Source organism: Tardiphaga alba, from assembly GCF_018279705.1.
Classification (GTDB): domain Bacteria; phylum Pseudomonadota; class Alphaproteobacteria; order Rhizobiales; family Xanthobacteraceae; genus Tardiphaga; species Tardiphaga alba.
The window spans coordinates 941,125-998,517 of the sequence record NZ_CP036498.1 but is presented as its reverse complement, the minus strand read 5'-3'; the positions used below and the strand labels follow the sequence as shown (position 1 = coordinate 998,517).

The window sequence follows — 57,393 nt, the reverse complement described above, 5'->3', positions numbered from 1 at the left end:
GGCGCGCTCCAGCGCGCCCTGCACGGTCAGCGTCGCATCAGTCTGCACCTGCCAGCCCGAGAACGGCGTGCCGTCATATTCGATGATCATTTTGTAGCGCGGCATCAGCCCACCCGCATTGGGGGCTTCAACGCCGTGCCGCGCAAAAATTCGTCGGGCTTCATCGCCTGCTTGCCGGCGCGCTGCAGTTCGAGGATGCGGATGGCGCCGTCGCCGCAGGCGATGGTGAGACGATCATCGAGCAGATCGCCCGGCGCGCCCGATCCGCTCGCCAGCGTGCAGCGGAGAATCTTCAGCCGAACGACCTCGCCCTCGACATCCGCCTCGCACCACGCGCCCGGAAAAGGCGACAGGCCATGGATGTGCCGCAACACCGCGCGGGCAGGCTTCGACCAGTCGATCCTGGCCTCGGCCTTGTCGATCTTGGCGGCGTATTCGACGCCCTGCTCGCTCTGCTTCACAAGCTGCAGCCCGCCGCGATCGAGCGCACCCATGGCACGCACCATCAGATCGGCGCCGAGCGGCGCCAGCGCATCATGCAGGTCCATCGCCGTCATGCTATCGGTGATCGGCAGGCGCTCGGCCATGGCGACATCGCCGGTGTCGAGGCCGACATCCATCTTCATCACCATGACGCCGCTCTCGGCATCATCCGCCATGATGGCCCGCTGCAGCGGCGCGGCGCCACGCCAGCGCGGCAGCAACGAACCATGGAGATTGAAGCAGCCCAGCGGCACGGCATCGAGAATGTTCTGCGGCAGGATCATGCCATAAGCGACGACCACGGCGGCATCGGCATCGAAGGCACGGAATTGCGTCTCGGCCTCTTCGGTGCGCAGCGTCTTCGGCGTCAGCACGGGAATGCCGAGCCGCTCCGCCTCGCGCGCCACCGGCGTCGGCTGCAGTTTCATCCCGCGTCCGGCGGGCTTCGCCTCGCGCGTATAGACGGCCACGATCTCATGGCCGTGGGCCACGAGTTCGAGCAGCGTCGGCACGGCGAAATCCGGCGTGCCCATGAAGATCAGACGAAGCGACATTGGTGGCTTCCTAAAGCGCCGTCATGGCCGGGCTCGTCCCGGCCATCCACGTCTTTGCTTGAGTCAAGACGTGGATACCCGGCATGCGCCGGGCATGACGGAGAAAAGCGATCAGCCCACGCGCTTGGCGATCTTCGTGAACTTCTTCATCACGCGATCACGCTTGAGCTTGGAGAGATAATCGACGAACAGCACGCCATTGAGATGGTCGATCTCATGCTGGATGCAGGTCGCGAACAAGCCGCTCGCGTCCTCTTCCACGGTCTTGCCGTCGAGATCGAGATAGCGGATGCGCACGGTCGCCGGGCGTTCCACTTCCTCGTAATATTCCGGGATCGACAGGCAGCCTTCCTCATAGACCGAGAGCTCTTCCGATGCGGAAATGATCTCCGGATTGATGAAGACGCGCGGCTGCTTGCCGCCTTCCTCGTCATCCTTCTTGGCGAGATCCATGGTGATCAGACGCAGCGGAACCGCGATCTGGATCGCCGCCAGCCCGATGCCGGGGGCGTCATACATGGTCTCGAACATGTCGTCGGCGAGCTTGCGCACCTCCGAGGTGACGGTCTCGACAGGTTTGGAGATCAGCCGCAACTGTTTGTCCGGCAGGATGATGATTTCACGAATGGCCATGGCGGGCGATTTAATCTGCGCGTGTTGCGCGGTCAATGCGCGGATCGAGCTGTTGCAGAACACCGGTTTAACAGAATGGTAACCGTGTTTGTTAGGTGTCTGTTAACCAAGATTGTTAGGCTTTGGTTAGCCATATGTCTCTGTCATTCGGCCGGCGCCACGTTCTTTTTTTGTTCCTGAATCAGCGGTGGAGGCGCTATGACCCCTCACGCGCCGTCATCATTTCCGACATCTCCCGCGCCGCTTGCGTCAGATAGCGCTCCTTGTGCCGCAATTGCACGAAGCGCCGTGTCGGCAACGCGGCATCGACCGCCACCAAGTCCCCACTGGCGATGCGCGCCGCCGCCACCAGCCGCGACATGATGGTCGCCCCGGCGCCGGCCGCCACCGCCGCGCACACGGCTTCATTCGATGGCAGCTCCATCGCGATGCGCAGCCGGTCCGCCGGCATGTTCGCGGTCAGGATCGCCTGCGCGATCGCCCGCGTGCCCGAGCCCGCCTCGCGCAGCACCCAGGCACTGTCGGCGAAATCCGCGCCCGTCACGCGCGCCGCCTCCGCCCAGCGATGCGCGCGACCGACCACCAGCACCAGCTCGTCATCGCCAACGGTCTCAACGGCGAGCGCGCCGTCATCGACATCGCCCTCGACCACACCGAGATCGACCTCGCCGTCGCGGACCCAGCTCGCCACCTGCTCGGTATTGCCGATGCGCAGATCCAGCGCGATGCCGGGGAAGCGCTGGCGATAGTGCGCCAGCAGCGGCGGCAGAAAATAATTGCCCACGGTCTGGCTCGCGGCGATCGCCAGCGAGCCGCGCGACATGCCGGCGAGATCGGTCAGCACCGTGGTCGCCGCCGCGGCGCGGGCCAGCACCGCACGCGCCTCGACAAGAAAGGCGCGGCCGATCTCGGTGAGCTCGATGCGACGACCGACGCGGTGGAACAGCTTTGTCGCATAGCGCGTTTCCAGCGCCGCGATGGCGGCGCTGGTGGCGGATTGCGTGAGATGCAGACTCTCGGCCGCGCGCGTCATGTGCTCGTGTTCGGCAACGGCGACAAAGATCCGAAGCTGTTCGAGCGTCATGACATCTCCATCAACCGATCAGTTTCACCAGCGCGAGGCTGAAGCACGCAATGAACAGGAAGCTCGCTGCACCGAGCAACAGCGGGCGCAGGCCTTTGGCGCGCAGCTTGCGGATATCGGTCTCCAGCCCCATCGCTGCGAGCGCCATGGTGAGCAGGAAGGTCGTCAGCGGCACGATCACCTGCATCGCCTCGTGCGGAATGCTGACGAGGCTGTTGACGATCACCATCGCCACGAAGCCGAAGGCGAACCATGGCAGCGGCGGCTTCGCCGCGCCCGCTTCCGCGCCCTGCGCGCGGGCGCGGCGCGTGGCGAGCACGCCGAGCGCGATCACCATCGGCGCCAGCATCATCACGCGCGACAGCTTTGCGATGGTGCCGAATTCACCGGCGTCGCGGCTCTGCTGGAAGGTGGCGGCCACCACCTGCGCGATTTCATGAATCGAGGCGCCGGCCCACAGGCCGAAGTGATGGGAATCGAGCAGCAGCGGCGCGGCCAACAGCGGATAGGCGAACATCGCCACCGAGCCGAACAGTGTCACGCAGGCCACGGCATAGGCGACATCCTCGTCGCCGGCGCGCGTGACAGTGTTGGTAGCGATCACAGCGGAGGCGCCGCAGATCGAGGTGCCCGCGGCGATGAGCTGGGTCAGTCCGCGCTCGACGCCCATCACGCGGCCAAGCCAGGTGGTGAAGGCGAAGGTGGCGACCAGCGTTGCAGCGATGATTGCGAGGCCCGAGCCACCAACGGCCAGCAATTGCGCCGCCGTGAGCTGCAGCCCGAGGAGAATAATAGCGAAACGCAGCACGCGCCGCATGGTGAAGGTCACGCCGGGCTTTGCGATCGCCGGGGTGCCAAGCGTGTTCTGCAGCGTGATGCCCATGCCGATGGCCAGGATCATCGGACTGACGATGCCGGCATAGGGGATTTCGCGTAAGCCAAAGGCCACGCCGGCAATGGCCGCAGTGAGGGCGAGCCCAGGAAGAACAGCGAGGCTGCGCGCAGCCTGCGGGCGCGTGGGGTGCGCATGGTCAGCAATCACGGTCATGGGCCAAACTCCTGTTTGGCCACACCATCATGCCGCGATGACGATAAATCTAATTGATTATTTCGGTCGATTCAATCGAGATAGACGATTGATTGGGCCATCGCCTCCTCAAGAGTCGCACAGTCCCTTCTCCTCTCCGGGAAGAGACCGCGCGCCCTTTAGCGCGGGTGAGGGGCAATCGCGGGCGACGGAGCTTATGGAAGCCCCCTCACCCGGATCGCAAGTGCGATCCGACCTCTCCCCGGTGGGGAGAGATAACCGAGCTAATTGGCCGGCATTGGCGGCACTGGCAGGGCCGTCACCGACTTAATCTTCTCCATCGCAAAGCGCGACGTCACATTCTTCAGCGCCACGGCGCTGATGAGCTTCTTGTAGAACACGTCATAGCTCTGCATGTCCGCGACCACGACGCGGAGCATGTAATCGACGTCGCCGGCCATGCGGTAGAATTCCATCACCTCCGGCATGGCGCTGACCGCATCGGCGAATTTCTTCAGCCAGGCATCGGAATGGTCAGAACTCTCCACCGAGACGAACACCGAGATGCCCAGCCCGATCTTGTTCTGATCGACCAGCGCGACCCGGCGCAGGATCACCCCATCGGCCTCGAGGCGCTGGATGCGCTTCCAGCACGGCGTCGAGGACAGGCCGACCCGATCGCCGATTTCGGCGACGGACAGCGAAGCGTCTTCCTGCAGGACCGTGAGGATCTTGCGGTCGATCGCATCGAGGCGGCGGGTGGATTCAGTGGCGGTGTCAGCGACATCGGTCATGAGAAGAACTTTGTTCTAATTGAAGGTCAGAATAACCTCATATATGGAACAATCTTCTAAATCAAGGCGAGACGATTTCGTTTGAAGGATGGGTTGTACGTAGCGAAAACCCATCGCCCAATGTGTCGGAACAGCAGGTTTTCACTCCGGCACCGCGTGCCTTCATTCAACCCACCCGATGTTTCAGCTCAACGCGCCGACTTTCGAGTCCCGCAAAAGCTGTTCAACTTCAGCACGTTGCGGGCAGGCAAAGGCGCCGCCATAGCGCGTGCACTTCAGTGCAGCTGCCGCCGACGCGAAGCGCAGCGCCTCCGGCACCGTCTTTCCGGCCGCAAATTCCAGCGCGAAGGCGCCGTGGAAAATATCACCTGCCCCGAGCGTATCGACCACATGGACCGGGAAAGCCGGGGTTTCCTTCGGGGCGCCGTTTTCGTCGAGCCACAGCGTGCCCCGCGGCCCGCGGGTCACCGCGAGGAAGGACGGTGTCAGCTTCGACAGCTTCTGCAGGGCTTTCAAACTGTCGTGGATGCCGGCGGTGGATTGCAGGGCGTCATCCGAGAAAATCAGATGCGAGGACGCATTCAGCAGGCCTTCATGCTGCGAGATCGTGCTGTCGATATCGACGACAACGGGAATGCCGCGATGGCGCGCCTCGATGCACAGATCGGTGGCGAAGCCGGCACAGCGGCTTTCGATCAGGATCGCGTCGCAATCCTTCAACAACACGTCATGGGCGGGCAGCTTCACCTTCCACAATTCGGGATCGCGGAAGGTGACGATGGTGCGCTCGCCGGTGGGATCGATCATCACCGCCGAGATCGGCGTCACCAGCCCCGGCATATGCACGAGATGCGAGGAGTCGATATGCTCCTTGTGAAGATCGTCGAGCAGGAACTGATCCGACGTTTCGCTCTTGTCGCCCATCGGACCGGTCATCACAGCCTTGCCGCCAAGGCGGCTGACGCCGATGGCCGCGTTCAGCGCGTTGCCACCGATGATCTGCGCGAAGCGCTGGGAAGGAAATTTCTGGCCGCGACCGGGCACGGATTCGACGGCGAAGGTCAGGTCGCGCACAGGCAGGCCGATGCACACTACGCGCTTGGGCTGGTCAGTCATGGAAATCCCCGTTGGTCCGGAGCATGATCCCGAAAAGTAGATACCGGTTTTCGGATCAGATCATGCTCCAAAAAAGCCTATTCAAGCTTGGTCGGGATGCAGCCACCGTCCAAGCAGATGATGCGCGATGGCGAATGGATGCGGTCCTGCGAGCCCGTCCGGGTGCTCGCGCTTCCACATCAGCATCGCCTCGTCACGGTCAAACCACCGGGCGTCTTCGAGTTCCATTTTGTCGATAACGATTTCGTCGGTCAGCGCCCGCGCCGAGCAGCCGATCATCAGGGATGACGGATAGGGCCAAGGCTGCGTCATGTAATAGGTGACATCGGTGCAGCGAATGCCGGATTCCTCGAATATCTCGCGCTTGACGGCATCCTCGATGGTCTCGGCGGCTTCGACGAAGCCGGCGAGGCATGAATACATGCCGGGTGCGAACTGCTTCTGGCGGCCGAGCAGGCACTTGTCGCCCTTTTCCACCAGCATGATGACGACGGGATCCGTGCGCGGGAAATGCTCGGTCTTGCAGGTCGGGCAGACGCGCTTCCAGCCGCCTTCGGCCATGGACGATTTCGCCCCGCAATTGGCGCAGAAGCCATGGCGCTGATGCCACGACACCATGGACTTCGCTTGTGCGATCGCCGAGAGCTGATCGGGAGGCACCACGCCTTGCATGGCCATGCCACGCAGTTCGGACACAGCAACATCCTCACGACCGACCAGCTTTTCAGCGGCCTGCGCCGAGATGCCCATGCCGAACACCGCCGCGCCATCGCGCAGGCCGAGGAAGATGGTGCCGGGATTGGCGCCGAATTTCACGGCCTCATCGATGGAGAGCAGCGCGCGAACATTGTCGCCGTCCTTCTTCATCACCAGCGAGTCACGATAGATCACGTAAGCGCGGCTGTCGCTCTTGTTTTCCAGAGCAAACAGTTTCTCGTCATTGAAACGCAGATGCGCCGCACGATCGAGCGTGTTGGAGATGAAGGCCGGCTGGCCAAGGGGAAACAACTTGCTTGTCATGTGATTCAACCGAGCCAGATCTTGCGACGGAGTTCCGAGATGAAACGCTGCACTTCTTCGGCATCATGGGCGAGCGGTGGCATCACGCCCCAGATCGGGCGCGGCCAGGCTGCATCGGTCTTGCGACGCGCGATGATGTGGACGTGAAGCTGCGGCACGACATTTCCAAGCGCTGCGATATTCAGCTTGTCGCAGCGGGTGACCTCTTTCAGCGCACGCCCGACGCGATTGATCTCGGTCATGAGCTGCGCCTGCGCGACCTCGTCGAGGTCGATGATGTCGATGATGTCGGGGCGGCGCGGCACCAGCATGAGCCAAGGATAATGCGCATCCTTGACCACCAGCACGCGGCTGAGGGGCAGATCGCCGATGTCGATAGTGTCTTGCTGAAGCTGCGTGTGCAGCTCGAAGGAGGGAGTGGTGGCCATTCGGTCTCTCGATTTTAACGCGCAGCGTCGCAGGAAGTGGCCGCGCGGACAACTCCGTGGTGCATGCTTTTGCTGATATCCGCCACGATTTCTTGCGGCAGGACGAGGCAAATCTGGAGGCAAACTTGCGGCACGCGCTGCGCTTGCTTTCCGGCCGGTTTGGCCCCAAATAGGCACCGGGAGATTGGCGGTGGACGAGCCACTCGCCAATCGGGTCAGGACCGGAAGGTAGCAGCCCTAACGAGATCCGGATCGGGTCGCTCGTCAGTCTCCTACTTGTTTTATCGAGCAAATTTGGCACTCAGTGCTTGATTTTGCCCGGTGGACAGGCGGTATCCCGGCAGGAACCCGGCTCGGTGTCCAGTCGGTCGATCCGCCCGATGTTCCGCAACCCGGCTTTACGAGAAGATAGATTGCGGATTCCTCGATGACCGATGCTGGCATGTCCCCTCCCGATGACGACACCCAAGCCGGTTTCGAAATGGCTGCGCCCGCAGCAGCAACGCCTTATCGCGTGCTTGCGCGAAAATACCGCCCCGGAAATTTCGACGATCTGATCGGCCAGGAAGCATTGGTCCGCACCGTCTCGAATGCGTTTGAGACTGGTCGCATTCCGCAGGCCTGGATTCTCACCGGCGTGCGCGGGGTCGGCAAGACGACCACGGCGCGCATTCTGGCGCGGGCGCTGAATTACGAGATGGCCGATGGCTCGGTGAAGGGGCCGACCATCCAGATGCCGACCCATGGCGTCCACTGCAAGGCGATCATGGAAAGCCGGCACATCGACGTGCTGGAAATGGATGCCGCGTCGCATACCGGCGTCGATGACGTCCGCCAGATCAATGACAGCGTGCGCTATGCGCCGACCTCCGCGCGCTACAAGGTCTACATCATCGACGAAGTCCACATGCTGTCGACGGCGGCCTTCAACGCGTTTCTGAAAACGCTGGAGGAGCCGCCGGAGCACGCCAAATTCGTGTTCGCCACCACGGAAATTCGCAAAGTCCCGATCACGGTGCTGTCGCGCTGCCAGCGTTTCGACCTGCGCCGTGTCGATGCCGACGTGCTGATGCAGCACCTGTCCAACATCGCGGGTAAGGAAGGCGTCGAGGTCGAGTCCGAAGCGCTCGGCATCATCGCGCGCGCTGCGGAAGGCTCGGTGCGCGATTCGCTGTCGCTGTTCGATCAGGCGATTGCCCATGCCGCCGGTCTCGTGAAGGCCGATGCGGTCCGGCAGATGCTCGGCCTCGCCGATCGCACCCGCGTCATCGACCTGTTCGATTCGCTGGCGCGCGGCGATATCGCGGCGGCCTTCAAGGAATTCCGCGAGCAGTATGATGTCGGCGCCGATCCCGTTGTGGTGCTGAGCGATCTCGCCGAATTCGTCAATTTCGTCACCCGCGTCAAAATCGTGCCGGCCACCGCCGACAATGTCGCCTTCGGTGAAACCGAGCGTCTGCGCGCTCGCGACTTCGCGTCGAAACTGTCGATGCGCGTGCTATCGCGGATGTGGCAGATGCTGCTCAAGGGCATCACCGAAGTGCAGGGTGCGACACGCCCCGCCGCCGCGGCCGAAATGGTGCTGGTGCGCATCGCCTATGTCGCCGACCTGCCGACACCGGATGAAGCCATCCGCATGATCGAACAGGGCGGCGGTTCGTCGCCCGTGATCGGCCAAGGGAATGGCAATGGCGGCGGCCGGGCCGCTCCGATGCTGAACGCGCCATCTGCGCAGTCCTCCGTGCAAATGCCATCCGCAATGCCGCCTTCGGCACCGACCATGAGCGCGCCGCGTGGCCCGACCATGCAGCGTGGCAATGCCGAGCCGATGCCGCGACCGCAGGTCCGCATGGCCGAAGCTGCGCCGGTGACGGTGCGGAAAATTTCGACCTATCCTGAATTGATCGCATTGGCCGGCGAGAAGCGCGACCTGATGGTGCGCGGCGCGCTGGAAGCCGATGTGCGGCTGATCCGGATCGAGGATGGCCGGCTCGAACTCGCGATGGAGCGCACCGCTGCGCGCACCCTGATCAATGATCTGGCGCGAAAACTGGAAATGTGGACCGGCCGCCGCTGGGCCGTGATCGTGTCCAACGAACAGGGCCAGGCGACGGTCCGCGAGCAGATTGCCGAGCAGAAGAACGAACGCCAGCGCATCGCCGAGGCCGATCCACGCGTGCAGGCGGTGTTTGCGAAATTCCCTGGCGCCAAGATGGAAGTGCGCTTGCTCGCACCTGAAATTCCGGAAGGCGACGACGACGCCCTGATTACCGATGACGGCGCCGATCCCGGCGACGATGATTAAACAAGCATGATCCGAAAAGTGGATACCGCTTTCGGGATCAGATCATGCGCAAATTAAAGGAAAATCCATGGCTGACTTTCTCGGCATGATGAAGCAGGCGGCGCAGCTGCAGTCGAAGATGAAGGCGATGCAGGAAGAGCTCGACCATGTGGAGGTCGAGGGCATTTCCGGCGGCGGTCTTGTTTCGGTGCGCATGACGGCGAAGACCGAAGTGAAGGCCGTGAAGATCGATCCGTCGCTGGTGAAGCCGGAAGACGTCGAGATCCTCGAGGACCTGCTCGTCACCGCGCTCGGCGATGCCCGCCGCAAGGCGGAAGCCGCCATGCAGGAGAAGATGCAGTCGCTGACAGGCGGCCTCGGCCTGCCACCGGGGATGGGCCTCGGCTAACCAGAGGCTTGGCTAAATGGCCTCCGTTGCCGGACCTGAAATCGAGCGCCTGATCCAGTTGCTGGCGCGCTTGCCCGGACTCGGGCCGCGCTCGGCGCGGCGGGCAGCGCTGCATCTGATCAAGAAGCGCGACGCACTGATGACGCCGCTGGCCGGTGCACTACAACTGGCCATCGATCGCGTGCAGGTCTGCAAGGTGTGCAGCAATATCGACACGCAATCGCCATGCACGATCTGTACGGATGCGCGGCGCGATCCGACGACCATTGTAGTGGTCGCCGATGTCGCCGATCTCTGGGCGCTGGAGCGCGCCAATGCCGCGCCGGGGAAGTATCATGTGCTCGGCGGCACGCTGTCGCCGCTCGATGGCGTTGGTCCGGGTGACCTGACCATCGATGCGCTGGTGGCGCGGGCGCATGAGCCAGAGGTCACTGAAATCATCCTGGCGCTGAACGCGACCGTGGATGGACAAACGACAGCACATTACATCACCGACCTTCTTCAGGAGGCCAATGTGAAAGTCACCCGCCTGGCGCATGGCGTGCCGGTGGGCGGCGAGTTGGACTACCTCGATGAAGGCACGCTGTCGGCGGCGATGCGACAGCGCACACTGTTCTAAAGACGGGACTCTTTTGATGACACGACATGGATGGAAGGCGCAGTTCAGCAGCGCCGCGCTGCTGATTATTGCCGGTGCGATGACAACGGCAGCCTATGCGGCCTCTGATGCGGTTGAAGCGCCAGCCAAGCCGGTGGCGCCGAAGGACATGAAGCTCGGCGACGTGCTTCACGGCCAGCTCAACGCCATGCGTAGCCGCGACGCCAAGGGCAAGCGCGTGGATGTCTATCAGGTCGTCACCGAACCCCGCCGCCTGCCGGCGCCAGCGGGGCTTTGCAATCTGGAGACCGGACCGGAGACGTTCGAGATCGTTGTCGATGGCGAAGCTCAGGCCGCACAGTTAAAGCGCCTCATCGGCAAGGATGTCGCGTTCAAGGTTGCCGCGGTGACTTGCGCCGAGCAAGCCGGCCAGATGAGCGAAGCGCTGGTGACGAAGTGGAGCCTGGTGGGGAAGAACTAAGCTCCGCTGCCGTAGCCCGGATGGAGCGCAGCGCAATCCGGGAACCAGCGTTTCAGTTAGATCTGCTGTCCCCGCATGACGCTTCGCTCTATGCGGGCTACGGCTTTGGCGTTTAAACCCTCACCGGCCCCAGCGCCGAAAAATGCCCACGTCGCTGCAGCCAGAGCAGCAATACAAGGCTCGGCACGGCCACCATCATGCTGATCACGAAGAACATCGGCCACCCCGTCGCCTGAGCGACATAGCCAGCACCGGCTGACATATAGGTCCGCCCCACTGCCGCAAGTGCCGTGAGCAGCGCATATTGCGTGGCGGTGTGCAGCGGGTTTTTGCAAAGCGCGGAGAGATAAGCGACGAAGATCACCGTGCCGATCGCACCGGTAAAATTCTCCACCGAGATCGCGAGCGCGAGCGCCCATTGATTAACGCCGACCAGTGCCAGCCACGCGAAAGCAAGATTCGACACCGCCTGCAGCACGGCGCCGATCCACAGGCTCGCCGCCAGCGAATAGCGCCGGGCGACGAAGCCGCCGGCAAAGCCGCCGATCAGCGTGGCGGCAAGGCCGACGCCTTTGACGATCGCTGCGTAATCATTGCGCGTGAAGCCGAGATCGATGACGAAAGGTGCGGTCATCGTGCCGGAAAAGGCGTCGGTGAATTTGAACAGCACCACGAAGGCCAGCGCCGCCCAGGCGTCCTTGCGCGACAGGAATTCCGAGAAGGCGCCGATGGCAGCGCGCAGCACGCGCTGGAAGGCGCTCTCGCCTGCGGTGGCAGCTTCCGCCTGCACGGACTGCTCGGGCTCGGTGGCAACAAGCGCCGTCACCGTGCCGACCAGCACCATCGCTGCCATCGCCACATAGCCCCACATCCATGCAGATGACCGCGCAATGCCGGTGGATTCAAAAGCGCTGACCAGAAACAGGATGCCGGCGGTGGAGATCAGCATGCCGATCCGATAGGCCGCGACATAGGAGGCCATGCCGGCCGCCTGCTCGCTTTCCGGCAGGCTCTCGACGCGAAAGGCATCGACCACGATGTCCTGGGTCGAGGACATGGCCGCCACCAGCAGCGCGCCGAGCGCCACGAATAGCGGCGAACGCGCGGGATCGGTGAGTGCCAGCAGCAGGATCGCGGCAATCAGCAGCAATTGCGAAAACACCAGCCAGCCGCGGCGCCGGCCGAAGGCGCGGGTGAAGAACGGCACATGCAGCGCATCGACCAGCGGCGCCCAGAGGAATTTCAGCGTGTAGGGCGTGCCGACCAGCGCGAACAGGCCGATAGTGCCGAGATCGACGCCGCTCTCGCGCATCCAGACCAGCAGCGTGGAGCCGGACAAAGCCAGCGGCAGCCCGGACGACAGCCCGAGCATCAGCACGATCAGCACGCGCGGTTGCAGATAGACCGCCATGCTCTCGCGCAGGGAGGCACGAGGCTTGAGAGACACATCGGAGGTATCGGGCGCGCTGGTCATCTGCGAGTGCTAGCAGATTCGCATCTCATACGCCGCTGACGAGCGCGACACCTCTCCCCTCCAGGGAGAGGTCGATCCGGCGGAGCCGGAGCGGGTGAGGGGCTTCCACAAGCGATGGCGCCCGCCACGCCCCCCTCACCCGGCTTGCCCATCGATGCTGCGCATCAAAGGGCAATCCGACCTCTCCCCGGTGGGGAGAGGTGTTCGAGCGCGACCGATGGATTCAACCTTGGCGGATCGGCCTCAGATAGTCTGATTATACGCCCCGACTTCCGGATGGGTCTTCAGGACCGCATTGATGGCATCGAACATGTCGTGCATGCGCTGCTTCGACACCGGGCTCTCGACCACGACAACCAGCTCAGGCTTGTTCGACGACGCGCGCACCAGACCCCAGCTGCCGTCCTCGCAGGTAACGCGCACGCCGTTGACCGTAACGAGATCGCGGACCGGCTGGCCCGCGACCTTGTCGCCATTCTTTTGCGCCGCCTCGAAATGCTTCACCACGGCATCGACGACGCCATACTTCTTTTCGTCGTCGCAATGCGGCGACATGGTCGGCGATGACCAGGTCTTGGGTAGTGCGTCCTTGAGGTCGGCCATGGTCTTGCCGGGCGCACGATCGAGCATTTCGCAGATCGCGATGGCAGAGACGAGACCGTCGTCATAGCCACGGCCGACCGGGGCATTGAAGAAGAAATGGCCGGACTTCTCGAAGCCCGCCAGCGCCTTCAGCTCATGGGTGCGGCGCTTCATGTAGGAATGGCCGGTCTTCCAATAGGTGGTCTTGGCGTTCTGCTGCTGCAAAACGGGATCGGTCACGAACAGACCGGTCGATTTCACATCGACGACAAATTCCGCATTCTTGTGAACGGCCGACATGTCGCGCGCCAGCATGACGCCGACCTTGTCGGCGAAGATTTCCTCGCCGGTATTGTCAACGACGCCACAGCGATCACCGTCGCCGTCGAAGCCGAGGCCGACATCGGCCTTGTGTGCCAGCACTGCATCGCGGATCGCGTGCAGCATCTCCATGTCTTCGGGGTTCGGATTGTATTTCGGGAAAGTGTGATCGAGCTCGACATCGAGCGGGATGACCTCGCAGCCGATCGCTTCCATCACCTGCGGTGCAAAGGCGCCTGCCGTGCCATTGCCGCAGGCGACGACGACCTTGAGCTTGCGCTTCAACTTCGGACGATTGGTGAGGTCGGCGATGTAACGCGCTGGATAGTTCTCGTGGAAATGATAGGAGCCGCCGGGTTTGTTCTTGAACTCGGCATTCAGCACGATCTCCTTCAATCGTGTCATCTCGTCCGGCCCGAATGTCAGCGGCTTGTTGGCGCCCATCTTCACGCCGGTCCAGCCATTGTCGTTATGCGACGCCGTCACCATGGCGACACACGGCACATCGAGATCGAACTGCGCGAAATAGGCCATCGGCGTGACCGCAAGACCGATGTCATGAACCTTACATCCGGCCGCCATCAAGCCCGTCATCAACGCGTATTTGATCGAGGCGGAATAACCACGGAAATCGTGGCCGGTGACGATCTCCTGCTTCTGGCCCAGCTCAGCGATCAGCGCACCGAGCCCCATGCCCAGCGCCTGAATGCCCATCAGGTTGATTTCCTTGCCGAACAGCCAACGCGCATCATATTCGCGAAAACCCGTGGCCTTCACCATCGGCTCGGATTCGTAAGCGTAGGTGTTGGGCACGAGCAAGGGTTTCGGCTTCGGAAACATCGACGACCTCTCGCGAATGATTGGATTTTTTTGATAGCACAGCCGTGGCGGCCGCGCGCGTGCCATCTGGTAGGCACGTAGGCATTGAAGAGGTCGAGTTTGTTAGAAATTAGGCCGCAGCGTTAAGCAGCAAGGTTACTACTGCTCGAGAATCATCTGGCCGTTGGAATATTCGAACCGCTTCAGCTTGGAGAGAAACGACAATCCGAGCAAATTCTCCGACAGCGCTTCATCCGGCAGCACCATGGCATCGACATCGCGCACGGTGATCTCGCCGACCTGCACCATCGGTAGTTTGGCGCGCGCGGCCATCAGCTTCCCATTCGCGGTTGTCACCGTAGCGTTATATTCAGCGCGCGACGGACGCAGGCCGAACCGGGCAGCGGATTTTTCGTTGAGCGCGATCACCGATGCGCCGGTATCCACCATGAAGCCGATGCGCTGGCCTTCAATGCGCGCTTCGGTCTGGAAATGACCGCGGGCATCGCGCGGGATGGCGAGGCTGCGGATGCCGGCCTGCGGATTGCTGAGCGCCGCGATGCGGACAGGCGTGGTTTCCGTGCGCGCCATGGCTGGCGTCGCCGTCATCTTGTCGGCAACCTGCGCCATCACGGTGCCGAGACCGATCAGGACCGCCGCAAGAAACATGATGCTACGCATACGCAACCCTCACTGACACACCCGGGGGAACCGCAATCGAGCACGGATCCCCGCCACCGTCCGTTCGGGACGACGGGACAAGGTGCTATTTTCGCGAAAAGGATGAGCGAAGGGTTAAAGCGGAGCCGTACACGCCGATGTCGTCCTCCACGAAAGCGGGGGACCCAGTAGACGCTGGCGCCGCGGCTCCATCACAAGGGTCGGAGTTTACTGGGTCGCCCGGTCCTAGCGCGCAATTGCGCGCACGGCCGGGCGATGACAAGCGGTGTTTCACGTCCCGCGCGGCTTGGCCCGCCGTGTCGGCATGGCTGTCGCGGGATCGTCCGGCCAGGGATGGCGCGGATAGCGGCCGCGCAGGTCGGAGCGGACATCCTGGTAGCTGCCACGCCAGAAGCCGGGCAGATCCCGCGTCACCTGCACCGGGCGCTGGGCGGGCGACAGCAATTCCAGCACCAGCGGGACCTTGCCCTTGGCCACGGAAGGATGGGTGCCGAGGCCGAACAGCTCCTGCAGGCGGACCGCGATGGTCGGCCCCTGCTCGGCTTCGTAGTCGATCGCCAACATGCTGCCGGTCGGCGCTTCGAAATGGGTGGGCGCCTCCCGGTCGAGACGGGCGCGCTGGTCCCATGGCAGCAGGTTCATGATGGCATCGGACAGATCGCCGGCGGACACATCCCGCAGCGAGGTTTTGCCGAACAGCGCCGGCATCAGCCAGGTCTCGCGGGTCTCGACCAGCGCTTGATCGGACAGATCGGGCCAGGCGTCGCCCTCTGACGCGCGCAAAAACATCACGCGGCCACGCCACTGCTGCAGGGCTTTCGACCATGGCAACCGATCTAGGCCAAGCGTGGCGAGACCATCGGCGAAGACGCGCGCGGCGGCCTCGGACGCGGTGACCGTCAGCGGCGCTTCGGAGAAGGTGATGGCATGCAGCGCGCGCTTGCGGCGACCGCGCAGCGAGGTCGAGGCGCGGTCGAAACTGATCTCGTCGGCGTCGGTGATCTGGTCAGCAAAACGGGTTTCGATCTCGGCATGCGTAATGGGCGCAGCAAGCAGGATGCGGCCATTGGCGGCGGTTCCAGTGAGTTCTCCCACGGCGATGTAAGGCGCCTTGGCGAGACCGGCGCTTTGTTCGACGGAGGCGCCGCGGCCATTGGCGAGCACGAAACTGCCATTGCCGCGGTTTTTGGCGACGCGATCCGGGAAGGCGAATGCGAGCATGGTGCCGGTGGAGAGGGGCTCTGTAGATGACCCCCTCCCCCTTGTGGGGAGGGGCCGGGGTGGGGGTGCCACGCACTCCGACGTCACGTGGGGCACCCCTACCCGTCCGGCCTTCGGCCGGCCACCCTCCCCGCAAGGGGGAGGGAGAAGACACCTGCCCTGCCCAGCGCTCGGCGAGCTGCCGCGCGCTCGATGCGCGTTGCGAGCGATCGCGGCGGAACTGATCGAGACGATGGTCGAGATCGACGCTGTCGCCGCCGAGACCGCGTTCGGTGAGGATGGCAGCGATCTCGGCGGCTTCCTCGCCATAACCGAAGCGCGCGGAATCCACGATCATGCGCGCGAGACGCGGCGGCAGCGCGAGGGCACGCAGCGACTGGCCTTCCTCGGTGATCCGGCCATCGGCATCGAGCGCACCGAGCTCGACCAACAGGCTGCGCGCTTCCTTCAGCGCAGGCTGCGGCGGCGGATCGAGGAAGGTGAGCTGCGCGGGATCGCTGACGCCCCATTGCGCGCAATCGAGCAGCAGCGTGGACAGGTCGGCGCTGAGGATTTCGGGCTGCGTATAGGCGGGCAGCGAGGCCGTCTGCGGCTCGTCCCACAGCCGATAGCTGATGCCAGGCTCCGTACGACCGGCACGACCACGGCGCTGGTCGACGGCAGCGCGCGAGGCGCGCACGGTTTCCAGCCGCGTCAGGCCGATATCCGGCTCATAGCGCGGCACGCGCGCGAGACCGCAATCGACGACAATGCGCACGCCCTCGATGGTCAGCGAGGTCTCGGCAATGGACGTTGCCAGCACCACCTTGCGCTGGCCCTTCGGCGCCGGCTGGATGGCGCGATCCTGCACGGCGGCATCGAGTGCGCCGAACAGGGGCACGATCTCGATGGACGCATCCTGCACGCGCTCAGTGAGAAAATTCTGCGTGCGGCGGATTTCGGCCGCGCCGGGCAGGAAGGCCAGCACCGAGCCCGTATCCGCCCGCAATGCCGATGCGATGGCATCGGCCATCTGGCGTTCGATCTGCTGATCCGGCTTGCGGCCGAGATAGCGCGTTTCCACCGGGAAAGCGCGGCCTTCGCTGGCGATGACAGGCGCGTCGCCCAGCAGCTTTGCGATCCGCGCGCCGTCGATGGTCGCGGACATCACGAGGATGCGCAGATCCTCGCGCAATCCGGTCTGCGCGTCACGCGCGAGCGCGAGGCCCAGATCGGCATCGAGCGAGCGCTCGTGGAATTCGTCGAACAGCACCGCACCGACATCCGACAGTTCGGGATCGTCGAGAATCTGCCGCGCGAAAATGCCTTCGGTGACCACTTCGATGCGGGTCTTCCGCGAGATTTTGGAACCGAAGCGGACGCGGTAGCCCACCGTGTCGCCCGCGCGTTCGCCCAGCGTTTTCGCCATCCGCTCAGCACTGGCGCGCGCGGCGATGCGGCGCGGTTCCAGCATGATGATCTTCTTGCCCGCCAGCCACGGCGCATCGAGCAACGCCAGCGGCACGCGCGTCGTCTTGCCGGCGCCGGGCGGCGCCACCAGCACGGCAGCATTGCTCGCGTGCAATGCACCTGCCAGCTCGCCCAGCACGGCGTCGATCGGTAGGGATGTATCGAAAGTCCGGGTCATGTCGCTCGCATGTGTTAACGCCCATTAACCAGCCGGCGGAACTCGCGCAAGCGTGACCATGCGATCGACATTTTCCGCGGCGACTGCAAGGCAATTGCAACCGATTATGCCGATGATGCTGCCCGAAAGAGGCGCCGGAGAGCGATCGATATGACCATCAGCGGCACATCCGCGACTGCGCAACGCGCGGCTCAGTCTTCGCCGGAGCGGATCGACTGGGTCGATTACGCCAAGGGCATCTGCATCATCATGGTGGTGATGATGCATTCGGTGCTGGGCGTCGAGATCGCCGCCGGCCAGACCGGCTACATGCACCATCTGGTCGAATTCGCCAAACCGTTCCGGATGCCGGACTTCTTCCTGATCTCAGGCCTGTTCCTGGCCGTCGTGATCGACCGCGACTGGCGCACTTATCTCGACCGCAAGGTCATCCACTTTCTGTATTTCTACCTGCTGTGGGTCACCATCCAGTTCGGCTTCAAGGCGCCGGGCTTCGCCGCCGAACATGGCTGGCCCTATGTCGCGCAACTTTATCTGATGTCCTTCGTCGAGCCGTTCGGCACGCTGTGGTTCATCTATATGCTGCCGGTGTTCTTCGTGCTGACCAAGGCGACCCGCAACGTATCGCCGCTGCTGATCTGGACCATCGCCGCATTGCTCGAAATCGCGCCCATCACCACCGGATGGACGATGATCGACGAATTCTGCGCGCGCTTCGTCTATTTCTATTCCGGCTATCTGTTCGCCCGACAGGTCTTCGCGTTGTCGGATCAGGCACGGGCCAGGCCGATCCTCGCCTTGATCGGCCTCGCCGCATGGGCCGTGGTCAATACGCTTCTCGTTTATGGCGGGGCCAGCGAGCTTCCCGTCGTCTCGCTCGCGCTCGGCTTTGCCGGCGCAGTCGCGATCATCGTCGGCGGCACGCTGCTGGCCAAGATGCGCTGGCTCACTGTGATCCGCTTCTTCGGCGAACATTCCATCGTCATCTATCTCGCTTTCTTCCTGCCGATGGCGACGTCGCGCGCCGTGCTGCTGAAATTCGCCCCGTTCGACATCGGCACGATTTCGCTGCTGGTCACGATCAGCGGTATCGTTGGCGCGCTGATGATCTGGTGGCTGGCATTGCGGGTCCACGCCAATTTCCTGTTCGAACGTCCGGCAGCCTTCTGGATTGCGCCGAAAAAGCAGGGTGCACGGCTGCAAGCCGCGGAGTGACCTCTGCTGGATTGCCCGCTTTCGCGGGCAATCCAGCAGGTGTTAGGACTGTCATTCGTCGCAAAAATCCTTAAATTGCGGCCATGTCGAAAGCCCCCGCGAAAACCTCCGCCGATCCCGCCACCGCCTTGTCCCCGCAAGCTGCAGGCAAGGGTGATCACGTCTTTCTGGTGGACGGCTCGTCCTACATTTTTCGTGCCTATCACGCGCTGCCGCCGCTGAACCGCAAATCCGACGGCTTGCAGGTCAATGCGGTGCTCGGCTTCTGCAACATGCTGTGGAAGCTGATGCGCGACATGCCGGCGGACAACCGGCCGACCCATCTGGCGATCATCTTCGACAAATCCGAGATCACGTTCCGCAACAAGCTGTATCCGGAATACAAGGCGCACCGCCCGCCGGCGCCAGACGACCTGATCCCGCAATTCGCGCTGATCCGCGACGCCGTGCGCGCCTTCGACCTGCCCTGCATCGAGCAGGGCGGCTTCGAGGCTGACGACCTGATCGCCACCTATGTGCGGCAGGCCTGCGAGCGCGGCGCCAGCGCCACGATCGTGTCGTCCGACAAGGACCTGATGCAGCTCGTGACCGACTGCGTGGTGATGTACGACACCATGAAGGATCGCCGCCTAGGCATTGCCGAGGTGATCGAGAAATTCGGCGTGCCGCCGGAGAAGGTGGTCGAGGTGCAGGCTCTGGCCGGCGACAGCGTGGACAATGTGCCGGGCGTACCGGGCATCGGCATCAAGACAGCGGCACAGCTGATCACCGAATATGGCGATCTGGAATCGCTGCTGAACCGCGCGAGCGAGATCAAGCAACCGAAACGGCGGGAGTCGCTGATCGAGCATGCCGAGAAGGCCCGCATCTCGCGCCAACTGGTGCTGCTCGACGACAAGGTGGCGCTCGACGTACCGCTGGACGATCTGGCGGTCCATGAGCCAGATGCGCGAAAGCTGATCGCGTTTCTGAAGCGGATGGAATTCACCACCCTCACCCGCCGCGTGGCTGAATATGCGCATATCGATGTGGCGGATGTGCAGGCGGAAGGAGAAGGCGGCTCTGGGAAGCCGGCTGCCAAGGGCCGCGGTGAAGCGGGCGGCCAGGGCGGCGATCTGTTTGGTGACACCGAACAGGCATCTGTGGCGAAAAAGAAAGCCAATGGCACCGGCGCCCATGCGACGGGCCCAGGCGGCAAGGATGTCCTGACACCCATGGCCTTCGCCAAGGCGCGTGCGGAAGCCGCGCGCAACACGCCCGTGAAGCGCGATGGCTACAAGACGATCCGCAGCCACGCCGACCTCGACACATGGATCGCGCGTATTCTCGATACCGGCCATGTCGCGTTTGAAGCCAAAGCGAGTTCTATCGATCCGATGCAGGCCGATATCATCGGCATCGCCCTCGCACTGGGTCCAAATGACGCCGCTTACATCCCCTTCGCGCATCGCCAGTCCGGCGATGGCGCTGGATTGTTCGCCGCCGATCTCGAACCCGATCAGCTCAAGACCGCCGATGCGCTGGAGGCGCTGAAGCCGCTGCTGGAAACGACGGGGCTTCTCAAGATCGGTTTCAACATCAAATTCACCGCGGTGCTGTTGGCCCAGCATGGCGTCACGCTGCGCAATCATGACGATGTGCAGTTGATGTCCTATGCGCTCGATGCCGGGCGCAACGCGCATGGGCTGGACGCGCTGGCGGATAGCTGGCTCGGCCATGCGATGCTGACCCATGGCGAGATCATCGGCTCCGGCAAAGGCAAGCTCACTTATGAGCAGGTGAAGATCGAGCGCGCCACCGAATATGCCGCCGAAGACGCCGACGTCCTGCTGCGTCTGTGGACCGTGCTGAAGCCGCGCCTCGCCGCGGAGCAGATGAACACGGTCTATGAAACGCTGGAGCGGCCGCTGATTTCCGTGTTGGCCCGGATGGAGCGGCGCGGCATTTCCATCGACCGGCAGGTGCTGTCAAAACTCTCGGCGGATTTCGCGCAGACGGCGGCGCGCATCGAGTCGGAGATCAAGGAGATCGCGGGCGAGGATCTCAATATCGGCAGCCCCAAGCAGCTCGGCGACGTGCTGTTCGGCAAGATGGGCTTGCCCGGTGGCTCGAAGACCAAGACCGGTGCCTGGTCGACCTCGGCGCAGGTGCTGGATGAGCTCGCCGAACAGGGCCACGAATTCCCGCGCAAGATTCTCGACTGGCGGCAGGTGTCGAAGCTGCGCTCGACCTATACGGATGCGCTGCCGAATTACGTGCATCCGCAGACGCATCGCGTCCATACGACCTACGCGCTCGCGGCTACCACCACGGGCCGCCTGTCGTCGAACGAACCCAACCTGCAGAACATTCCGGTGCGCACCGAAGACGGGCGAAAGATCCGCCGCGCTTTCGTGGCGAGCGAGGGCCACAAGCTGGTCTCGGCCGACTATTCGCAGATCGAATTGCGCCTGCTGGCGGAGATCGCCGATATCCCGGTGCTGAAACAGGCGTTTCAGGACGGGCTCGACATTCACGCCATGACGGCGTCGGAAATGTTCGGCGTGCCGGTGAAGGACATGCCGGCTGAAATCCGCCGCCGCGCCAAGGCGATCAATTTCGGCATCATCTACGGCATCTCGGCCTTCGGCCTCGCCAACCAGCTCGGCATCCCCCGCGAGGAAGCCGGCGCCTATATCAAGAAGTATTTCGAGCGCTTCCCCGGCATCCGCGCTTACATGGACGCGACCCGCGACTTCTGCCGCGAACATGGCTACGTGACCACATTGTTCGGCCGCAAGTGTCATTACCCGGAGATCAAGGCGAGCAATCCGTCGGTGCGCGCGTTCAACGAGCGCGCGGCGATCAATGCGCGCCTGCAGGGCACGGCAGCAGATATCATCCGCCGTGCCATGGCACGGATGGAAGATGCGCTGGCCGAGAAGAAGCTCTCGGCAAAGATGCTGCTGCAGGTGCATGACGAACTGATTTTTGAGGTGCCCGACAACGAGGTGGCGGCGACGCTGCCGGTGGTGCAGCACGTGATGCAGGATGCGCCATTCCCGGCGGTGCTGCTGTCGGTGCCTTTGCAGGTGGATGCACGCGCGGCGGAGAACTGGGAAGAGGCGCATTAAGCGCGCCAACGCTAGTGGTCTCCCTCCCCGGAGCGAAGCGAATGGGGAGGGTGGCGCGTAGCGCCGGGTGGGGTTTCTCCCCACGTGACGTCGGAGCGTGGGGAAGCACCCCACCCGTCTCGACGGCTGCGCCGTCGATCCACCCTCCCCACGGCGCGGCTTCGCCGCTTGGGGGAGGGAGAAGATCAATCCAGCTTCACCTCGAACCCCCGCTGCACCGCCGGGCGGGCCATCAGCTGCTCGTACCAGCGCTTCACGTTCGGAAAGTCCTCCAGCGCCACCTTGTGGCGCGGGTGGCGCCAGGCCCAGCCGAGAATGGCGAAATCGGCCACCGACAGCGCGCCGGCGACGAATTCGTGATCGGCAAGGCGGCGATCCAGCACGCCGTAGAGACGGCGCGTTTCGTCGGAAAAGCGCTTGAGGCCGTAGGCGCGGTCCGCCTCGTTCTCCAGTGCGATGAAGTGATGGACCTGACCGGGCATCGGGCCGAAGCCGCCCATCTGCCACATCAGCCATTCCAGCACCGGAATGCGATCACCGAGCGATTTCGGCAGGAATTGTCCGGTCTTCTCGCCGAGATAGAGCAGGATGGCACCGGATTCGAACACGCTGACCGGCTTGCCATCCGGCCCCATGGGATCGACGATGGCCGGAATCTTGTTGTTCGGGCTGATCTTGAGGAATTCGGGCTTCATCTGCTCGCCCTTGCCGATATTCACCGGGAACACCTTGTAGGGCAGGCCCATTTCCTCCAGCGCCACAGAGATCTTGCGGCCGTTCGGCGTATTCCAGGTGTGCAGCTCGATGGTCATGCGTTTCCCTTTTCGATTTTCCCAACCTGTATCATCGTCCGCCCGCCCCGCAAATGACGGCTGTTGAAGAGGCAGCTTGCGCTCTGGCCTATCCGCTCCTGGGCCGGTAAATTGCGGCGGTTTACCTGAAAGCGAGATCGCCTTGTCCAACACAACCGCCCGCGCCCGCCTGCACGAGATCATCCGCGACCGTTCGTTCGGTTATGGCGAGATCACGCTCGCCTCGGGCCGCAAGAGCAATTTCTACTTCAACCTGAAGCCCACCATGTGCGACCCGGAAGGCGCGGCCCTGCTGGCCGAGCTGACCTATGAGGCGCTGAAGGACGACAAGCTCGATTATGTCGGCGGGCTGGAAATGGGCGCGGTCCCGCTGGCCGGCGCGCTGGCGCAGCTGTCCTGGATGAAGGGCGCACCGATCGGCGCCTTCTTCGTGCGCAAGAAGCCAAAGGAACACGGCGCCCGCCTCGCCATTGAGGGTCTCACCAAGACCGAGTCGCTCGCCGGCAAGCGCATCGTCATCGTCGAGGACGTCACCACCACCGGCGGCTCGGCCGTGAAGGCGCTCGACGCCGTGCGTGAGGCCGGCGCCGAAGTGGCGCTGGTGTTCACCATGGTGGACCGCGACGAAGGCGCCAGTGAGACATTTGCCGCCGCCGGTGTGCCATTTCGCTCGCTTTACAAGGCGTCGGAATTTTTGAAAGGTTGAGCCGTTGCGGCCTCCACGCGAGACCGGTTTCGGCTCCGTGTGAAAGGCTCCATCTTGCTTCGTTTCGCTTCCCTCGCGCTCTGCATCGCGGCTTTAAGCCTTGCACCCGACGCCGCTTTTGCGGCGGAAGGCCTCGACGGCGCAAAGCTGTCGCCGCTGTGGGCGCTGCCCTTTGCCGGCATCCTGCTCAGCATCGCCACCGGGCCGGTGCTGTATCACCATTTCTGGGAGCATCATTTCGGCAAGCTCGCCGCCTTCTGGGCGGCGCTCGTGATCGTGCCGCTCTGGCTCACCACCGGCACTACGGTGACGGCGCATACGCTGGCCCATACCGCGCTGCTCGAATACATCCCCTTCATCCTATTGCTGCTGGCGCTGTTCACCGTCTCGGGCGGCATCTATCTGCAGGGCAACCTGCATGACAGCGTGTTCACCAACACGGTGCTGCTCGCTTTCGGAACACTGATGGCCAGCATCGTCGGCACCACCGGCGCCTCGATGATCCTGATCCGGCCACTGCTGCGCGCCAATGACGACCGACGCCACAACGTCCATGTCGTCGTGTTCTTCATCTTCCTGGTCTCGAACATCGGCGGCTCGCTGTCGCCACTCGGCGATCCCCCGTTGTTTCTCGGCTTTTTGCGCGGCGTGGAGTTCTTCTGGACCACGCAACACCTCTGGCGCGACACATTGTTCGTCGCCTGCATCGTGCTGGCGATCTTCATGGTGCTGGACATCTATCTGCATCGCCGCGAGGACAAGCTTCCGAAGATCAAGGATCCCACTCCGGACTCGCCGCTGCGCCTGCATGGCAAGGCCAATTTCGCGCTGCTCATCGTCATCATCGCGGCGATCCTGATGAGCGGCAGCTGGAAGCCCGGCATCTCCTTCACCGTGCTCGGCACCCCGGTCGAATTGCAGAACCTGCTGCGAGACGCGATCCTGGTTCTTGTCACATTCGCCTCGCTGGCGCTGACGAAAGCCGAGCATCGCAAGGCCAATGATTTCAAATGGGGACCGATCGAGGAAGTGGCGATCCTGTTCGCCGGCATTTTCATCTGCATCGTGCCCGTCATGGCGATGTTGCAGGCCGGTGCGAACGGGCCATTCGCGCCGCTGGTCGCGCTTGTCAGCCATGCCGATGGTTCGCCGAACAACGCCGCCTATTTCTGGCTCACCGGCGGCCTGTCGTCGTTCCTCGACAATGCACCGACCTATCTCGTCTTCTTCGAACTCGCGGGCGGCGACGCCAAGGCGCTGATGACTTCGGGGGCGGCGACGCTCGCCGCGATCTCGGCCGGCGCGGTGTTCATGGGCGCCAACACCTATATCGGCAACGCGCCCAATTTCATGGTCTATGCCATTGCACGCGATGCCGGTGTGAAGATGCCGAGCTTCTTCGGCTACATGCTGTGGTCCGGCGCCGTGCTGATCCCGGTTTTCCTGCTTGCCACCTGGGTGTTTTTCATCTGACGCCAGCACTGGTTACTCCGCGTTTACCATAACGGCCTAACGTCACCCGCGAACCGGGATGGTGTCATCCCGGCCCTCGGTCATGCGTCGCGGAGCTTTGCGTTGCGTCACAATCGTCCCATGTCGCGCGTGCGTCGGCCCCTTCTCGCCTTCGGTGTGATTGCGTCTGTCGCTGTCATCCCCGAGATGGCCGCGGCTCAGGGCTTCTTCGATTTCCTGTTCGGCGGCGGCCAGCCGCAGAAGCAACAGCAGCGCCGTGGCGCGCCTGCTGAATCCAGCTTCTTCGATCCGTTCGGCCTCAACACGCCGGCCGAACAACCCGCTCCGCAACGCAGCGCAGGCGGGGGCTCCGGTGCTGCCTTTTGCGTCCGTACCTGTGACGGCAAGTATTTCCCGCTGACCCGCGGCGGCGCGAGCCCGGCGCAGATGTGCCAGGCCTTCTGCCCGGCTTCGACCACCAAGGTCTTCTTCGGCAGCAATATCGACTATGCCGCGTCATCAACCGGCGAGCGTTATGCCGACATGCCGAACGCGTTTGCCTATCGCAAGGCGCTGAAGGCGGACTGCACCTGCAATGGCCGCGACCCCGCCGGCCTCGCACCCGTCGATCTCACGCTGGATACATCGCTGCGCCCCGGCGACGTGGTGGCGACCACCAACGGCCTTGTCGCGTTCAACGGCATGCGCACCGGCAATACGCAGGCGGCCGAGTTCACGCCGGTCGCCTCCTATCCCGGCCTGACATCCGATGTGCGTGCAAGGCTCGGCGAGATGAAGGTCGCGCCGGTGGCGGCCGAGATGATCACCGACGAAGCGCCGATGGCCGAGACGCCGCGCGAAATCGCGCCGCTGCCGGCAGCCACCACCATCGCACCGAAGCGCGTGTCCGCACCGGCCGCCAAGCGCGCCGAACTGAACTGATTGCGCGTCAGCGTCCGATAATCACGCCAACGACATTCGCCGCGGACAGATATTTCTGTTCGATCTCGGCGCGCGCGGCGGCGCGGTTCTCGGGGGTCAACAGTCCGCGTTTCTCGGCCAGGATCATCCAGCAATAGCCCCACCAGTCGGTGAGCATGCCGCCATCGTCGACGAGGTCGTAACCCTGCTCGGCTGCAAAGATCCGTGCATGGGCTTCATCCAGCGCATCCAGCCATGCATGATCCGCGAGCGAGAACAGGTCATCGCTCACGTCATCGGTCGTATAGCCCCACACCGACAGACATACGGCATTGAACTCGCGGTCGATCTGGTCGTCATCGACGAGATGTCGCTGCGCCGTGCGGTGCAGACGGGACAGCGACCGCGCAAAATCCGCGATCCGGGTGAGAGCGAACTGATCAAAAGCAATGGTGGACATCTCGTCCTCGCAGGCATGAACGGCATATGGATCTGGCGGACCTAAATCCACCGAATCGGAATGATATATCAGTTACTTGCGATTTTGTTCTTTATTTGTTCACGACGGATAACGATGCGTTAAGGCCGCATTCCCGCCAGCAACGTCATCGAAGGTGCGGTTCCCGCAGATATGTTGCCCAAATGCACGGCATCGCGGTGGCAAAAGCTCACCACCCCCGCGGGTTCCGGCGACGCCAGAATGCGCGTATGCTTTCGTGCCGTGACAAAGATCAGGATGGACGGTTTGTCAGATCAACCAATGCCAGCAAAATTCCAGCCCGAGAACGTGCCGGTCGATGAACTCGCCCTGGCCGAAATCAAGAGCGCCATTCTCGTCAAGCTGACGCTGGCTATCGGCAAGGAAGCCTCCTTCGCCACCAAGCACGACTGGTACAAGGCCGCCGCGCTGGCCCTGCGCGACCGCATGGTCCATCGCTGGCTGATGTCGGACAAGGAGAGCTATGACGCTGGCCGCAAGCGCGTCTATTACCTCTCGCTCGAATTCCTGATCGGCCGCCTGTTCACCGATGCGCTCAACAATATGGGCCTGCTGCCGCTGTTCGATGCGGCGCTCGGCGATCTCGGCGTGGGCCTGGATGAACTGCGCAAATGCGAACCTGACGCGGCGCTTGGCAATGGCGGCCTCGGACGCCTCGCCGCCTGCTTCATGGAAAGCATGGCGACGCTGGCGATCCCGGCCTTTGGCTACGGGATCCGCTACAACTTCGGCCTGTTCAAGCAGGTCATCTCCCACGGCGTGCAGCAGGAATATCCGGACGAGTGGCTCGGCTTCGGCAATCCGTGGGAACTGGCGCGACGCGAGGTCACGTATAACGTGTATTTCGGCGGCAGCACCGAAACCGTCGATGACGGGAAGGGCCGCATGCATGTGGTTTGGCACCCCGGCGAAACCGTCGAGGCCGTGGCCTATGACACGCCGATCGTGGGCTGGCGCGGCCAGCATGTGAATGCGCTGCGGCTGTGGTCGGCCCGCGCGCCCGATCCGCTCAAACTCGATGTGTTCAACACCGGCGACTATGTGAGCGCGAGCGCCGAACAGGCGCGTGCCGAGGCGATCTGCAAGTTCCTGTACCCGAATGACGAGAGCGCGGCCGGCCGCGAATTGCGGCTGCGCCAGGAATATTTCTTCGTCTCCGCCTCGCTGCAGGATCTCGTCAAGCGGCACCTGGAATCCGACGGCAATCTGCGCGGCCTCGCCAACAAGGCATCGGTGCAGATGAACGATACGCATCCGAGCCTGGCCATTGCCGAGCTGATGCGCATCCTGGTCGACGTGCACAATATGCGTTGGGACGCGGCCTGGCAGATCACCACGGCGACGCTCTCCTATACCAATCACACGCTGCTGCCCGAAGCGCTGGAGACGTGGCCTGTCGAGCTGTTCGAACGGCTGCTGCCTCGCCATATCGAAATCATCTACCGCATCAATGAAGCGCATCTCGACCGCGCCGATGCGACGCGCCCAGGCGACAACGGCTACCGTGCCTCGGTCTCGATCATCGACGAGACGTCGGGCCGCCGCGTCCGCATGGGCAATCTCGCCTTTATCGGCTCGCATCGCATCAACGGCGTCTCCGCGATGCATTCGGAGCTGATGAAGGAGACCGTGTTCCACGATCTCAACCTGCTCTATCCCGGCCGCATCACCAACAAGACCAACGGCATCACCTTCCGCCGCTGGCTGATGCTCGCCAATCCGAAGCTCACCGACCTGCTCCGCGCCACCTGCGGCGAAGCGGTGCTTGATGATCCCACCCGCCTGGTGAAGCTGGAAGCCTTTGCCGGAGATGCCGCCTTCCAGCAGGCGTTCCGCAAGGTCAAGCATCAGAACAAGATCGCGCTCGCACGCGTGATCGGCGAGAAGCTGGGTGTACAGGCCGATCCGTCGGCCCTGTTCGACGTCCAGATCAAACGCATTCACGAATACAAGCGTCAGCTACTCAACATCATCGAAACCGTCGCGCTGTATCAGGCCATCAAGGACAATCCGAACGCGGACTGGGTGCCGCGCGTGAAGATTTTTGCGGGCAAGGCTGCTGCAAGCTACCGCTATGCCAAGCTGATCATCCGCCTGATCAATGATGTCGCGACGCTCGTGAACAACGATGACAGCATTCAGGGCAAGCTGAAGGTCGCGTTCCTGCCCGACTACAATGTCAGCCTCGCCGAAGTGATCATTCCGGCCGCCGATCTGTCCGAGCAGATTTCCACGGCCGGCATGGAAGCGTCCGGCACCGGCAACATGAAACTGTCGCTGAACGGCGCATTGACCATCGGCACGCTGGACGGCGCCAATATCGAAATCCGCGACAATGTCGGTCCGGAGAACATCGCCATTTTCGGCATGACCGCCGACGAAGTGGTCGCACGCCGCAATCGCGGCCTCGACGCATCGGATGTGATTACGAAGTCGCCCAATCTCGGCCGCGCCATCTATGCGATCGAGAGCGGCTTCTTCTCGCCGGACGAGCCCGGCCGTTTCGCCGCCATCGGCCACGCGCTGCGCCATCTCGACCATTACATGGTCAGTGCCGACTTCGACTCCTATTACGATGCGCAACGCGGTGTCGATACGCGCTGGAAGGCCGGCTCGGCGTGGAGCCGTGCTGCGATCCTCAACACCGCACGGATGGGCTGGTTCTCATCGGACCGCACGATCCGGGAATATGCCGAGGATATCTGGCACGTTCCGGTCGCGGGACAACTGCCGCCGACATTTGGACTGCAGGTTCGCAAATCGAACTAAGCCGACATCCAAACCCGTCAGATCACTGAGCATCCCCAAACCTCCGCCGATCACATTCGGCGAGGGTTTCTTTCATGGCACAAACACAACCATTGCGAGAAAAATTTAGCTTTACTTTGATAGAACGCCCTCATAGGTTGCAATCGTTAGATCGACAACACACTCCTCACTTCGACCACCCCCATCCGCGGCCGACGCTTCTCGCGCCAGCCAGAGGCTTGCCGTGTCAAAAGTATCAGGGAGATTGCGATGACGACCTTCAACCAAGCACCGGCCTATTCCGGCTACATCCCGTTCAATGCGCCCCCGCCGGGCGGCTTCAGCCCGCAGGGTTTCGATTTCGGCGAGATATTCAAAGGGATTGCCGATCAGGCGATCAAAGCCCTCCCCGGCCTCTTGATCGGACTGCTATCGACCCATCCGACACTCGGACCGCAACTCAGATCGCAAGGCGCCAGCCCGCAATCCATCAGCGTCGGCATCAAGCTGTTCGACACATCACCGCGCGTCGATCCGCTCGGCTTCAACTTCGGCAAGATCCTGAAGGACATTGCCGATCAAGCCATACGCATGGTGCCCGGCCTGCTGATCGGAGCGCTATCGACACACCCCGTGCTCGGACCGCAACTGAAAAGCCAGGGCGTATCCACGCAATCCTTCATCAGCGCCGGCATCAATCTGCCGTTCCTGAGCGGCGGGTTCAGCGTGTTCGATTCGATGCCGGGCGTCTCTCCGCAGGGTTTCGATCTCGACGCGTTGCTCGGCATCGTCACGGACGAGGCCAAACGCGCGATACCGAACATCGTCAACGGCCTGCTGGAGCAGCTGCTACCACAGAGCGCGATACCGAAATTCCGCTGACATTCCCGATTGACCGCCATCACGGTTGCCGGCCCAATCGGACCTCACCAGATCGATCGGGCCGGTAACGGACGAACCATGACATTCAGCCAACAGCAACAGTTCACCGTGACGCCACGCGATTTCACGATGCCGCCCCATCAAGCGGTGGCCGTGATCAGACAGCAGATTGATGCGACGCCAGGTGCAGACTTTCTCGATTGGGATGCGAGCAATCGCATTGCCCTGATCGAGGCTACGGAAAGCGCAATCGCCAGGCTTCGTGCGAGTCTGGGCGACCGCTTTCTCATCGATGCCAACGCGCCGCTGCAATATTGACTGTCATCGTCGTGCGCTCCCGGAGCATGGGAGAGCGAAATGAGCGACACACACCCGGCCCCGGGGCCAGCGGGACAGACCACGCATGCCGCGGAGCCGAAGGAAATCGGAGGCCGGCAGAAGCAATATATGATCGGACGCCGCCGGATCGACGGCATCGTGCCGATGGCCGCGGGCCCCAACCTTTTCAATCCGCAAAAACTGGCGAAGCGCTTCGACGAACTTCCTGACTATGAGCTGGTCCGTGTCGTCGAATCCGAGAGTCAGGATGTGGATCTGATGGGGACATCGACCACGAGCAGCGACGACATCGTCGTTGTCAGGACATCATCGGCTGCGCGGGTCGCCGACATCGAAGCGATGCGTCAGCGCGACCCGACTCTGATTGTCGAGCGCGATCATTTGCTGGAGCATCTCGGCAGCTTCCAGCCTCAGTTCGTCAGGCCGTCGAACGTATCGATACAAGCGGCCCGGGCGCCGATTTCCGTCCGCTTTCATGTCCAGGATAGCGACGGTCACGGGATCGCGAATGCGACCGTGATTGTGTATGGGCAATTCGGCAACGAGGACAAAGGCGAGACCGACAATCAAGGCGACGTCACGATCAACGTCTATGGCGGCTATCTCAACATGACGGCGGCGCTTTATATCAAGCCGGCGGCGAACTACTGGGAGCACTTCGTGGAACGCCCGGAGCTCGACGCCAGCGGGGTCAACACGATCACACTGCAGCCGTTGGCGTCATATGGCGCAGCACGTTACGCGTCCCCCGCTGCCAATGGCCCCGCTTTCATCGGCTGGGGCCAGCGTGCGATGGGCATCCTCGGCCTTGATCCGCAACGCCAGACGGGTGTCGGCGTTCGCGTCGCCATCATCGACAGCGGATGTGACACCAATCATCCCGCGCTCTCCCATATCTCGATCGGGCGCGACTACACGAACCAGCATGATCGCAACCAGCCGGACACCTCCTCCTGGAGGGAAGATCAAATCTTCCACGGCACGCATTGTGCCGGCATCATTGCGGGGAATGGCCGCGACGGTCATATCCGCGGCTTCGCACCGCAGGCCGAAATGCATATTCTCAAGGTCTTTCCCGGCGGCGCCTTCAACAATCTCACTGCTGCCATCAACTACTGTATCGCCAACAGGATTCACGTGGTGAATTGCAGCCTGGGCGGAAGCCTGCGATCGGAGCTCGTCGAGCAGGCCATTCAGCGCGCGCGGCAGGCCGGCGTCGCCATGTTCGTTGCGGCCGGCAATTCAGGCACATCCGTGCAATTCCCGGCCGTCGTGCCCGGCGTGCTTTGCGTATCCGCGATCGGGCAGGCCGGCATGTTTCCCGGCGACACCTACCATGCCCGTACGATCCCCGACGGCGCCAATGTCTCGAACGGCCAGGTCTTTCCCGCGCGCTTTACATGCCACGGCCCTGAAGTGAGCGTCTGTGGTCCCGGTGTCGGAATCATCTCGTCGGTCCCGGGCGGCGGTTACGCCGCATGGGACGGGACATCGATGGCAGATCCGCATCTCACCGGCCTTGGCGCACTGCTCGCGGCACATCATCCTGCGCTGAGAAACGAGAAAGCGCGAAACGCGGCCTGGGTCGATCGCTTGTTCGGACTGATCATCGATGCCGCGCAATTCGTCGGCATGCCGCGCGACTATGCCGGCGCAGGCCTGCCGTCGTCTCCCACGGCACTGGGCATCAGTACTGCGCAACAGCCTTCGCCGGCGTCTGACACCCGCCAGTTCAGCTCGGATGCAATCCGCGACCTGATCCAGGCCATTCGCGACACCCTGCCGTCGGAGGCGAGAGCGCCACGCGGCCCTAACGCGTGAGACTATACAGCACGTTTTGACGTAAAACGGGATGCGCATCACAAGAGGCGGCCTTGCGGCCGCCTCTTTCGTTTCATGCCCGATACGCGACGAGCACCGCACCTGTCGCGATCAGGATGACGCCGAGCCAGTTCGGCAGCGACAGTTTCTCGCCGAGAAACAGCACCGCAAACACGGCCACGAAGACCACGCTGAGCTTGTCGATCGGCGCCACCCGCGCGGCATCACCGAGCTTCAGCGCGCGGAAATAGCATATCCACGACGCGCCGGTGGCGCAGCCGGACAGAACGAGGAAGATCCACGTTTTACCTGAAATGGTCGATGGCGACTGCCAGTTGCCGGTGGCCACCACCATAAGCCCGGCCGCAAACAGGATGACGATGGTGCGAATGAAAGTGGCGAAGTCGGAATTGACATTCTCGATGCCGATCTTGGCGAAGATCGCCGTGAGCGCAGCAAAGGCCGCGGAGAGGACGGCCCAAAACGGCCAGGTAAGGGTGAGGTTTTTCATGGGTAATGACCTGCGTGTAGCCCGGATGGAGCGCAGCGAAATCCGGGGACCGGCGATATGAGGAAGCTCTGATTCCCGGATTGCGCTTCGCTTCATCCGGGCTACAAGATCGAGCCAAACAAAAAGGGCGGCCTCGCGGCCGCCCTTTCATATTCAGGCTGTCACGCAGCTCACTCCGCCGCGATCTTCACGTCCGGAGCAGCTGCACGCACTTCGGCGTCCACCTGCGCTTCGAACTTGGCAAAGACCTCCTAAAACACACCGAACAGCTCTAGTGCTGACTAAGACTGCCCCATGACAATTGCCTTTGTCACCATTTCAAAAAGTTCTTGAGCATTGTTCGTACACCCCTGCCCGCCGTGACGCAGGGTCTCTTTTTTATGTTCCGGCTCGTTAGACGAAGCGTAGAAGAACAATGGCGTCAGATCTCCTTCGGTCCTCAATCTATCAAGCAGCACATAGCCCTCTCTTGGCCCTTCTTTTCTGCCCATATCCGAAATGATCGCCGCGTATTTTTTGGACGATAGCTGCTCTAATGCTTGATCGGTCGATAAGGCCAAGGTGAATTGCAGGCCGACAGCTTCGAAAGCCTGTCGCTCGTAAACATTATTTTGCGGACGATCGTCGACCCACAGAATATGATTTTTCCGGCCGTTGCCTGATCTGGATCGGCTTGGTCTAATCGCCTGAGCCGTTTCTACAATTTGTCCCAATTCGGCGGGAGATACGGCATCAGACTTCGTCGTCGCCGCAGTTAATGATGCAACAACGGCCATGCGCATCTTCACATAGTTCTGCTCATCCCTGAAATCGCCTGGACCAAACAACTTTTCATAGTGATGGCTTACCAACCAAGCGAACACAGCAAGTACGAGGACAGGAAAGACGACCAAGAAGCAGATCAATGGCATCCGCTCGAATGGCGTAAATGAAGCGGCAAAGATTGTCGTGAGTGATGCAAAGCCATACACGAGCACAATGAACAGCGCGATGATACCCAACGGGCTACGCGCTAGCGATTTTGCCGTACCGCCGAAATTCTGCAGTTGATCGCTCATAACAAAGCTCAACCTTAGAGAAATAAAACCAACGAAACAATCTCTGGATTAATCCGTTTACTTACCTGCTTGAACAGTGACGTTCAACAAAAAGGGCGGCCTCGCGGCCGCCCTTTCGTGTTCAGGCTGTGACGCAGCTTACTCCGCCGCGATCTTCACGTCCGGAGCAGCTGCACGCACTTCCGCATCCACCTGCGCTTCGAACTTGGCAAAGTTCTTCTGGAACATGCCGACCAGCTTGCGGGCCGTGGCGTCGAACTCGGCCTTGTCCTTCCAGGTGTTCACGGGATCGAGGATCTCGCTCGGCACGCCCGGCAGTGCGGTCGGGACCGCGAAGCCGAAATACTTGTCGGTGCGGAATTCGACGTTCCGCAGCGAGCCATCGAGGGCCGCCGTCAGCAGTGCGCGCGTGACCTTGATCGGCATGCGCGAGCCGACGCCATACTTGCCGCCGGTCCAGCCGGTGTTGACCAGCCAGCAATCGACTTTGTGCTTGGCGATGAGGTCGCGCAGCATGTTGCCATAGACGGATGGATCGAGCGGCAGGAATGGCGAGCCGAAGCAGGTTGAGAATTCCGGCTCCGGATCATTGCCGAGACCACGCTCGGTGCCGGCGACCTTGGCGGTGTAGCCGGACAGGAAGTGATACATCGCCTGCGCCGGGGTGAGCTTGGCGATGGGCGGCAGCACGCCGAAGGCGTCGGCTGCGAGCATCACCACGTTCTTCGGCTGCGGCGCGCGGCCGGTGCGCGAGGCGTTCGGGATGAAGTCGAGCGGATAGGCCGATCGAGTGTTCTCGGTCTTCGAGCCATCGTCGAAATCCGGCACCTTGGTATTCTCGTCCAGAACGACGTTTTCGAGCACGGCGCCAAAACGCTTCGACGCCGCATAGATCGCCGGCTCGGCTTCTTCCGACAGCTTGATGGTCTTGGCGTAGCAGCCGCCTTCGAAATTGAAGATGCCGTCCTTGCCCCAGCCATGCTCGTCATCGCCGATCAGCGTGCGCTTCGGATCGGCGGAGAGCGTGGTCTTGCCGGTGCCCGACAGGCCGAAGAAGATCGCGCTGTCGCCATCCGGGCCGACATTGGCCGAGCAATGCATCGGCATCACGCCCTTGGCGGGCAGATAGTAGTTCAGCGTGGTGAAGACCGACTTCTTCATCTCGCCGGCATAATAAGACCCGCCGATCAGGACGATCTTGCGGGCGAAATCGATGGCCACGACGTTCTCCGAGCGGCAGCCGTGACGTTTCGGATCGGCGCGGAAGCTCGGCAGGTCGATAATGGTGAGTTCAGGCACGAAGTCGGCGAGCGCGGCTGCTTCCGGGCGGATCAGCAGCGTGCGGATGAACAGCGAGTGCCAGGCGAGTTCGGTGAACACGCGGGTCTTGATGGCGAAGGAAGGATCGGCGCCGCCATAAAGGTCCTGCGCGAACAGGGTCATGCCTTCGGCGTGCTTCTTGAAATCGGTGTAGAGCGCTTCGAACTGCTCGGGGTGATCGACTGATTGCCGGCCCACCACATGTTCTCGGTGGACGCATCCTTGACCGTGAACTTGTCCTTCGGGCTGCGGCCGGTGAAGTCGCCGGTGTCTGCGCAGAGCGCGCCATCAGACGACAATTCGGCTTCGCCGTTCTTCAGCGAGTGCGCATAGAGCTGCGGCGCGCCGAGATTCCAGTTTACCGCTTTGAGGTTTTTGAGTCCGAATTTGTCAGCGCCATAGGCACTGTTGCGTACGCCCGTCTCTTGCACGGATAGTTCCTCCATAGAGTCCGCTGTTCGACTATGAAGTTGCCTCCAACCCCATATTGCAGCGGTAGCCGTCACTATAACCGGTCCGGCCTTGATCGGGCGATCTAATAGTGACGAAGATGTGAAAAGCCAAGCACTCCTCGCCCGGCTTGGTTACTTCCAAGCATGGCCATGGGTATGGCTCAACCATCCAAAGTGCGGGCCTGCTCTGCCAGTTCCTGAAGAACTTTTCTCAAGTCCATCGACGTGACGATCCGCCGCGGAAAATCCAGCCTGAGTGCACCGGACGTTTCGCTCTGCAGATCGATCCCACCGGGATCGCAGCCGGTGCAGCGCCAATCGCCTGCTTCTGCGCCAAGTAGTTTTGTTGCGTAGAGATTGAGCGCATCGCGGTGATCGGCGTTCATATGTTCGACAGCGCCTTCTTCCGCCTCCAGCACGCTCTCGGCGCCGCTGAGATCGGTGAGATATTGCTCAGGCGCAAGATCGATGATGCGACCAAAGCCGGCGACCAGGTGCAGCGATGTCGGCCTGACCCGGAAGAACGAGAAATCCTTAAAATCCACAAAGACTTGCGCCGTCGGGTGGACGCCGAGATAGCGCCGGCGAAGCAGATCGCGCTCGGTCTCATCGGCCTCCTCGGCGGTGCCACCGAGCATGATCCGGGCGCCTTCCAGGGGATCCCCCGGCGCACGCTCGTCCAGCATCAACGACACCCGCGGGTCCGCCAAGAGGTTCCGGGTATGCAGCGCCAGACGCGAAATCAGGAGAATCGGCGAACCGTCGGGATGGCTGGCCACGTTCACCAGCGAGCAGTAAGGGGCTCCGGTGCCGACGGTCAGGGTTGCAAGCGCGCCCTGCCTGTTGCGCCGCAAAAGCGATCGGGTGACGCGCGAGGGGTCGAAATCGGCGGTCGGCTGCATCATTAAATCCCGATAATCATTGCCAAAAACGGCTTTGCCTGAGGTTGCAACGGGCGTATATAAATGTGGAACCGGCGCCCCATTCAAGCGTTTAGGGAACTTGGCCACACTTCAGCCCAGCTTGCATTGCTGGTTGACTGTGTTCTTAAGGCCACCTCATACGGCGGAATATGCATCCCCCGCCGTACAGACCATCCCGCTTCGGAAAGCAGGCTCAATGCCCACAATCGCCTTGGTCGACGACGACCGCAACATTCTCACATCCGTATCGATCGCGCTGGAAGCCGAGGGCTACCGGATCATGACCTATACGGACGGTGCGTCTGCGCTGGACGGTTTTCGCACCAGCCAGCCGGACCTAGCGATCCTCGACATCAAGATGCCCCGCATGGACGGCATGGAAACGCTGCGTCGCCTGCGCCAGAAGTCGGACCTGCCCGTGATCTTCCTGACGTCGAAGGACGAGGAGATCGACGAGCTGTTCGGCCTGAAGATGGGCGCCGACGATTTCATCCGCAAACCGTTTTCGCAGCGCCTGCTGGTGGAGCGCGTCAAGGCCGTTCTGCGCCGTGCGGCCCCGAAGGATCCCGCGGCTGCGCCGAAGGAGACCGATGCCAAGGCGCTCGATCGCGGCCTGCTCCGCATGGACCCGGAGCGCCACACCTGCACCTGGAAGAACGAGGCGGTGACCCTCACCGTCACCGAATTCCTGATCCTGCAGGCGCTGGCCACCCGCCCCGGCGTGGTGAAGAGCCGCAACGCGCTGATGGATGCCGCTTACGACGATCAAGTCTATGTGGACGACCGCACCATCGACAGCCACATCAAGCGCCTGCGCAAGAAGTTCAAAGTCGTCGATGACGACTTCGAAATGATCGAGACGCTGTACGGCGTCGGTTACCGCTTCAAGGAAACCTGATCGCAGTTATCCTCTGTCGTCATGGCCGGCCTTGTGCCGGCCATCCACGTCTTTTCTCGCGGCGAAAGGCGTGGATACCCGGCATTCGCCGGGCATGACGAAGTGATACAGAGATGCCATGATCAATCGACAACAAGCGGGCAGTGTAGGCATTGCTGGATCGAACGCAGCCTGATGGACGACGGGACGCCGGCGGCTCGCCGTCGCAGAATTCCGATACGTCAGACGAGACCGCCATCGCCGGCTGGCGACGCCCGCTCGACTGGCTGCGCCGGGTTCGGCAGTTCTTTGTAGCGCTCACATTCTCCAGCCTCACGCGCCGCATCGTCTCGCTCAATCTCGCCGGCCTCTGCGCCCTCGTCGCCGGCGTGCTCTATCTCTCGCAATTCCGCGCCGGCCTGATCGATGCGCGTGCGCAGAGCCTGCTGACGCAGGCGGAAATTATCGCCGGCGCCATCGCCGCGTCGGCCACGGTCGAAACCAATACGATCACCATCGATCCCGACCGCCTGCTCGACCTCAAGCCGGGTGAAAGCTACGGCGCGCCGGACGAATTCAACAATCTCGATTTCCCGATCAATCCCGAGCGCGTCGCGCCGGTGCTACGCCGGCTGATCTCACCCACCAAGACGCGCGCGCGCATCTATGACCGCGACGGCGTGCTGTTGCTCGACAGCCGCAGTCTCTATGGCCGCGGCGACGTGCTGCGCTTCGAACTGCCGCCGCCGACCACCGAAAAGCCGGGCCTGGTCGAAAAGGCAACCATCGCCGTCCGCACCTGGCTCAATCGCGGCGACCTGCCGCTGTATCGCGAGCTCGGCCCGGAAAACGGCAATGGCTATCAGGAAGTGCAGCAGTCGCTCAGCGGCATGAAGAGCAGCATGGTGCGCATCAATGACCGCGGCGAAGTGATCGTATCGGTCGCCGTGCCCGTGCAGCGTTTTCGCGCGGTGCATGGCGCCTTGATGCTATCGACCCAAGGCGACGACATCGACCAGATGGTCACCGCCGAGCGCCTCGCCATCCTGAAAGTCTTCGCCGTCGCCATGGCGGTGATGGTCGTGCTGTCGCTGCTGCTGGCCTCGACCATCGCCGGCCCGGTGCGCCGCCTCGCCGACAGCGCCGAGCGCGTCCGCCGCCGCATCCGCACCCGCGTGGAAATCCCGGATTTCACCGACCGCCGCGACGAGATCGGCCATCTCTCCGGCGCGCTGCGCGACATGACCGGCGCGCTCTATAACCGTATCGAGGCGATCGAAATGTTCGCCGCGGACGTGTCGCACGAATTGAAGAACCCGCTGACCTCCTTGCGCTCCGCCGTCGAAACACTGCCGCTGGCGAAGAACGAGAACAGCCGCGGCCGTTTGCTCGAAGTGATCGAGCATGACGTCCGCCGGCTCGACCGCCTGATCTCGGATATTTCCGATGCCAGCCGCCTCGATGCCGAACTGCAGCGCAACGACGCGGCCCCCGTGGATATGCGGAAACTGCTGAACACGCTGACCGCCGTCGCCAACGAGACCAAGCTCGGTCATGACGTCGGCGTCGAAATCCGCTTTGACGGCGCGGCCAATGACGCCTTCTCGGTGCCCGGCCATGACTCGCGGCTCGGCCAGGTCATCACCAATCTCGTCACCAACGCCCAGTCGTTCTCGGAGCCCGGCGGCAAGGTGCGGATTGCCTGTCGCCGGCTGAAGGGAAAGATCGAGGTCGTAGTCGACGATGACGGACCCGGCATCGGACCGGACGCACTGGAGCGCATCTTCGAGCGCTTTTACACCGATCGACCGCATCAGGGTTTTGGCCAGAATTCCGGCCTGGGCCTGTCGATCTCCAAACAGATCGTCGAGGCGCATGGCGGTACGATCTGGGCCGAAAACCGCATCGGCGCCGCCAAACCGGACGGCGAGGTCCCGATCCTCGGTGCCCGGTTCGTCGTGCGATTGCCGGCCACGTGAGTCCCGCCCCGACCAGCGTGCATGCGTCGGCCGTCCTGATCGGCGATCGCGCCGTGCTGATCCGGGGGCCATCCGGTTCTGGCAAATCGCGGCTGGTCTTCGAGCTCATCCTGGCCAGCCAGGCCGGGCAGATCCCCGAAGCCATGCTGGTGGCCGATGACCGCGCCTATCTGGAGGCCAGCGACGGGCGCTTGCGGGTTCGCCCGGTTCCGGAGCTGGTCGGCCTGCTGGAGATACGCGGCCTTGGCATCCGGCGGCTGGATTGCGCCACGGCGGCCATCGTCGGGCTGGTGGTCGATCTGGACGCCCCCGATGCGGCTCGCCTGCCCGATGCCGAGGCCCTGCAGATCGAGCTCCATGGCATCCGGCTGCCGCGGATACCGGTTGAATCCAGCTTTAACCCACTACCATTGATAGTCGCCCACCTGACGACCGCGGATGGCATTCCGCCGCTGCGACGTTAGGCCGATTGCCCGAAGGGAATTGGTAACCATATTAGCCCACACTCGCCACTGAGTAGACCTGCAGGACCTCCCCCGACCAAGGTCGTATTTTAAGGGATTTTCGCGAAGAGCCCTCTTGCATGGCGGCTCTGGATGGTCAAAGTGGCCCTTTCGTGCGGTGCACCAATGCGCCCACGAGGAGTTTCCGATGATTGGTCTGGTACTTGTGACCCATGGGCGCCTTGCCGACGAGTTCAAGGCAGCGCTCGAACACGTAATGGGTCCGCAACAACAAATCGAAGCCGTCACAATCGGCGCGGAAGATGATTCCGACCTGTGTCGCAGCGACATTATCGAAGCGGTGAACCGCGTCGATAGCGGCGACGGCGTCGCGATTCTCACCGACATGTTCGGCGGCACGCCGTCGAACCTTGCGATCTCATGCATGAGCCGGCCCAAGGTCGAAGTGCTCGCCGGCATCAATCTGCCGATGCTAGTGAAGCTCGCCAAGGTCCGCGAGGAACGCACGCTTCCCGACGCGATCGCCATGGCGCAGGAAGCCGGCCGCAAATACGTGACCATTGCCAGCCGCGTGCTTGCCGGCAAATGAGCGACACCCTCTCCCGCGAACTGCCCATCACCAACAAGCGTGGCCTGCACGCCCGCGCCTCCGCCAAATTCGTTCAGATGGTGGAGAAGTTCAGCGCAGATATCACCGTCACCCGCAATGGCGAGACGGTCGGCGGCACATCGATCATGGGCCTGATGATGCTGGCCGCCGGCATCGGCACCAGCATCGTGGTGTCCGCCAAGGGCCCGCAGGCCCAGGAAGCGCTGGACGCGATCTCGCAGCTCGTGATCGACAAATTCGGCGAAGAGTAGTTTCTTTTCCCTCTCCCCTTGTGGGAGAGGGTGGATCGAACGCGCAGCGTTCGAGACGGGCGAGGGGTACCGCAAGCTCCGAGCCCAGCATTACCCCTCATCCGTCTTCGCTTCGCGAAGCCACCTTCTCCCACAGGGGGAGAAGGAAGGAAAACGGAGCTACTTCACCGCAGCCGGCGGCACGAAATACACGTGCCAGCGCGACGAGCTCCCGGCCTGCCCCTGGAAGAACCGCCGCGTCGAGATCACCACGCGCTCGGCGCCCACGGCATTCTCTTTCATCCATGACTCACAGATCTCGAACCGGGCATCGGTGGGATCGCAGATCCCGATATAACCGGCGCGCTTGATCTCTTCGAGCGACAGCAATCCGGCGTCGATCTTTTCGAACGGCATGTAGGGGAGCGGATGATCGACGCTATAGAAGGTCATCTGATCGGCCACCTCCACATAGCCGACCACCGCACTCCAGCGCGCATGCGCGCGGACATGCCACATCTCGGTGAGCTGCTTTGCGAGCTGTGAGTAGGAGACATGGGCGAAGTTGCCGTTCTCGTCGCGCGGCATGCTCGCAATGGCGATTTGCGGTGCGAGGCCCAGTACCGCGAGCGACAGAACGAGCCACACCGCCGCGATCCGCGGCAGCGCCACGCGCGGCATGCGCAGCGACGGAATGGCGATGACTGCGAGCGGCACCAGGAAGAACAGCGAAATGCCCCAGTCGGTCTTGATGTAGACATCGAAGATCAACGCACCGACCGGTGGGCCGATGGCGACGATGGCCTGGATCAGCCAGATATTCAGCGCATGATCTCGGTTGACCGACGGATTGTTCCGGATCGACCACGGCCGCACCACGAAGCCGCGCGGGTCCCGCACAGCGAGGGACCACCAACGGGGCGCCCAGGCGAGCACGGCGGCTGCAAGCGCCAGCGGCAACAGCAGCAGCGCGACATTGTGTCCGATGTAACCCCAGATCAGTTGCAGGCTCTGCCAGCGTGACGAAATGACGTAGGTGCCAGTCGCATAGCGGAAGGGCGCGAACTCCACGCCACGCACCCAGTCGATATGCGGGATCATCGCCGCCACCATGGTGACAATCGCCAGCCAGGGCGCTGGCGAGCGCAGGAACAGCATCCGCTGAGGATGGATCAGCGCGGCGAGGCCGATGGCGCCGATCATCGTCACCACCCAGTATTTGCACATCAGCGCCGCCGCAGCGGCGAGGCCCAGCAGCACGCCGGAGCGGATGGTCCGCTTCTCGAACGCATGCAGATAGGCCAGCACCAGCAGCGGCAGCGTGATCAGCTGCACGAGGTCGGCGTTGAACTTGAAGCCCTTGAAATTGAAGATCGGATAGAGCGCGACCATCACCAGCACGAAGAAGGCGCGGCGGCGATCCACCACATGCAGCGCGATCGCCCAGCAGGCGATCATGCCGATGCCGACCGTGGCCATGGCCAGCGCATAGGACGACCAGTCCGTCACCGGGAAGACGCTGAACCAGGCACCCGCAATCCAGCCCGACAGCGGCGGATGCTTGCCATAGCCGAGCAGGAACTTCTGCCCCAGGCATAGGCCTCGGCGACGTCGAAATGGACGTCCTGTGCCGCCTTCACCTGGGTCAGGATGGCCGTCCAGAGCACCGCATGCGCAATGGTAAAGCCGACCACCAATACCGGCGCCAATTGCGGATCGCTGGCCCAAGCCACCACACGCGCCCCGGCCCGGCGAAGCCTGGAAACGAGGCTACGGCGCTTGATGGGCGTGGCGATGGCGGGGGATTTGCGACTGCGTTCGGGCCTTTTCATGGGGCCCTGCCTAGCCTGTTTTCCCCGCAAGTGAAATCAGAATGGCTTGATCGCGACGTCGCCCCGAATAGCCCCGTGAAACCGCCGGAAAAGCCCCATTTCGGTTGCCGCATCAGGGCTCGGGATGCTATTGCGCGCGCATGACAACCTCCCCGATTTCCAACGTCCGCAACTTCTCCATCGTCGCCCATATCGACCATGGCAAATCGACCCTGGCCGACCGCCTGATCCAGATCACCGGCGGATTGCAGGCGCGCGAGATGAAGGAGCAGGTGCTCGATTCCATGGACATCGAGCGCGAGCGCGGCATCACCATCAAGGCCCAGACCGTCCGCCTGCATTACAAGGCGCATGACGGGAAGGATTACATCTTCAACCTGATGGACACGCCCGGCCACGTCGACTTCGCCTATGAGGTCTCCCGCTCGCTGGCCGCCTGCGAAGGCGCGCTGCTGGTGGTCGATGCCTCGCAAGGCGTGGAAGCGCAGACGCTGGCCAATGTCTATCACGCGCTCGACGCCGATCTCGAAATCGTGCCGGTGCTGAACAAGGTCGATCTGCCCGCGGCCGAACCCGACCAGGTCAAGAAGCAGATCGAGGACGTGATCGGCATCGACGCCTCCGACGCCGTGATGATCTCGGCCAAGACGGGCCTTGGCGTGCCAGACGTGCTGGAAGCCATCGTCACCCGCCTGCCGCCGCCGAAGGGCGATCGCGATGCGACACTGAAGGCGCTGCTGGTGGATAGCTGGTACGACGTCTATCTCGGCGTCGTCGTGCTGGTGCGCGTGGTCGATGGCGTGCTCAAGAAGGGCCAGCGCGTGCGCATGATGGGCACCAATGCGGCCTATGACATCGAGCGCGTCGGCTATTTCACGCCGAAGATGGTCAATGTGGACGAACTCGGCCCCGGGGAGATCGGCTTCATCACCGCCGCCATCAAGGAAGTCGCCGACACCCGCGTCGGTGACACCATCACCGACGACAAGAAGCCGATCACCGAGATGCTGCCGGGCTTCAAGCCCGCCGTGCCTGTCGTGTTCTGCGGCCTCTTCCCGGTGGATGCCGACGACTTCGAAACGCTGCGCGGCGCCATGGGCAAGCTGCGCCTCAACGACGCGTCGTTCTCGTTCGAAATGGAAACCTCGGCCGCACTCGGCTTCGGTTTCCGCTGCGGTTTCCTCGGGCTGCTGCATCTGGAAATCATCCAGGAGCGCCTCTCCCGCGAATTCGATCTCAACCTGATCGCCACCGCGCCGTCGGTGATCTACCACATGTATCTGACCGACGGCACCGAGCTCGAGATCCACAATCCCATCGACATGCCGGATGTGGTGAAGATCTCCGAGATCCACGAGCCGTGGATCGAAGCGACGATCCTCACGCCCGACGAATATCTCGGCTCCGTGCTGAAGCTGTGCCAGGAGCGCCGCGGCAACCAGAAGGAACTCACTTACGTCGGCACTCGCGCGATGGTGAAATACGAATTGCCGCTCAACGAAGTGGTGTTCGATTTTTACGACCGCCTGAAGTCGATCTCGAAGGGCTATGCCTCGTTCGACTATCACCTCACCGACTACCGCGCCGCGGATCTCGTCAAGATGCAGATTCTCGTCAATGCCGAGCCGGTGGATGCGCTCTCCATGCTGGTCCATCGCACCCGCGCCGAAGGCCGCGGCCGCTCCATGGTCGAGAAGATGAAGGAGCTGATCCCGCCGCACATGTTCGTCATTCCGATTCAGGCGGCGATCGGCGGCAAGGTGATTGCCCGCGAAACCGTCCGCGCGCTGCGCAAGGACGTGACCGCGAAGTGCTATGGCGGCGACATCAGCCGCAAGCGCAAACTTCTGGAGAAGCAGAAGGAAGGCAAGAAGAAGATGCGGCAGTTCGGCAAGGTCGACATCCCGCAGGAAGCGTTTATTGCCGCGCTGAAGGTGGATAGCTGAGGGCCTCAGATCCACGTAGAGCCGCCAACTTGCCTTACAAATCTACCTGCTGCTAAGTTTGCCCCAGCCTTGGGGCAGCCAGCATGCAAAAGCCACTGGTTCTGACATATCACGCGCGTGTTCGCATGGCGGAGCGGAAGCTCCCGCTGTCATGGGTTGAACAAACTGCCCATCATCCCGATTGGATTGAACCGGAACCGTCTGAGCCATCTGTCGAGCGCCGCTTTCGCGCTATTTCCGACTTTGGCGGGCGCGTTCTTCGTGTCGCATGCGTCGAGACAGATTCCCACATTCGGATTATAACAATCACCTTCGATCGTAATGCGAGGCGCAAGTCATGACTGATATGACCTACGATCCGGAAGCCGACGCGATCTATATTCGTATCGGCAAGGGCAAAGTGGACCAAACGGAAGAAGCCGGTCCTTTTATCTACGACCTCAATGCAGACGGGCAAATCCTTGGCATTGAAATCCTCTTCGTGAGCAAGATGCTGGCCCCAGGCAATTGGCAAAAAGCTCCTCTTCCAGGCACACGTTCATCCGACGCTGCCGAATAGTCTTCCATTCCATGAGGCTAGCCAGAACCGAAAACTCTACCGCTCTCGCAACGGCGGTCGAATGAACGGTTTCGCTCTCCCGGGTGACCTATGCTCTATGAGCGAAAACCGCAGTCCAGAGACCTGCTCCAGCCAGTCCGCGCGCGGCTACGACCGCGTGCGCGAATGGGTGGTCGATGGTTTCGCGCTGCTTACTGCCGCCATCGTGACCGCTCACTACGGTCTCAATGGCTTTCTCGCGATGCTGGTCGTCTTCATCGGCGCATATGTCGTGGCCCGCGTGCTGGGCGATGTCTTCTGGCGCAGCAGCCTGACATGGCTTTGCCTGCTCACGGGATTGATTTTGATCAGCACCCTGGTTCACACCTTGAGCACGATGCCATTGCTGTCGGCACTGCTACTGACATTGTTGCTGCCCGGAATTGCACAGGCCTATCTGATCTGGGCGCTGTGGCCGGCGACGGGCAGCCTGCTGCATCCACTGCCGTTGCTGTGCCTGGCATGGCTGATCGCGCTTGCGATCTGGGCATCCGAGCCCGGCACGCTCCGACGGCTGAAGTCCGCATGGGGCCTGGCACGCCCGAGCCGCTAGCATTGTGTGATATTCCGCCCGCCGCAACATCCGATGCATTGCGGCGAGACAGCTCAAACATCATGCTTGCCACCCCGCCCGCCTCCCCTCATTCTGCTTCCCACGACGCCGAAAACGGCGCGTTTGAAATTTGGGGAGGACACCATGACCGCGCATCGTGCGCTGGCGGCGACGACATTTGCCGTCTCATTGCTTTTCGGCGCTTCTGCCGGAGCCCAGCAGCCCGCTAATAACGCACCGCTCAAGATCGGCATCATCGCCGACTTCGCCTCGGTCTATGCCGATATCGGCGGCCAGGGCAATGTCGAGGCGGCCAAGATCGCCATCGAGGAATTCGGCGGCAAGATGTTCGACAGACCGATCGAACTCGTCACCGCCGATCCGCTGAACAAGGCCGACGCGGCGGCGACCATCGCCCGGCGATGGTACGAGGCTGAAGGCGTCGACATGATCATCGACCTGCCGACATCCGCCACCGCGCTCGCCGCCATGGAGATGTCGAAGCAGTTCGAAAAGATCATGATCGTGACCGACGCGGCATCGTCGGATATCACCGGAAAGTCCTGCTCGCCCTATACGGCGCACTGGACCTACGACACTTATGGCAATGCGCAGACCGTCGGCAGCGCCATCGTCAAGCAGGGCGGGGATAGCTGGTACTTCATCACGGCTGACTATCTGTTCGGCCATTCCATCGAGCGTGATACCGGTGACGTGATCCGCAAGGCCGGCGGCAAGATCGTCGGCAGCTCCAAGCATCCGCTGAACACCGCGGATTTCTCGTCCTTCCTGCTGCAGGCGCAGTCGTCGAAGGCCAAGATCGTCGGCATGGCCAATGGCGGCGGCGACACCATCAACACCATCAAGCAGGCGTCGGAGTTCGGCATCGTGGCCGGCGGCCAGAAGCTCGCGGGCATCGTGATGTTCATCTCGGACATCCACTCGCTCGGCCTCAAGATGGCGCAGGGCCTGATCATCACCGAAGCCTATTACTGGGACCTCAATGATCGCACCCGCGCCTTCGGCAAAAAGTTCTTCGACAAGATGAAGCGGATGCCGACCATGAACCAGGCCGCGACCTATAGCGGCGTGCTGCATTATCTGAAGTCGGTGCAAGCCGCCGGCACCCGCGCGACCAAGCCGGTGCTTGCCAAGATGCGTGAAACGCCGATCCGCGATGCCTTCACCGACAACGGCGTGCTGCGCGAGGACGGCCGCATGGTGCACAGCATGTTCCTGCTGGAAGTGAAGAAGCCGGAAGAGTCGAAATATCCGTGGGACTATTACAAGGTCCTCGCGGAAGTCCCCGGCGATCAGGTGTTCCGTCCCATGAAGGATGGCGGCTGCCAGTATGTGAAGAAGGACTGAGCCGGCGCGTTCGGCTTCGTATCGTTCCGACAGAATCGCCCGGCCCCGGCCGGGCGATTCTTGTTTGGTGCGAAGCTCCCCGAGCCTGCGCCATCCACATCAATTGAGCAGGCGGTTCTCGCGCAGGCGCGCCACCGCCATATCGGTGAAGGCGCGGACCTTGGCAGGGACATGCCGCCCTTCGGGATAGATCACATAGATCGGCAACGGCGGCTCCTCATAATCGCTAAGGACGATCTTCAGGCTACCATCCAGTAGCGCCTGGCCGATCTGATAGTGCAGCACCCGCGTCAGCCCCCAACCGGATATCGCTGTTGAAATCGCCGCCGCATTTGTATTGCATTGAAGCACCGGCTGAATGGTGACGCGTTCGTCGCCCGCAAAGCGCCATTCCGGCGATGCCCATGCGCTGGTGGACGCCACGATCCGGTGACTTTTCAGATCGCCCGGTTCGATGGGAATGCCCTTTTCAGCCAGATAGGAGGGGGCACCGCAGATCACGCGACGCACGGTGCCGACTTTGATCGCCATCAGGCCGGAGTCGGGCAAATTCCCGATGCGGATAGCGACATCGATGCCTTCCTCGACAATGTTCACCGAGCGATCGACGAACAAGGTCTTGCCGGCCATTGTCGGATAGGCATCAAGATATTCGGTGACGATCGGCAGGACGTGAAGTTGTCCGAACATCAGCGGCGCGGTCACCGTCAGCGTGCCGGACGGCTTCGCATAGGAGCCGGCAGCGGCAGCTTCCGCCTCCGATATCTCGTTGAGAATGCGACGACAGTCCTCGAAATACCGGGCGCCCCCTTCGGTCAGTTTGACGGAGCGCGTGGTGCGGACGAACAGTCGGGTCCCGATGGTCTCCTCGAGACCTGCCACCGCGCGCGTCACGGCCGGCGCGCTCATATGAAGCGATCGCGCGCTTTCGGCAAAGCTGCCGGTCTCGGCGACCTTCACGAAAATGCGCATCGCCTGCCAACGATCCATGTCTCGTCCCTGCTATCGATCCATTCCCAAATGAGCTTCTGCCCCTAGCACAATGCTACGCGATTGGATCGAAAGATTTGATGGCAAAGGCCTCGATCGCTGCGCAGACCTCTGGCGATATACCCGCTTTGACGGCCTTGTCCCGCGTTGCTGCAATCAAGGCCGGATCGGTGAAACGCGCTGCAATGGCCAAGGCCATTGCGAATGAGGTCAAAGCGTCGAAGCTCGATCCCCGGCGCGCCAGGTCGATCTCCGCGCCGGTCATGCCGGATTGTCGTGCAGCGTCTTCCTGCTGCTGCCTGTCCTGCAGGTCCTCACTGTTCGCCGTGAGGGCCAGTGCAATGGACCGACACACGCGCTCGTCCATGATGAAACCGGACATGCCCTTCTCCCGGAAGCCCGCCTCATATGGCGATGTGAATGCGGCTGGCATCCTGATCCCCGGACGTCCGGTCATCATGTCCCGCGGGAACGGCACAACAAATCAGAACTTCATTGTCAGCCAGCTCGATGGAAGGCTCCGTCGTATAGGTGACGTCGCCGGCCAGAAGCATCGCTTTGCAGGTCCCACAATTGCCGGCACGGCAGCTATAATCCGGGCTGAGCCCACGGGCCTCCGCGAGTTCAAGCAAAGTCCCCGAACCCGGCGCCCACGTGGCCTCCTTCATGGAATCGGTGAACACGACATGGACCGGCACCGATGACGGTGGGCGGCGGGCCGGCGCCAGAGCCGGCCCATCGACCTTGCGTATCATCGAGGCCGGGCCGAACGCTTCGGCATGGATGCGCGCGTCCGGAATCTTCGACGCTCTCAGCTCGTCATAGATCGCCTGCATGAATGGCGGCGGTCCGCAGAGATAGAAATCATAATCCGCGATCGGCATAAAGCGGGACAGGAGCGCCGCATCGATGCGTCCCGCGGCATCATAGTCCGCGCCTTCCTCTGCATCCGAGACATCACTGAGAACCCGGAGGATGCGCACGGCTCCGCCAGCCGCCTCTTCGAGGTCGTGCAGTTCATTGAGGAAGGCGCGATCCGCCTTCGAGCGGGCTGCCTGGACGACAACCGTCGGCCGCACTTTTTGAACGCGCTTTCCCTCATAAACCACATGCCGCAGCATCGCGAGCATGGGCGTAATCCCAATGCCGCCTGCCAGCAGAACGGCTGGCCGCTCTTGTGCGGGATCGATGGTGAAATCCCCCGCAGGCCCACGGGCCTCGATGATGTCGCCAAGCTTGACGTGATCATGCAGCCATTGCGACACAAGGCCGTCGCGCTTCACGCTGATGCGATAAAAATCATCCGAAGGCGCGACCGACAGTGTGTAGGTCCGGATGACCGGCTTGTCTGCGCCGTCAACTGTCACCCTGATCGGCAGATATTGTCCTGCATCATGATGGAGAAGGCCTACGCCATCGGCGGGCTGAAGATGAAATGACCTGATCGAGGCACTTTCCTCGACGATGTCGGTCACCTTGAACGGACGCCATGTATTGGCGAGCTCGGCGGCCTTCAAGCGCGCGTCGGTTTGCTGCCAGTTTCCCGTCATCAGAGAGGCCGGCGATTCCCCGTCTTTCCGCGCAATCCAGCGCAAAGCCAGCACGCCGCGCCTGAAAACCACACGGCGCGGCTTGAACGTCCAAAGCCGCTCGGCGCCCTGAAACGCCGCGATCTCGGGCGATTCCAGGACCACGGTGGCGTCGCCGGTCACCTGCAGGACATCGCCGGTCTCATAATCGGCGAACATCAATCCGGCTTTGCCATTGAGCAGAATATTGCCAAGCGTTGCGAAGAACAAGTTGCCAGCAAAGTCCGGGATGGTGAGCGTACCGTCTTCGGCGACGCGCACGAATCCAGCTTTGCCGCCGCGGCTCGAGACATCGACCTGCCGCCGGTCCTCGCGCTCGGCATAGGACGCGACAAAGAACATGTCCGCGGTTTCGATCATTTCGCGCGCATGCGCATCGAGCGCTGTCTTGTCCTCGACGTCTCCCGCAAAAATCTCCTTCGGATCCCGGGCGAATTCATAGTCGCGCAGCGCGATATAGCGCGGACAATTGCCGAAGCTTTGATCGACCTCGAAATGCAGCGCGCCATTCAGCGAGTGCCCGATGAGGCCGTTGACCCGATTTCGGCGGCGCGTATCGAAACCGATGCCGAGAATGCCAATGGCATTTCCCTCGCGCATACCTTCGCTGGCGGGATCGCTGGGATCCCGCGCGACATCGATGTCCAGCGCATGCTCGGTCGGGGATGAGATGAAACCTGGCTTGCCGACGGCCAGCATCGCCCAGGCATCGCCCGAGGCATCGACACTGCCCACTGCGATGAACGGGATCTGAGCATAGAAATCCCGGTGTTGCGCCGGCATATAGTCGCGCACGATCCGCTTGCCGAGTTCATCCATGTAGTCAGACACACCGACAGCGGTCTGGATTGCCTTCTCGCCGGGATGCCAGATATCCAATTTCGTCAGTGTGTGCTGATCGGTCATCGGTCTACCCTCATGAAAGCGTGTCGGGCACATGCCGAGACGTGCCCGACACGCGGATGATCAAGCTGCAGCTGACAGACCAGCCTTGGTCTCCGTGAAAGGCACGAAGCCCGGCAGAGCTTCGATCCGACGCAGGAAGGCCTTCACCGCGGGATAGTCCGAGAGATCGACATTCCCCTCCGGTGCGCGCGCGATATAGCTGTACAGCGCGACATCCGCGATCGTGGGGGCGTTGCCGACAAGCCAATCACGACCGGCGAGATGTGCCTCGATCCGCGCCAGCAGTGTATGCGCGCGTGAAATTACTTCTTGCGGGTTGAAACCGGCACCGAAGACGGTGATCAGCCGCGCTGCTGCAGGCCCGTAAGCAAGTTCACCGGCAGCGACCGACAGCCAACGCTGAACGGCAGCACTCCCTGCCGCATCTTCCGGAAGCCACTGGCTCTGGCCCGACTTCTTCGCGAGATAGACGAGGATCGCATTGGAGTCGGCGACGACTGTGCCATCGTCATCCAGCACAGGCACCTGGCCGAATGGATTGAGCGCCAGGAATTCAGGCTTCTTGTGCGCGCCCGACGCGAGATCGACCTCAATCACCTCGTGGGGCAAACCGAGCAGGGACGCGAACAGGCGTGCGCGATGGGCATGGCCCGACAGGGCGAAATGATAGAGCTTCATGGAAGTCGTTCCTGGATGGGATGACCGGGTCCATTCCCGATCTGCCAATGGAACTTGCGCTATCGTCCCGCCGACGAGAACGCGCTGTCTGCGCACTTCACTATTACAGCGGATGAAATGACCATATCGGCGTGCGACCGCCGGACCGTAAGCAGCGCCTATGCCACTTGCGCCTGCGCCGACGCTTCGCTGCCAAGCGTCACATTGGCCTGCGCACGCAGCAATTCCGCAATCTCGTCATTCGGCCGCGCGCGGCTGAACAGGAAGCCCTGCCCTTCGTGGCAACCTTCGCTGCGCAGGCAGGCCAGTTCAGCTTCGGTCTCGACGCCTTCCGCGGTGATGGTGACGCCGAGGCCCATGCCGAGATTGATGATCGACGACACGATCGCCTGCGCATCGCGATTGGCGCCGAGATCGCGCACGAAGGACTGGTCGATCTTGATCTTGTCGAACGGGAAGCTGCGCAGATAGCTGAGCGAGGAATAGCCGGTGCCGAAATCGTCCATGGAGATGCGCACACCGAGCGCGCGCAGCGCATGCAGCGTCGCCAGCACCTGATTGCTCTTTTCCAGCAGCAGTGTCTCGGTGATTTCGAGCTCCAGCCGCCGCGGCGGCAGGCCCGAACTCTTCAGCGCATCCATCACCACCGACAGGAGATTGCCGACCCGGAACTGCAGCGGCGACAGGTTGACGGCGACACGCACTTCGTCCGGCCAGCGCGCCGCATCGTTGCAGGCGCGGCGCAGGATCTGCGTGCCCAGCACGTTAATCAGGCCTGTGTCTTCCGCGACCGGAATGAAATCGCCCGGCGAGATCATGCCGCGTTCGGGATGTGGCCAGCGCACCAGCGCCTCGCAACCGGTGATGCGGCCGGTCTTAAGATCGATCAGCGGCTGATAATAAGGCCGCAGCTGATCATCCTGAATCGCGGCGCGCAGGTCATTCTCGATCTTGCGGCGCGCTTGCGCCTGCGCGTCCATGCCGGTCTCGAAGAAGCTGAACGTTCCCCGCGTATCGTTCTTGGCGCGCGACAGCGCCATGTCAGCGTTCTTGAGCAGGCGCTCGGATTCGTCGCCGTCGCCCGGCGCCATGGCGATACCGATACTGGCGCCGATCACGACCGAGTTTCCATCGAGCAGGAACGTCTCGCCGATCGCATCCAGCAGGCGGCGCGCCAGCAGCACAGCATCTTCGGGACGATGGATGCCGGTCTGGATGATCGCAAACTCATCCGAGTTCAAACGCGCCAGCGCATCTTCTTCGCGCAGCGAGGAGCGCAGTCGGCGCGCGACGCCGCGCAGCAGCTTGTCACCCATTTCATGGCCGAGGGAGTCATTGACGCCCTTGAAATTGTCGAGGCCGAGGAACAGCACCGCGAGCTTCTCGCCGCTGCGGCGGACATGGGACAGTGTCTCGTCCAGCCGCTGGCGCAAAAGATTGCGATTCGGCAGGCCGGTGAGCGCATCGTGATGCGCCATGAAAGCGAGCCGCATTTCGGCGCGCTTGCGCTCGGTGATGTCCATCAGCGCCAGCATCACCGCCGGCCGCTCGTTATAGACAAGCTGCCGCGAATAGATCGCGAGGTCGATCAGCGAACCGTCGGCCTTGATATGCTTCCAGGTCCGTGCCGCCTGTTCATCCGCAGCGTGATCGCCGCCCCAGGGCGGCGCAGCCTCGAAGGCCTGCAGCTGGCGGATCGTCAGCTTCTCGAATTCAGGGCGCGAATAGCCGTAATGCTCGATCGCCGCATCATTGACGCTGAGGATGCGTTCATCCTCCATGGCGCAGACGATCATCGGGACGGGGTTGCTCTCGAACAGCAGGCGGAATGATGCCTCGCGCTGCTTCAGTTCGGTGATATCGACGCGCAGGCCGACAACGCCGCCATCCTCGGTCAATCGCTCTTCGATCAGGATGACGCGACCGTCGGACAAGGTCTGCTCGTGGCGCTCACCCGGATGAAACAATTTCTCGACGCGTTCGGCGATCCACGCGTCTTCGCGGCCGAGTGCCTCCGGATAGTCGCCACGCTCGACGCCGACACGGATCGTGTCCTGCAATCTCGCCCCGGGCGAAAACTGATCGGAACTGCGATTGTAGATTTCCGCGTATTTTTTATTCCAGAGGATGTAACGCCCCTCGGAATCCAGGAACACGATGCCCTGCGGGAGGATATCGATCGCTTCGCGCAGCCGCTCGTGGGACTTGCGGGCATCCACGATGGCAGCATCCGCCTGGGCCCGCTGACGCGCGAGATCGCCGATCACCCCAATCGATTTCGGGGCAATTGCAAACGACCGCTTGGCAATCCGCTTCGTGCGCTTGAGGCGCAATCGTTGCGATGCCTTCAGTCCAGTCTTGACGGGCCGGTCCTTCGGCATCCAGATCTTACTCGCATTCTGCGTGCGACATTCTGTGCAAGAACTGTCTAAAGAAACGGTATCAACGCCCGCGTCAGCGGCAGCGAGATACCGCGACTAGTGCGCGTGCAGTGTCGCACCGCACAGCCGCGGCGGGTGATGCGCCCTCGCTTTCCTAAAGAATGGTTAAGCCGGCCATCAAAACTGTGCCATTTCAGAGCAAATCACTTGGGTTGGCCGCTATTCGAATGAGCGAAGAGTCGGAAACCCGTCATCCGGGCAACAGCGCCAATATTCGCGCCAATGGCAGGCATGGTTAGCAATGCTTTAACACGGGCAGCACACTGACACCCTGTCCCGCTGGGTTATAGTCGGGTCATGCAGCCTCGCCTGATTCTCAGCCTCACATGCCTGTCTCTCGCGCTTGCCGCCGCACCCCATGCGCTCGCGCAGACCAAAGGCACGGTCGATCCGAAACCGCTGCCGCCGCTTGCCAATCCCAATGATCCCGCGACGCCGGCCAAGGAACTGTTTGGCCGCAAGGCGCTGCCGACCCGCTCGGCTGCGCAGGTTGTCGGCTTCTATGCCAAAGGCTGCATTGCCGGCGCCGAGGCGCTGCCACTGGACGGCCCGACCTGGCAGGTGATGCGGCTGTCGCGCAACCGCAACTGGGCGCATCCGCAGATGATCGATCTGGTGCAGCGCGTCTCGGCCAAAGCCAACAGAGCGGCGGGATGGCCCGGCATTCTGGTCGGCGACATGTCGCAGCCGCGCGGCGGCCCGATGCTTACCGGCCATGCCAGCCACCAGATCGGCCTCGATGCGGATATCTGGCTGACGCCGATGCCCAATCGCCAATTGTCGCGTAACGAGCGCGAAGAGATGTCGGCCGTGATGATGGTGCGGAAGGATCGCCTCGACATCGATCCGACCACCTGGACGCCGACGCATCTGCCGGTGATCCGCGCTGCTGCGCAAGAACCGGCGGTGGAGCGCATCTTCGTCAATGCTGCCATCAAGAAGGCGCTATGCCGCGAGGCCAAGGGCGATCGCAGCTGGCTGTCGAAGGTCCGGCCGATGTATGGCCACGACTATCACTTCCACATTCGCATCAAATGCCCCGCCGGCGCTGCAGATTGCGAATCGCAGGCGCCGCCGAATGAGAGCGAAGGTTGCGCCGCCGGCGACCTCGCTTACTGGTTCAGCGACGCCGTGCTGCATCCGAAACCACCGCCAACGCCGCCCAAACCGAAGCCGCCGATGACGCTGGCGGAGATGCCCGCGGCGTGCCGGCAGGTGCTGAACGCGCCCTAATTGATTTAGGTCTATCGTCCGTGCCGCGAAATTAGGCTAAGAGATCCTGCCGTTACGCCGTAAGCGGGCGGCAGGTCGGTTTCCGGCCTACTTTTCTGTCTTGCCGGTGTCGTCTGCGGCCCGGCTCAATACTGTGAGATACCAATATGCGCATCAGTGCACGCAACCAGATCAAAGGCACCGTCCTCGAAGTGACCAAGGGCGCCACCACGTCCCACGTCCGCGTCGATATCGGCGGCGGCCAGGTCATGACCTCGTCGATCACCAACGAAGCCGTCGATGATCTCGGCCTCAAGGCCGGCGGCAAGGTCGTCGTGGTCGTGAAGGCCTCCGACGTCATGATTGCAGTGGACTGATCATGCAGGCGCGTCTGATCGTCGCGCTATGTCTGCTAAGCTCGGCACCCGCCTGGGGTGCCGAGCCGAGCGGCTGCGACAAATTCAAGTGGCCGGTCGATAAAGAACGCGCAGCACTGACGTCGCAAGACCGCCCCAACACGGCCTCGGGACTTGAACTCGCCATCCCCGCGAAAGCGGTTCTGGAGCTCAAGACGCCCGCCGATGCGAAACTGCCCCGCCCGCCCGAGCGCAAGCCGAAGGACGGCACTTTTGCCGGCTTCCTGAAATTCAAGGGCCCGCCGAAGGCTGGCGCCTATACGATCAGCCTGTCCTCCAATGGCTGGATCGATGTGATTCAGGACGGTGAACAGCTCAAGCCGATGGATCACAGCGGCGTCACCGATTGCGCGGGCATCCGCAAGGTGGTGAAGTTCGATCTCTCCGGCGGCCCTTTCGCCGTGCAGATCTCGGGCGCGACCGAGAACAGCATCAGCCTCGCGGTGCTGCCTGCGGATTGATCTGGGACACTTTACCCCCCTGATCGCTCTGAGTATTGTTGCCTCGCGATATCCCGGATGGACCGTAAGTCCCCTGGGATTGCCGGAACGGCGCTTCCGCCTGTCGCATATCCCACCCAACCAACGCCTGAAATGCGCGCGTTTTGCGCTGCGTTTACGCATGGAGCGCCACATGAATCGCTTTGCCGGACTTTTCACCGCTTTCACGATCCTGCTCGGATCGAGCTTCGTCCCTGCCCAGGCGCAGGACAAGGCCCTCACCGTTTTCGCCGCCGCGTCGATGAAGAACGCGCTGGATGAAGTGAACGCTGCCTACACTGCCAAGACCGGCGTCAAGGTCACGTCCAGCTATGCCGCGAGCTCCGTGCTTGCCAAGCAGATCGAACAGGGCGCCCCCGCCGACATCTTCATCTCCGCCGACCTCGAATGGATGGACTATGCGGCCGGCAAGAAAACCATCAAGGAAGACACCCGCGCCAACCTGCTCGGCAACAGCATCGTCCTGATCGCCGGCAAGGACTCCAAGCTCGCCGACGTCAAGATCGGCCAGGGCTTCGATCTCGCCAAGCTCGCCGGCGACGGCAAGATCGCCACCGGCGACGTCAAGTCGGTGCCGGTCGGCAAATACGCCAAGGCAGCGCTGGAAAAGCTCGGCGCCTGGATCGCGGCTGAGCCGAAATTCGCCATGGCCGAGAGCGTGCGCGCTGCACTCCTCCTCGTCTCGCGCGGCGAAGCCCCGATCGGTATCGTCTATTCCACCGACGCCAAGGTCGATCCCGGCGTGAAGATCATCGGCACCTTCCCGGCCGACTCGCATCCGGCGATCATCTATCCGGTCGCAGCGACCAGCACCGCCAAGAGCGAAGCTGCCGACTATCTCGCCTTCCTGAAGGGCTCGGCCTCCAAGACCATCATGGAGAAATACGGCTTCAACTTCCTGGCCAAGCCGACGACGTAATTTTCGCCGTCATTGCGAGCGCAGCGAAGCAATCCAGAAAGCCAAGAGCTGGATTGCTTCGTCGCTGTGCTCCTCGCAATGACGATGGAGCTTAATTCTCGCATGTTCGACATTTCTCCCGAAGAATGGACGGCGATCCTGCTCTCGATCAGGGTCGCCGTGATCGCGACGCTGATCTCGACCCCGATCGGCATCGCCGTCGCATGGACGCTGGCGCGTCGTGATTTCTGGGGCAAGCCTCTGATCGACGCCATCATCTATCTGCCGCTGGTGCTACCGCCTGTCGTCACCGGCTATCTCCTGCTCGTCATGCTCGGCAAGCGCGGCGTGCTGGGCTCCTTCCTCGCCGAACACTTCGGCATCGTCTTCGCGTTCCGCTGGACCGGCGCGGCACTCGCTTGCGGCGTGATGTCGTTTCCGCTGCTGGTGCGCCCGATCCGGCTCTCCATCGAGGCCGTGGACCGCAAGCTTGAACAGGCCGCCAGCACCCTCGGCGCCTCGCCGCTCAAGGTGTTCGTCACTGTGACACTGCCGCTTGCACTTCCAGGCGTTCTCGCCGGCATGGTGCTTGGCTTCGCCAAGGCGATCGGCGAATTCGGCGCGACCATCACATTCGTCTCCAATATTCCCGGCGAGACACAGACGATTTCCTCGGCGATCTATTCGCTGCTGCAGACACCGGATGGCGATGCTGCCGCGTCGCGGCTGGTGCTGATCTCGATCGGCATTGCGGTCGTTGCCCTGATCGCCTCAGAATGGTTTGCGCGTCGCGCGACCAAACGACTGCACGGAAACTGACATGCTGCGCGTCGATATCTTCAAACAGCTCGGCAATTTCTCACTCGAGGTCGCCTTCACCACCGAGGGCCGGGTGACC

The 57,393-nt window shown here is 62.4% G+C and carries 53 protein-coding genes, 1 other RNA gene and 2 pseudogenes (2 of these 56 cut by a window edge); 30 read left to right on the top strand and 26 right to left on the bottom strand.

The genetic code is table 11. The features are described 5' to 3' along the window. From truA to RPMA_RS04685, 9 genes are all read right to left on the bottom strand, one after another. A protein-coding gene (truA, locus tag RPMA_RS04725) for a tRNA pseudouridine(38-40) synthase TruA (protein ID WP_211911762.1) crosses the window boundary here: on the bottom strand, positions 1 to 105 show its beginning. Its footprint begins 636 nt before the window's first position; only the first 105 of its 741 coding nucleotides appear in the window; it begins with the start codon at positions 103 to 105; its stop codon lies off the left edge, out of view. Further along, positions 105 to 1,037, bottom strand: a complete 933-nt coding sequence (gene fmt / locus RPMA_RS04720) for a methionyl-tRNA formyltransferase (protein WP_211911761.1) — start codon at positions 1,035 to 1,037, stop codon at positions 105 to 107. The genes truA and fmt overlap by 1 nt, the downstream gene beginning before the upstream one ends. A 111-nt stretch (positions 1,038 to 1,148) precedes the next feature. Then, positions 1,149 to 1,670: a peptide deformylase gene (gene def, locus RPMA_RS04715; protein WP_211911760.1), complete on the bottom strand. Its 522-nt coding sequence runs from the start codon at positions 1,668 to 1,670 to the stop codon at positions 1,149 to 1,151. Between the two features lie 196 nt (positions 1,671 to 1,866). Further along, complete coding sequence (locus RPMA_RS04710; protein ID WP_211911759.1) at positions 1,867 to 2,754, bottom strand: LysR family transcriptional regulator; 888 nt, start codon at positions 2,752 to 2,754, stop codon at positions 1,867 to 1,869. Between the two features lie 10 nt (positions 2,755 to 2,764). Continuing rightward, the gene (locus RPMA_RS04705; protein WP_211911758.1) at positions 2,765 to 3,802 is read right to left on the bottom strand and encodes a YeiH family protein; all 1,038 of its coding nucleotides are present in this window, start codon (positions 3,800 to 3,802) and stop codon (positions 2,765 to 2,767) included. A 263-nt stretch (positions 3,803 to 4,065) separates the two neighbouring features. Continuing rightward, positions 4,066 to 4,575: an Lrp/AsnC family transcriptional regulator gene (locus RPMA_RS04700; RefSeq protein WP_211911757.1), complete on the bottom strand. Its 510-nt coding sequence runs from the start codon at positions 4,573 to 4,575 to the stop codon at positions 4,066 to 4,068. Positions 4,576 to 4,758: 183 nt separating this feature from the next. Then, positions 4,759 to 5,691 carry a sugar kinase gene (locus RPMA_RS04695; RefSeq protein WP_211911756.1) on the bottom strand — a complete coding sequence of 311 codons (933 nt, stop codon included), beginning with the start codon at positions 5,689 to 5,691 and terminating at the stop codon, positions 4,759 to 4,761. An 81-nt stretch (positions 5,692 to 5,772) separates the two neighbouring features. Beyond that, entirely contained in the window at positions 5,773 to 6,711 is a 939-nt protein-coding gene (nudC, locus tag RPMA_RS04690; protein ID WP_211911755.1) for an NAD(+) diphosphatase, read from the bottom strand. 5 nt (positions 6,712 to 6,716) lie between these two features. Continuing rightward, complete coding sequence (locus RPMA_RS04685) at positions 6,717 to 7,139, bottom strand: HIT domain-containing protein (RefSeq protein ID WP_211911754.1); 423 nt, start codon at positions 7,137 to 7,139, stop codon at positions 6,717 to 6,719. Between the two features lie 179 nt (positions 7,140 to 7,318). Here RPMA_RS04685 and ffs point away from each other — a divergent pair. The 5 genes from ffs to RPMA_RS04660 all read left to right on the top strand — a co-directional run bounded on the left by ffs (position 7,319) and on the right by RPMA_RS04660 (position 10,911). After that, an RNA gene (ffs, locus tag RPMA_RS04680) (signal recognition particle sRNA small type) lies at positions 7,319 to 7,415 on the top strand. A 151-nt stretch (positions 7,416 to 7,566) separates the two neighbouring features. Next, entirely contained in the window at positions 7,567 to 9,444 is a 1,878-nt protein-coding gene (locus tag RPMA_RS04675) for a DNA polymerase III subunit gamma/tau (protein WP_211911753.1), read from the top strand. A gap of 67 nt (positions 9,445 to 9,511) precedes the next feature. Further along, positions 9,512 to 9,832, top strand: a complete 321-nt coding sequence (locus tag RPMA_RS04670) for a YbaB/EbfC family nucleoid-associated protein (protein WP_211911752.1) — start codon at positions 9,512 to 9,514, stop codon at positions 9,830 to 9,832. Positions 9,833 to 9,848: 16 nt separating this feature from the next. Beyond that, complete coding sequence (gene recR, locus RPMA_RS04665; protein ID WP_211911751.1) at positions 9,849 to 10,451, top strand: recombination mediator RecR; 603 nt, start codon at positions 9,849 to 9,851, stop codon at positions 10,449 to 10,451. A gap of 16 nt (positions 10,452 to 10,467) precedes the next feature. Continuing rightward, the gene (locus tag RPMA_RS04660; RefSeq protein WP_408056505.1) at positions 10,468 to 10,911 is read left to right on the top strand and encodes a hypothetical protein; all 444 of its coding nucleotides are present in this window, start codon (positions 10,468 to 10,470) and stop codon (positions 10,909 to 10,911) included. Positions 10,912 to 11,023: 112 nt separating this feature from the next. Here the strand turns inward: RPMA_RS04660 and RPMA_RS04655 are convergent, their stop codons facing one another. The 4 genes and pseudogenes from RPMA_RS04655 to hrpB all read right to left on the bottom strand — a co-directional run bounded on the left by RPMA_RS04655 (position 11,024) and on the right by hrpB (position 17,636). Continuing rightward, a complete protein-coding gene (locus RPMA_RS04655; RefSeq protein WP_211911750.1) occupies positions 11,024 to 12,385 on the bottom strand; it encodes an AmpG family muropeptide MFS transporter in 1,362 nt (453 codons plus the stop codon). Between the two features lie 243 nt (positions 12,386 to 12,628). Continuing rightward, positions 12,629 to 14,128: a phosphomannomutase/phosphoglucomutase gene (locus RPMA_RS04650; protein ID WP_211911749.1), complete on the bottom strand. Its 1,500-nt coding sequence runs from the start codon at positions 14,126 to 14,128 to the stop codon at positions 12,629 to 12,631. 138 nt (positions 14,129 to 14,266) lie between these two features. After that, on the bottom strand, positions 14,267 to 14,776 hold the full coding sequence (locus RPMA_RS04645) for a TIGR02281 family clan AA aspartic protease (protein WP_211913428.1): 510 nt from the start codon (positions 14,774 to 14,776) through the stop codon (positions 14,267 to 14,269). 282 nt (positions 14,777 to 15,058) lie between these two features. Then, a pseudogene (gene hrpB, locus RPMA_RS04640) lies at positions 15,059 to 17,636 on the bottom strand (ATP-dependent helicase HrpB). A gap of 150 nt (positions 17,637 to 17,786) precedes the next feature. Here hrpB and RPMA_RS04635 point away from each other — a divergent pair. Then, positions 17,787 to 18,851 carry an acyltransferase family protein gene (locus tag RPMA_RS04635; protein WP_211911748.1) on the top strand — a complete coding sequence of 355 codons (1,065 nt, stop codon included), beginning with the start codon at positions 17,787 to 17,789 and terminating at the stop codon, positions 18,849 to 18,851. 83 nt (positions 18,852 to 18,934) lie between these two features. Then, the gene (gene polA, locus RPMA_RS04630; RefSeq protein ID WP_211911747.1) at positions 18,935 to 21,964 is read left to right on the top strand and encodes a DNA polymerase I; all 3,030 of its coding nucleotides are present in this window, start codon (positions 18,935 to 18,937) and stop codon (positions 21,962 to 21,964) included. Between the two features lie 185 nt (positions 21,965 to 22,149). On the opposite strand, the gene RPMA_RS04625 is transcribed toward polA, so the two are convergent. Further along, a complete protein-coding gene (locus tag RPMA_RS04625; protein ID WP_211911746.1) occupies positions 22,150 to 22,776 on the bottom strand; it encodes a glutathione S-transferase family protein in 627 nt (208 codons plus the stop codon). Between the two features lie 142 nt (positions 22,777 to 22,918). Between RPMA_RS04625 and pyrE the strand changes: the two genes are divergently transcribed. From pyrE to RPMA_RS04610, 3 genes are all read left to right on the top strand, one after another. Beyond that, positions 22,919 to 23,482 carry an orotate phosphoribosyltransferase gene (gene pyrE, locus RPMA_RS04620; RefSeq protein ID WP_211911745.1) on the top strand — a complete coding sequence of 188 codons (564 nt, stop codon included), beginning with the start codon at positions 22,919 to 22,921 and terminating at the stop codon, positions 23,480 to 23,482. 54 nt (positions 23,483 to 23,536) lie between these two features. Further along, positions 23,537 to 24,955 (top strand): sodium:proton antiporter, encoded by a 1,419-nt coding sequence (locus RPMA_RS04615; RefSeq protein WP_211911744.1) that lies wholly within the window; start codon positions 23,537 to 23,539, stop codon positions 24,953 to 24,955. Between the two features lie 120 nt (positions 24,956 to 25,075). Further along, positions 25,076 to 25,876, top strand: a complete 801-nt coding sequence (locus RPMA_RS04610) for a DUF2865 domain-containing protein (protein WP_211911743.1) — start codon at positions 25,076 to 25,078, stop codon at positions 25,874 to 25,876. Between the two features lie 7 nt (positions 25,877 to 25,883). Here RPMA_RS04610 and RPMA_RS04605 read toward each other — a convergent pair whose 3' ends face one another. Next, a complete protein-coding gene (locus RPMA_RS04605; protein WP_211911742.1) occupies positions 25,884 to 26,315 on the bottom strand; it encodes a hypothetical protein in 432 nt (143 codons plus the stop codon). A 300-nt stretch (positions 26,316 to 26,615) separates the two neighbouring features. Between RPMA_RS04605 and RPMA_RS04600 the strand changes: the two genes are divergently transcribed. The 4 genes from RPMA_RS04600 (at position 26,616) to RPMA_RS04585 (ending at position 32,144) form a co-directional block, all read left to right on the top strand. Then, positions 26,616 to 29,123 (top strand): glycogen/starch/alpha-glucan phosphorylase, encoded by a 2,508-nt coding sequence (locus RPMA_RS04600; RefSeq protein WP_211911741.1) that lies wholly within the window; start codon positions 26,616 to 26,618, stop codon positions 29,121 to 29,123. Between the two features lie 249 nt (positions 29,124 to 29,372). Then, positions 29,373 to 29,984, top strand: coding sequence for a hypothetical protein (locus RPMA_RS04595; protein ID WP_211911740.1), 612 nt, complete (start codon positions 29,373 to 29,375; stop codon positions 29,982 to 29,984). 9 nt (positions 29,985 to 29,993) lie between these two features. Beyond that, positions 29,994 to 30,302, top strand: a complete 309-nt coding sequence (locus tag RPMA_RS04590) for a hypothetical protein (protein WP_211911739.1) — start codon at positions 29,994 to 29,996, stop codon at positions 30,300 to 30,302. Between the two features lie 39 nt (positions 30,303 to 30,341). Then, positions 30,342 to 32,144, top strand: coding sequence for a S8 family serine peptidase (locus RPMA_RS04585; protein ID WP_211911738.1), 1,803 nt, complete (start codon positions 30,342 to 30,344; stop codon positions 32,142 to 32,144). A gap of 73 nt (positions 32,145 to 32,217) precedes the next feature. Here RPMA_RS04585 and RPMA_RS04580 read toward each other — a convergent pair whose 3' ends face one another. The 4 genes and pseudogenes from RPMA_RS04580 to RPMA_RS04565 form a co-directional block, all read right to left on the bottom strand. Further along, positions 32,218 to 32,655 carry an EamA family transporter gene (locus RPMA_RS04580; protein ID WP_211911737.1) on the bottom strand — a complete coding sequence of 146 codons (438 nt, stop codon included), beginning with the start codon at positions 32,653 to 32,655 and terminating at the stop codon, positions 32,218 to 32,220. A gap of 281 nt (positions 32,656 to 32,936) precedes the next feature. Beyond that, positions 32,937 to 33,713 (bottom strand): response regulator, encoded by a 777-nt coding sequence (locus RPMA_RS04575; RefSeq protein WP_211911736.1) that lies wholly within the window; start codon positions 33,711 to 33,713, stop codon positions 32,937 to 32,939. 138 nt (positions 33,714 to 33,851) lie between these two features. Beyond that, a pseudogene (locus RPMA_RS04570) lies at positions 33,852 to 35,464 on the bottom strand (phosphoenolpyruvate carboxykinase). Between the two features lie 182 nt (positions 35,465 to 35,646). Next, positions 35,647 to 36,387 carry a HugZ family pyridoxamine 5'-phosphate oxidase gene (locus tag RPMA_RS04565; protein ID WP_211911735.1) on the bottom strand — a complete coding sequence of 247 codons (741 nt, stop codon included), beginning with the start codon at positions 36,385 to 36,387 and terminating at the stop codon, positions 35,647 to 35,649. Positions 36,388 to 36,604: 217 nt separating this feature from the next. Between RPMA_RS04565 and RPMA_RS04560 the strand changes: the two genes are divergently transcribed. From RPMA_RS04560 to RPMA_RS04540, 5 genes are all read left to right on the top strand, one after another. Continuing rightward, positions 36,605 to 37,306, top strand: coding sequence for a response regulator transcription factor (locus tag RPMA_RS04560; RefSeq protein WP_211911734.1), 702 nt, complete (start codon positions 36,605 to 36,607; stop codon positions 37,304 to 37,306). Positions 37,307 to 37,458: 152 nt separating this feature from the next. Then, entirely contained in the window at positions 37,459 to 39,264 is a 1,806-nt protein-coding gene (locus RPMA_RS04555; RefSeq protein ID WP_211911733.1) for a sensor histidine kinase, read from the top strand. After that, complete coding sequence (locus RPMA_RS04550) at positions 39,261 to 39,728, top strand: HPr kinase/phosphorylase (RefSeq protein ID WP_211911732.1); 468 nt, start codon at positions 39,261 to 39,263, stop codon at positions 39,726 to 39,728. Before RPMA_RS04555 ends, RPMA_RS04550 begins: the two co-directional genes overlap by 4 nt. Positions 39,729 to 39,915: 187 nt before the next feature. Continuing rightward, the gene (locus RPMA_RS04545; protein ID WP_211911731.1) at positions 39,916 to 40,317 is read left to right on the top strand and encodes a PTS sugar transporter subunit IIA; all 402 of its coding nucleotides are present in this window, start codon (positions 39,916 to 39,918) and stop codon (positions 40,315 to 40,317) included. Beyond that, the gene (locus tag RPMA_RS04540; RefSeq protein ID WP_211911730.1) at positions 40,314 to 40,589 is read left to right on the top strand and encodes an HPr family phosphocarrier protein; all 276 of its coding nucleotides are present in this window, start codon (positions 40,314 to 40,316) and stop codon (positions 40,587 to 40,589) included. Before RPMA_RS04545 ends, RPMA_RS04540 begins: the two co-directional genes overlap by 4 nt. Positions 40,590 to 40,748: 159 nt before the next feature. Here the strand turns inward: RPMA_RS04540 and RPMA_RS04535 are convergent, their stop codons facing one another. After that, positions 40,749 to 42,077: a glycosyltransferase family 39 protein gene (locus tag RPMA_RS04535; protein ID WP_328516557.1), complete on the bottom strand. Its 1,329-nt coding sequence runs from the start codon at positions 42,075 to 42,077 to the stop codon at positions 40,749 to 40,751. After that, entirely contained in the window at positions 42,074 to 42,400 is a 327-nt protein-coding gene (locus RPMA_RS28365) for a hypothetical protein (RefSeq protein WP_328516556.1), read from the bottom strand. Before RPMA_RS28365 ends, RPMA_RS04535 begins: the two co-directional genes overlap by 4 nt. A gap of 140 nt (positions 42,401 to 42,540) precedes the next feature. On the opposite strand from RPMA_RS28365, the gene lepA reads away from it, so the two are divergent. From lepA to RPMA_RS04510, 5 genes are all read left to right on the top strand, one after another. Beyond that, the gene (lepA, locus tag RPMA_RS04530; protein ID WP_211911729.1) at positions 42,541 to 44,346 is read left to right on the top strand and encodes a translation elongation factor 4; all 1,806 of its coding nucleotides are present in this window, start codon (positions 42,541 to 42,543) and stop codon (positions 44,344 to 44,346) included. A gap of 83 nt (positions 44,347 to 44,429) precedes the next feature. Further along, positions 44,430 to 44,687, top strand: coding sequence for a DUF4258 domain-containing protein (locus RPMA_RS28515; RefSeq protein ID WP_211911728.1), 258 nt, complete (start codon positions 44,430 to 44,432; stop codon positions 44,685 to 44,687). Next, complete coding sequence (locus tag RPMA_RS04520; protein ID WP_211911727.1) at positions 44,684 to 44,905, top strand: DUF2283 domain-containing protein; 222 nt, start codon at positions 44,684 to 44,686, stop codon at positions 44,903 to 44,905. The genes RPMA_RS28515 and RPMA_RS04520 overlap by 4 nt, the downstream gene beginning before the upstream one ends. Before the next feature lie 97 nt (positions 44,906 to 45,002). After that, complete coding sequence (locus RPMA_RS04515) at positions 45,003 to 45,497, top strand: hypothetical protein (RefSeq protein ID WP_211911726.1); 495 nt, start codon at positions 45,003 to 45,005, stop codon at positions 45,495 to 45,497. A 144-nt stretch (positions 45,498 to 45,641) separates the two neighbouring features. Further along, positions 45,642 to 46,865, top strand: coding sequence for an ABC transporter substrate-binding protein (locus RPMA_RS04510; RefSeq protein WP_211911725.1), 1,224 nt, complete (start codon positions 45,642 to 45,644; stop codon positions 46,863 to 46,865). Positions 46,866 to 46,964: 99 nt separating this feature from the next. Here RPMA_RS04510 and RPMA_RS04505 read toward each other — a convergent pair whose 3' ends face one another. The 5 genes from RPMA_RS04505 to RPMA_RS04485 form a co-directional block, all read right to left on the bottom strand. After that, positions 46,965 to 47,855 carry a LysR family transcriptional regulator gene (locus RPMA_RS04505; protein WP_211911724.1) on the bottom strand — a complete coding sequence of 297 codons (891 nt, stop codon included), beginning with the start codon at positions 47,853 to 47,855 and terminating at the stop codon, positions 46,965 to 46,967. Positions 47,856 to 47,910: 55 nt separating this feature from the next. Then, a complete protein-coding gene (locus RPMA_RS04500; protein ID WP_211911723.1) occupies positions 47,911 to 48,237 on the bottom strand; it encodes a hypothetical protein in 327 nt (108 codons plus the stop codon). Between the two features lie 22 nt (positions 48,238 to 48,259). After that, positions 48,260 to 50,350 carry a 2Fe-2S iron-sulfur cluster-binding protein gene (locus RPMA_RS04495; RefSeq protein WP_211911722.1) on the bottom strand — a complete coding sequence of 697 codons (2,091 nt, stop codon included), beginning with the start codon at positions 50,348 to 50,350 and terminating at the stop codon, positions 48,260 to 48,262. 60 nt (positions 50,351 to 50,410) lie between these two features. Continuing rightward, positions 50,411 to 51,028 (bottom strand): glutathione S-transferase family protein, encoded by a 618-nt coding sequence (locus RPMA_RS04490; protein ID WP_211911721.1) that lies wholly within the window; start codon positions 51,026 to 51,028, stop codon positions 50,411 to 50,413. A gap of 158 nt (positions 51,029 to 51,186) precedes the next feature. Further along, positions 51,187 to 53,409, bottom strand: a complete 2,223-nt coding sequence (locus RPMA_RS04485) for a sensor domain-containing protein (protein WP_211911720.1) — start codon at positions 53,407 to 53,409, stop codon at positions 51,187 to 51,189. A 357-nt stretch (positions 53,410 to 53,766) separates the two neighbouring features. On the opposite strand from RPMA_RS04485, the gene mepA reads away from it, so the two are divergent. The 6 genes from mepA to modC form a co-directional block, all read left to right on the top strand. Then, positions 53,767 to 54,702: a penicillin-insensitive murein endopeptidase gene (mepA, locus tag RPMA_RS04480; protein WP_211911719.1), complete on the top strand. Its 936-nt coding sequence runs from the start codon at positions 53,767 to 53,769 to the stop codon at positions 54,700 to 54,702. A 146-nt stretch (positions 54,703 to 54,848) separates the two neighbouring features. After that, positions 54,849 to 55,058 (top strand): TOBE domain-containing protein, encoded by a 210-nt coding sequence (locus RPMA_RS04475; RefSeq protein WP_211911718.1) that lies wholly within the window; start codon positions 54,849 to 54,851, stop codon positions 55,056 to 55,058. Between the two features lie 2 nt (positions 55,059 to 55,060). Beyond that, complete coding sequence (locus RPMA_RS04470) at positions 55,061 to 55,558, top strand: hypothetical protein (protein ID WP_211911717.1); 498 nt, start codon at positions 55,061 to 55,063, stop codon at positions 55,556 to 55,558. Positions 55,559 to 55,730: 172 nt separating this feature from the next. Continuing rightward, positions 55,731 to 56,516: a molybdate ABC transporter substrate-binding protein gene (gene modA / locus RPMA_RS04465; RefSeq protein ID WP_211911716.1), complete on the top strand. Its 786-nt coding sequence runs from the start codon at positions 55,731 to 55,733 to the stop codon at positions 56,514 to 56,516. 102 nt (positions 56,517 to 56,618) lie between these two features. Beyond that, entirely contained in the window at positions 56,619 to 57,314 is a 696-nt protein-coding gene (modB, locus tag RPMA_RS04460; RefSeq protein WP_211911715.1) for a molybdate ABC transporter permease subunit, read from the top strand. Position 57,315: 1 nt separating this feature from the next. Further along, on the top strand, positions 57,316 to 57,393 hold the 5' end (the start) of the coding sequence (gene modC, locus RPMA_RS04455; RefSeq protein ID WP_211911714.1) for a molybdenum ABC transporter ATP-binding protein. 606 nt of this gene lie beyond the right edge of the window; 78 of the gene's 684 nt are visible here — the first part of the coding sequence; its start codon is at positions 57,316 to 57,318; its stop codon lies beyond the right edge, outside the window.

Bases quoted from the DNA above. Each gene is read 5' to 3' on its own strand.
- fmt (WP_211911761.1), bottom strand. From the start codon at position 1,037: ATGTCGCTTCGTCTGATCTTCATGGGCACGCCGGATTTCGCCGTGCCG.
- def (WP_211911760.1), bottom strand. From the start codon at position 1,670: ATGGCCATTCGTGAAATCATCATCCTGCCGGACAAACAGTTGCGGCTG.
- RPMA_RS04710 (WP_211911759.1), bottom strand. From the start codon at position 2,754: ATGACGCTCGAACAGCTTCGGATCTTTGTCGCCGTTGCCGAACACGAG.
- RPMA_RS04705 (WP_211911758.1), bottom strand. From the start codon at position 3,802: ATGACCGTGATTGCTGACCATGCGCACCCCACGCGCCCGCAGGCTGCG.
- RPMA_RS04700 (WP_211911757.1), bottom strand. From the start codon at position 4,575: ATGACCGATGTCGCTGACACCGCCACTGAATCCACCCGCCGCCTCGAT.
- RPMA_RS04695 (WP_211911756.1), bottom strand. From the start codon at position 5,691: ATGACTGACCAGCCCAAGCGCGTAGTGTGCATCGGCCTGCCTGTGCGC.
- nudC (WP_211911755.1), bottom strand. From the start codon at position 6,711: ATGACAAGCAAGTTGTTTCCCCTTGGCCAGCCGGCCTTCATCTCCAAC.
- RPMA_RS04685 (WP_211911754.1), bottom strand. From the start codon at position 7,139: ATGGCCACCACTCCCTCCTTCGAGCTGCACACGCAGCTTCAGCAAGAC.
- RPMA_RS04675 (WP_211911753.1), top strand. From the start codon at position 7,567: ATGACCGATGCTGGCATGTCCCCTCCCGATGACGACACCCAAGCCGGT.
- RPMA_RS04670 (WP_211911752.1), top strand. From the start codon at position 9,512: ATGGCTGACTTTCTCGGCATGATGAAGCAGGCGGCGCAGCTGCAGTCG.
- recR (WP_211911751.1), top strand. From the start codon at position 9,849: ATGGCCTCCGTTGCCGGACCTGAAATCGAGCGCCTGATCCAGTTGCTG.
- RPMA_RS04660 (WP_408056505.1), top strand. From the start codon at position 10,468: ATGACACGACATGGATGGAAGGCGCAGTTCAGCAGCGCCGCGCTGCTG.
- RPMA_RS04655 (WP_211911750.1), bottom strand. From the start codon at position 12,385: ATGACCAGCGCGCCCGATACCTCCGATGTGTCTCTCAAGCCTCGTGCC.
- RPMA_RS04650 (WP_211911749.1), bottom strand. From the start codon at position 14,128: ATGTTTCCGAAGCCGAAACCCTTGCTCGTGCCCAACACCTACGCTTAC.
- RPMA_RS04645 (WP_211913428.1), bottom strand. From the start codon at position 14,776: ATGTTTCTTGCGGCGGTCCTGATCGGTCTCGGCACCGTGATGGCGCAG.
- RPMA_RS04635 (WP_211911748.1), top strand. From the start codon at position 17,787: ATGACCATCAGCGGCACATCCGCGACTGCGCAACGCGCGGCTCAGTCT.
- polA (WP_211911747.1), top strand. From the start codon at position 18,935: ATGTCGAAAGCCCCCGCGAAAACCTCCGCCGATCCCGCCACCGCCTTG.
- RPMA_RS04625 (WP_211911746.1), bottom strand. From the start codon at position 22,776: ATGACCATCGAGCTGCACACCTGGAATACGCCGAACGGCCGCAAGATC.
- RPMA_RS04610 (WP_211911743.1), top strand. From the start codon at position 25,076: ATGTCGCGCGTGCGTCGGCCCCTTCTCGCCTTCGGTGTGATTGCGTCT.
- RPMA_RS04605 (WP_211911742.1), bottom strand. From the start codon at position 26,315: ATGTCCACCATTGCTTTTGATCAGTTCGCTCTCACCCGGATCGCGGAT.
- RPMA_RS04600 (WP_211911741.1), top strand. From the start codon at position 26,616: ATGCCAGCAAAATTCCAGCCCGAGAACGTGCCGGTCGATGAACTCGCC.
- RPMA_RS04595 (WP_211911740.1), top strand. From the start codon at position 29,373: ATGACGACCTTCAACCAAGCACCGGCCTATTCCGGCTACATCCCGTTC.
- RPMA_RS04585 (WP_211911738.1), top strand. From the start codon at position 30,342: ATGAGCGACACACACCCGGCCCCGGGGCCAGCGGGACAGACCACGCAT.
- RPMA_RS04580 (WP_211911737.1), bottom strand. From the start codon at position 32,655: ATGAAAAACCTCACCCTTACCTGGCCGTTTTGGGCCGTCCTCTCCGCG.
- RPMA_RS04575 (WP_211911736.1), bottom strand. From the start codon at position 33,713: ATGAGCGATCAACTGCAGAATTTCGGCGGTACGGCAAAATCGCTAGCG.
- RPMA_RS04565 (WP_211911735.1), bottom strand. From the start codon at position 36,387: ATGCAGCCGACCGCCGATTTCGACCCCTCGCGCGTCACCCGATCGCTT.
- RPMA_RS04560 (WP_211911734.1), top strand. From the start codon at position 36,605: ATGCCCACAATCGCCTTGGTCGACGACGACCGCAACATTCTCACATCC.
- RPMA_RS04545 (WP_211911731.1), top strand. From the start codon at position 39,916: ATGATTGGTCTGGTACTTGTGACCCATGGGCGCCTTGCCGACGAGTTC.
- RPMA_RS04540 (WP_211911730.1), top strand. From the start codon at position 40,314: ATGAGCGACACCCTCTCCCGCGAACTGCCCATCACCAACAAGCGTGGC.
- RPMA_RS28365 (WP_328516556.1), bottom strand. From the start codon at position 42,400: ATGAAAAGGCCCGAACGCAGTCGCAAATCCCCCGCCATCGCCACGCCC.
- lepA (WP_211911729.1), top strand. From the start codon at position 42,541: ATGACAACCTCCCCGATTTCCAACGTCCGCAACTTCTCCATCGTCGCC.
- RPMA_RS28515 (WP_211911728.1), top strand. From the start codon at position 44,430: ATGCAAAAGCCACTGGTTCTGACATATCACGCGCGTGTTCGCATGGCG.
- RPMA_RS04520 (WP_211911727.1), top strand. From the start codon at position 44,684: ATGACTGATATGACCTACGATCCGGAAGCCGACGCGATCTATATTCGT.
- RPMA_RS04515 (WP_211911726.1), top strand. From the start codon at position 45,003: ATGAGCGAAAACCGCAGTCCAGAGACCTGCTCCAGCCAGTCCGCGCGC.
- RPMA_RS04510 (WP_211911725.1), top strand. From the start codon at position 45,642: ATGACCGCGCATCGTGCGCTGGCGGCGACGACATTTGCCGTCTCATTG.
- RPMA_RS04505 (WP_211911724.1), bottom strand. From the start codon at position 47,855: ATGGATCGTTGGCAGGCGATGCGCATTTTCGTGAAGGTCGCCGAGACC.
- RPMA_RS04500 (WP_211911723.1), bottom strand. From the start codon at position 48,237: ATGTCCGGTTTCATCATGGACGAGCGCGTGTGTCGGTCCATTGCACTG.
- RPMA_RS04495 (WP_211911722.1), bottom strand. From the start codon at position 50,350: ATGACCGATCAGCACACACTGACGAAATTGGATATCTGGCATCCCGGC.
- RPMA_RS04490 (WP_211911721.1), bottom strand. From the start codon at position 51,028: ATGAAGCTCTATCATTTCGCCCTGTCGGGCCATGCCCATCGCGCACGC.
- RPMA_RS04485 (WP_211911720.1), bottom strand. From the start codon at position 53,409: ATGCCGAAGGACCGGCCCGTCAAGACTGGACTGAAGGCATCGCAACGA.
- mepA (WP_211911719.1), top strand. From the start codon at position 53,767: ATGCAGCCTCGCCTGATTCTCAGCCTCACATGCCTGTCTCTCGCGCTT.
- RPMA_RS04475 (WP_211911718.1), top strand. From the start codon at position 54,849: ATGCGCATCAGTGCACGCAACCAGATCAAAGGCACCGTCCTCGAAGTG.
- RPMA_RS04470 (WP_211911717.1), top strand. From the start codon at position 55,061: ATGCAGGCGCGTCTGATCGTCGCGCTATGTCTGCTAAGCTCGGCACCC.
- modA (WP_211911716.1), top strand. From the start codon at position 55,731: ATGAATCGCTTTGCCGGACTTTTCACCGCTTTCACGATCCTGCTCGGA.
- modB (WP_211911715.1), top strand. From the start codon at position 56,619: ATGTTCGACATTTCTCCCGAAGAATGGACGGCGATCCTGCTCTCGATC.